This is a genomic window from Corynebacterium sp. UMB9976, assembly GCF_030212265.1.
In the GTDB taxonomy this organism is placed as follows: domain Bacteria; phylum Actinomycetota; class Actinomycetes; order Mycobacteriales; family Mycobacteriaceae; genus Corynebacterium.
In genome coordinates, this window is sequence record NZ_JASODY010000006.1 from 1 (window position 1) to 57,086 (window position 57,086).

At 65.3% G+C, this 57,086-nt stretch carries 51 protein-coding genes and 1 pseudogene (1 of these 52 running past the window's edge); 29 read left to right on the plus strand and 23 right to left on the minus strand.

Annotated elements, in window-relative coordinates; genetic code table 11:
• Window positions 1-167: 167 nt before the first annotated feature.
• The gene (locus tag QP140_RS04425; protein WP_284758418.1) at window positions 168-1,703 is read left to right on the plus strand and encodes an MFS transporter; all 1,536 of its coding nucleotides are present in this window, start codon (window positions 168-170) and stop codon (window positions 1,701-1,703) included.
• 91 nt (window positions 1,704-1,794) lie between these two features.
• On the opposite strand, the gene QP140_RS04430 is transcribed toward QP140_RS04425, so the two are convergent.
• On the minus strand, window positions 1,795-2,916 hold the full coding sequence (locus QP140_RS04430) for a pseudouridine synthase (protein ID WP_284758420.1): 1,122 nt from the start codon (window positions 2,914-2,916) through the stop codon (window positions 1,795-1,797).
• Window positions 2,917-2,937: 21 nt separating this feature from the next.
• Between QP140_RS04430 and QP140_RS04435 the strand changes: the two genes are divergently transcribed.
• The 3 genes from QP140_RS04435 to QP140_RS04445 all read left to right on the plus strand — a co-directional run bounded on the left by QP140_RS04435 (window position 2,938) and on the right by QP140_RS04445 (window position 4,916).
• Complete coding sequence (locus QP140_RS04435) at window positions 2,938-3,096, plus strand: hypothetical protein (protein ID WP_246818008.1); 159 nt, start codon at window positions 2,938-2,940, stop codon at window positions 3,094-3,096.
• 146 nt (window positions 3,097-3,242) lie between these two features.
• Window positions 3,243-4,148 (plus strand): universal stress protein, encoded by a 906-nt coding sequence (locus tag QP140_RS04440; protein ID WP_070758241.1) that lies wholly within the window; start codon window positions 3,243-3,245, stop codon window positions 4,146-4,148.
• 90 nt (window positions 4,149-4,238) lie between these two features.
• On the plus strand, window positions 4,239-4,916 hold the full coding sequence (locus QP140_RS04445; RefSeq protein WP_070758243.1) for a TetR/AcrR family transcriptional regulator: 678 nt from the start codon (window positions 4,239-4,241) through the stop codon (window positions 4,914-4,916).
• A gap of 95 nt (window positions 4,917-5,011) precedes the next feature.
• On the opposite strand, the gene yidC is transcribed toward QP140_RS04445, so the two are convergent.
• Window positions 5,012-5,959 carry a membrane protein insertase YidC gene (gene yidC / locus QP140_RS04450; protein WP_070762030.1) on the minus strand — a complete coding sequence of 316 codons (948 nt, stop codon included), beginning with the start codon at window positions 5,957-5,959 and terminating at the stop codon, window positions 5,012-5,014.
• On the opposite strand from yidC, the gene QP140_RS04455 reads away from it, so the two are divergent.
• A complete protein-coding gene (locus QP140_RS04455) occupies window positions 5,958-6,779 on the plus strand; it encodes a class E sortase (RefSeq protein ID WP_070758247.1) in 822 nt (273 codons plus the stop codon). The genes yidC and QP140_RS04455 overlap by 2 nt on opposite strands.
• A 3-nt stretch (window positions 6,780-6,782) precedes the next feature.
• Complete coding sequence (locus QP140_RS04460) at window positions 6,783-6,938, plus strand: hypothetical protein (protein WP_168167034.1); 156 nt, start codon at window positions 6,783-6,785, stop codon at window positions 6,936-6,938.
• 102 nt (window positions 6,939-7,040) lie between these two features.
• Here the strand turns inward: QP140_RS04460 and QP140_RS04465 are convergent, their stop codons facing one another.
• The 3 genes from QP140_RS04465 to QP140_RS04475 all read right to left on the minus strand — a co-directional run bounded on the left by QP140_RS04465 (window position 7,041) and on the right by QP140_RS04475 (window position 8,812).
• Window positions 7,041-7,673, minus strand: a complete 633-nt coding sequence (locus tag QP140_RS04465; protein WP_284758423.1) for a DUF2020 domain-containing protein — start codon at window positions 7,671-7,673, stop codon at window positions 7,041-7,043.
• Window positions 7,674-7,717: 44 nt separating this feature from the next.
• Window positions 7,718-8,056 carry a histone-like nucleoid-structuring protein Lsr2 gene (locus tag QP140_RS04470; protein WP_284758425.1) on the minus strand — a complete coding sequence of 113 codons (339 nt, stop codon included), beginning with the start codon at window positions 8,054-8,056 and terminating at the stop codon, window positions 7,718-7,720.
• Between the two features lie 132 nt (window positions 8,057-8,188).
• On the minus strand, window positions 8,189-8,812 hold the full coding sequence (locus QP140_RS04475; protein ID WP_070758253.1) for a DUF6474 family protein: 624 nt from the start codon (window positions 8,810-8,812) through the stop codon (window positions 8,189-8,191).
• A 202-nt stretch (window positions 8,813-9,014) separates the two neighbouring features.
• Between QP140_RS04475 and QP140_RS04480 the strand changes: the two genes are divergently transcribed.
• Both QP140_RS04480 and msrA read left to right on the plus strand, forming a co-directional pair.
• The gene (locus QP140_RS04480) at window positions 9,015-10,646 is read left to right on the plus strand and encodes a TM0106 family RecB-like putative nuclease (protein ID WP_284758426.1); all 1,632 of its coding nucleotides are present in this window, start codon (window positions 9,015-9,017) and stop codon (window positions 10,644-10,646) included.
• A gap of 40 nt (window positions 10,647-10,686) precedes the next feature.
• On the plus strand, window positions 10,687-11,382 hold the full coding sequence (gene msrA, locus QP140_RS04485; protein ID WP_070758723.1) for a peptide-methionine (S)-S-oxide reductase MsrA: 696 nt from the start codon (window positions 10,687-10,689) through the stop codon (window positions 11,380-11,382).
• 166 nt (window positions 11,383-11,548) lie between these two features.
• On the opposite strand, the gene QP140_RS04490 is transcribed toward msrA, so the two are convergent.
• Together QP140_RS04490 and QP140_RS04495 are read right to left on the minus strand one after the other, a co-directional pair.
• The gene (locus QP140_RS04490; RefSeq protein WP_284758427.1) at window positions 11,549-12,151 is read right to left on the minus strand and encodes a superoxide dismutase; all 603 of its coding nucleotides are present in this window, start codon (window positions 12,149-12,151) and stop codon (window positions 11,549-11,551) included.
• 176 nt (window positions 12,152-12,327) lie between these two features.
• Window positions 12,328-13,302 carry a patatin-like phospholipase family protein gene (locus tag QP140_RS04495; RefSeq protein ID WP_284758428.1) on the minus strand — a complete coding sequence of 325 codons (975 nt, stop codon included), beginning with the start codon at window positions 13,300-13,302 and terminating at the stop codon, window positions 12,328-12,330.
• An 88-nt stretch (window positions 13,303-13,390) separates the two neighbouring features.
• On the opposite strand from QP140_RS04495, the gene QP140_RS04500 reads away from it, so the two are divergent.
• Both QP140_RS04500 and QP140_RS04505 read left to right on the plus strand, forming a co-directional pair.
• The gene (locus QP140_RS04500) at window positions 13,391-14,164 is read left to right on the plus strand and encodes a glycerophosphodiester phosphodiesterase (protein WP_284758429.1); all 774 of its coding nucleotides are present in this window, start codon (window positions 13,391-13,393) and stop codon (window positions 14,162-14,164) included.
• 50 nt (window positions 14,165-14,214) lie between these two features.
• Window positions 14,215-15,132: a DUF5926 family protein gene (locus tag QP140_RS04505; protein ID WP_284758430.1), complete on the plus strand. Its 918-nt coding sequence runs from the start codon at window positions 14,215-14,217 to the stop codon at window positions 15,130-15,132.
• Between the two features lie 131 nt (window positions 15,133-15,263).
• On the opposite strand, the gene QP140_RS04510 is transcribed toward QP140_RS04505, so the two are convergent.
• From QP140_RS04510 to nrdI, 5 genes and pseudogenes are all read right to left on the minus strand, one after another.
• On the minus strand, window positions 15,264-16,790 hold the full coding sequence (locus tag QP140_RS04510; protein ID WP_284758431.1) for an LCP family protein: 1,527 nt from the start codon (window positions 16,788-16,790) through the stop codon (window positions 15,264-15,266).
• A gap of 60 nt (window positions 16,791-16,850) precedes the next feature.
• A pseudogene (locus QP140_RS10415) lies at window positions 16,851-16,961 on the minus strand (CPBP family intramembrane glutamate endopeptidase); the annotation flags it as partial.
• Between the two features lie 18 nt (window positions 16,962-16,979).
• Window positions 16,980-17,555, minus strand: a complete 576-nt coding sequence (locus QP140_RS04515; RefSeq protein WP_284758432.1) for an NADPH-dependent FMN reductase — start codon at window positions 17,553-17,555, stop codon at window positions 16,980-16,982.
• Window positions 17,556-17,648: 93 nt separating this feature from the next.
• A complete protein-coding gene (gene nrdF / locus QP140_RS04520) occupies window positions 17,649-18,653 on the minus strand; it encodes a class 1b ribonucleoside-diphosphate reductase subunit beta (protein WP_284758433.1) in 1,005 nt (334 codons plus the stop codon).
• A gap of 65 nt (window positions 18,654-18,718) precedes the next feature.
• Complete coding sequence (gene nrdI / locus QP140_RS04525; RefSeq protein WP_317209580.1) at window positions 18,719-19,174, minus strand: class Ib ribonucleoside-diphosphate reductase assembly flavoprotein NrdI; 456 nt, start codon at window positions 19,172-19,174, stop codon at window positions 18,719-18,721.
• 205 nt (window positions 19,175-19,379) lie between these two features.
• On the opposite strand from nrdI, the gene QP140_RS04530 reads away from it, so the two are divergent.
• Entirely contained in the window at window positions 19,380-19,652 is a 273-nt protein-coding gene (locus tag QP140_RS04530; protein ID WP_012359396.1) for a hypothetical protein, read from the plus strand.
• A 16-nt stretch (window positions 19,653-19,668) separates the two neighbouring features.
• Here QP140_RS04530 and QP140_RS04535 read toward each other — a convergent pair whose 3' ends face one another.
• The 3 genes from QP140_RS04535 to QP140_RS04545 are packed head-to-tail and all read right to left on the minus strand — an operon-like array spanning window position 19,669 to window position 22,643.
• Window positions 19,669-20,451 (minus strand): metal-dependent transcriptional regulator, encoded by a 783-nt coding sequence (locus QP140_RS04535; RefSeq protein ID WP_148811502.1) that lies wholly within the window; start codon window positions 20,449-20,451, stop codon window positions 19,669-19,671.
• Between the two features lie 30 nt (window positions 20,452-20,481).
• Window positions 20,482-21,264, minus strand: a complete 783-nt coding sequence (locus tag QP140_RS04540) for a CPBP family intramembrane glutamic endopeptidase (protein WP_284758434.1) — start codon at window positions 21,262-21,264, stop codon at window positions 20,482-20,484.
• The gene (locus QP140_RS04545; RefSeq protein WP_284758435.1) at window positions 21,261-22,643 is read right to left on the minus strand and encodes an amidase family protein; all 1,383 of its coding nucleotides are present in this window, start codon (window positions 22,641-22,643) and stop codon (window positions 21,261-21,263) included. The genes QP140_RS04540 and QP140_RS04545 overlap by 4 nt, the downstream gene beginning before the upstream one ends.
• A 62-nt stretch (window positions 22,644-22,705) precedes the next feature.
• On the opposite strand from QP140_RS04545, the gene pheA reads away from it, so the two are divergent.
• Both pheA and QP140_RS04555 read left to right on the plus strand, forming a co-directional pair.
• Entirely contained in the window at window positions 22,706-23,755 is a 1,050-nt protein-coding gene (gene pheA / locus QP140_RS04550) for a prephenate dehydratase (RefSeq protein WP_284758436.1), read from the plus strand.
• A gap of 17 nt (window positions 23,756-23,772) precedes the next feature.
• Complete coding sequence (locus QP140_RS04555; protein ID WP_284758437.1) at window positions 23,773-24,591, plus strand: histidine phosphatase family protein; 819 nt, start codon at window positions 23,773-23,775, stop codon at window positions 24,589-24,591.
• Between the two features lie 15 nt (window positions 24,592-24,606).
• On the opposite strand, the gene QP140_RS04560 is transcribed toward QP140_RS04555, so the two are convergent.
• Together QP140_RS04560 and QP140_RS04565 are read right to left on the minus strand one after the other, a co-directional pair.
• Window positions 24,607-24,957, minus strand: coding sequence for a metallopeptidase family protein (locus QP140_RS04560; RefSeq protein WP_015381123.1), 351 nt, complete (start codon window positions 24,955-24,957; stop codon window positions 24,607-24,609).
• Between the two features lie 30 nt (window positions 24,958-24,987).
• Window positions 24,988-26,034: a septum formation family protein gene (locus QP140_RS04565; protein ID WP_284758440.1), complete on the minus strand. Its 1,047-nt coding sequence runs from the start codon at window positions 26,032-26,034 to the stop codon at window positions 24,988-24,990.
• 70 nt (window positions 26,035-26,104) lie between these two features.
• Between QP140_RS04565 and serS the strand changes: the two genes are divergently transcribed.
• The 6 genes from serS to glf all read left to right on the plus strand — a co-directional run bounded on the left by serS (window position 26,105) and on the right by glf (window position 33,821).
• On the plus strand, window positions 26,105-27,373 hold the full coding sequence (gene serS / locus QP140_RS04570) for a serine--tRNA ligase (protein ID WP_070758488.1): 1,269 nt from the start codon (window positions 26,105-26,107) through the stop codon (window positions 27,371-27,373).
• 152 nt (window positions 27,374-27,525) lie between these two features.
• On the plus strand, window positions 27,526-28,434 hold the full coding sequence (locus QP140_RS04575) for a lysophospholipid acyltransferase family protein (RefSeq protein ID WP_284758442.1): 909 nt from the start codon (window positions 27,526-27,528) through the stop codon (window positions 28,432-28,434).
• Complete coding sequence (locus QP140_RS04580) at window positions 28,434-29,345, plus strand: HAD family hydrolase (RefSeq protein WP_284758443.1); 912 nt, start codon at window positions 28,434-28,436, stop codon at window positions 29,343-29,345. The genes QP140_RS04575 and QP140_RS04580 overlap by 1 nt, the downstream gene beginning before the upstream one ends.
• Before the next feature lie 86 nt (window positions 29,346-29,431).
• Window positions 29,432-30,970, plus strand: a complete 1,539-nt coding sequence (locus tag QP140_RS04585; protein ID WP_442875000.1) for an FAD-binding protein — start codon at window positions 29,432-29,434, stop codon at window positions 30,968-30,970.
• Window positions 30,971-31,099: 129 nt separating this feature from the next.
• Window positions 31,100-32,434: an SAM-dependent methyltransferase gene (locus tag QP140_RS04590; RefSeq protein WP_284758505.1), complete on the plus strand. Its 1,335-nt coding sequence runs from the start codon at window positions 31,100-31,102 to the stop codon at window positions 32,432-32,434.
• Window positions 32,435-32,615: 181 nt separating this feature from the next.
• Window positions 32,616-33,821, plus strand: coding sequence for a UDP-galactopyranose mutase (gene glf, locus QP140_RS04595; protein WP_284758445.1), 1,206 nt, complete (start codon window positions 32,616-32,618; stop codon window positions 33,819-33,821).
• Between the two features lie 86 nt (window positions 33,822-33,907).
• Here glf and QP140_RS04600 read toward each other — a convergent pair whose 3' ends face one another.
• The 6 genes from QP140_RS04600 to QP140_RS04625 form a co-directional block, all read right to left on the minus strand.
• The gene (locus QP140_RS04600) at window positions 33,908-36,718 is read right to left on the minus strand and encodes a Cna B-type domain-containing protein (RefSeq protein WP_284758446.1); all 2,811 of its coding nucleotides are present in this window, start codon (window positions 36,716-36,718) and stop codon (window positions 33,908-33,910) included.
• Between the two features lie 384 nt (window positions 36,719-37,102).
• On the minus strand, window positions 37,103-38,284 hold the full coding sequence (locus tag QP140_RS04605) for an ATP-binding protein (RefSeq protein ID WP_284758448.1): 1,182 nt from the start codon (window positions 38,282-38,284) through the stop codon (window positions 37,103-37,105).
• Window positions 38,285-38,510: 226 nt separating this feature from the next.
• Window positions 38,511-38,681: a hypothetical protein gene (locus tag QP140_RS04610; RefSeq protein WP_284758450.1), complete on the minus strand. Its 171-nt coding sequence runs from the start codon at window positions 38,679-38,681 to the stop codon at window positions 38,511-38,513.
• A gap of 36 nt (window positions 38,682-38,717) precedes the next feature.
• Window positions 38,718-39,278 (minus strand): TetR/AcrR family transcriptional regulator, encoded by a 561-nt coding sequence (locus tag QP140_RS04615; RefSeq protein WP_284758451.1) that lies wholly within the window; start codon window positions 39,276-39,278, stop codon window positions 38,718-38,720.
• A gap of 21 nt (window positions 39,279-39,299) precedes the next feature.
• Entirely contained in the window at window positions 39,300-39,974 is a 675-nt protein-coding gene (locus QP140_RS04620; RefSeq protein ID WP_284758452.1) for an ABC transporter ATP-binding protein, read from the minus strand.
• Window positions 39,971-41,119: an ABC transporter permease gene (locus QP140_RS04625; protein WP_284758453.1), complete on the minus strand. Its 1,149-nt coding sequence runs from the start codon at window positions 41,117-41,119 to the stop codon at window positions 39,971-39,973. Before QP140_RS04625 ends, QP140_RS04620 begins: the two co-directional genes overlap by 4 nt.
• A 357-nt stretch (window positions 41,120-41,476) precedes the next feature.
• Between QP140_RS04625 and QP140_RS04630 the strand changes: the two genes are divergently transcribed.
• The 10 genes from QP140_RS04630 to pks13 all read left to right on the plus strand — a co-directional run.
• On the plus strand, window positions 41,477-42,340 hold the full coding sequence (locus QP140_RS04630) for a GDSL-type esterase/lipase family protein (RefSeq protein WP_284758455.1): 864 nt from the start codon (window positions 41,477-41,479) through the stop codon (window positions 42,338-42,340).
• Between the two features lie 210 nt (window positions 42,341-42,550).
• On the plus strand, window positions 42,551-44,635 hold the full coding sequence (locus tag QP140_RS04635) for a glycosyltransferase (protein ID WP_284758456.1): 2,085 nt from the start codon (window positions 42,551-42,553) through the stop codon (window positions 44,633-44,635).
• On the plus strand, window positions 44,635-45,228 hold the full coding sequence (locus QP140_RS04640) for a phosphatase PAP2 family protein (RefSeq protein WP_284758457.1): 594 nt from the start codon (window positions 44,635-44,637) through the stop codon (window positions 45,226-45,228). The genes QP140_RS04635 and QP140_RS04640 overlap by 1 nt, the downstream gene beginning before the upstream one ends.
• Window positions 45,229-45,273: 45 nt before the next feature.
• Entirely contained in the window at window positions 45,274-46,326 is a 1,053-nt protein-coding gene (locus QP140_RS04645; protein WP_148811519.1) for a decaprenyl-phosphate phosphoribosyltransferase, read from the plus strand.
• A gap of 129 nt (window positions 46,327-46,455) precedes the next feature.
• Entirely contained in the window at window positions 46,456-47,451 is a 996-nt protein-coding gene (locus tag QP140_RS04650) for an alpha/beta hydrolase (RefSeq protein WP_284758458.1), read from the plus strand.
• Window positions 47,452-47,773: 322 nt separating this feature from the next.
• Complete coding sequence (locus QP140_RS04655) at window positions 47,774-49,711, plus strand: alpha/beta hydrolase-fold protein (protein ID WP_284758460.1); 1,938 nt, start codon at window positions 47,774-47,776, stop codon at window positions 49,709-49,711.
• A gap of 209 nt (window positions 49,712-49,920) precedes the next feature.
• The gene (locus QP140_RS04660) at window positions 49,921-50,496 is read left to right on the plus strand and encodes a hypothetical protein (RefSeq protein ID WP_284758462.1); all 576 of its coding nucleotides are present in this window, start codon (window positions 49,921-49,923) and stop codon (window positions 50,494-50,496) included.
• A 25-nt stretch (window positions 50,497-50,521) separates the two neighbouring features.
• The gene (locus QP140_RS04665; protein ID WP_284758463.1) at window positions 50,522-51,472 is read left to right on the plus strand and encodes a cutinase family protein; all 951 of its coding nucleotides are present in this window, start codon (window positions 50,522-50,524) and stop codon (window positions 51,470-51,472) included.
• Between the two features lie 102 nt (window positions 51,473-51,574).
• On the plus strand, window positions 51,575-53,452 hold the full coding sequence (locus QP140_RS04670) for a FadD32-like long-chain-fatty-acid--AMP ligase (RefSeq protein WP_284758464.1): 1,878 nt from the start codon (window positions 51,575-51,577) through the stop codon (window positions 53,450-53,452).
• A gap of 78 nt (window positions 53,453-53,530) precedes the next feature.
• Window positions 53,531-57,086, plus strand: the 5' portion of a protein-coding gene (gene pks13 / locus QP140_RS04675) for a polyketide synthase Pks13 (protein WP_284758465.1). 1,463 nt of this gene lie beyond the right edge of the window; the window shows 3,556 of its 5,019 coding nt (coding positions 1-3,556); the start codon lies at window positions 53,531-53,533; its stop codon lies off the right edge, out of view.

The following is a 57,086-nucleotide window of genomic DNA, read 5'->3' on the forward strand; positions in this document are numbered from 1 at the left end:
TGCGACGTGTTGTTGGTTGTTCCCGTTTAGTACGGGTGATGATCGACAGCCCGTCGCACCACCACTTTTTTATTGCCCTATAGCCCCCAAACCAACGGGGGCTTTTGGTGTCTCAACCCTAGATACCCGAACCGGAGTGAATTCGAAGAAGCTGGACGGCGCACAAAATGAACGAAATCGCCAAGGACCCACGCCGCTGGTTCCTCCTCGCCACCGTCGGCATGGGAGTGTTCCTCGTCTGCCTGGACAACACAGTCCTCTACACCGCCCTCCCAACCATCGTCGCGGAACTCGATGCCACCGCACCCCAGATGCTGTGGATCATCAACGCCTACCCCATCGTCATCTGTGGGCTTCTCCTGGGCACCGGCACCCTCGGCGACAAAGTCGGCCACCGGCGCCTGTTCATCATCGGCCTCAGCATCTTCGGTCTCGCGTCCGTGCTGGGCGGTTATAGCCCCAATGTCGCCACCCTCATTACCGCCCGGGGCCTGCTGGCCATCGGCGCTGCCACCATGATGCCCGCCACTCTCGCCCTCATCAGGCATACCTTCGAAGAACCAGCCGAGATGAACCTCGCGATCGGCATCTGGTCGGCCCTCGCCACCCTCGCCGCCGCGTTCGGCCCGGTGGTCGGCGGTCTCCTCCTCGAATACTTTCGTTGGGGCTCCGTCTTCCTCATGAACGTCCCCATCGTCCTAGCTGCGCTCATCGCGCTGCCCTTCGTCTCCAAACGCGACGAACCCAATCCGGACCAGGCCTGGGACTTCCGTTCAGTCCTGCAGGCAATGATCCTGCTGGTCTCCTTTGTGCTCTTCATCAAGCAGCTTGCGCACCGACCCGTCGACTGGACGGTCGTCGCCATCGCCATTGCGGTGGCGCTGATCTTCGGCTTTCGGTTCACGAAGCGTCAGGGCAAATTGCAAGAGCCGCTCTTGGACTTCGGCATCTTCCGCTCCCCGCCATTCCTCTCCGGCGTCTTCGGCGCAGGACTGGCGATGTTCGCGGTCGCTGGCTTCGACTTCCTCACCACCCAGCGCCTCCAGCTGATTGACGGCTTCAGCCCACTGCACGCAGGCGTGTACGTCACCATCGTCGCTGTTGGATCCCTGATCAGTTCCCTCACCGCCGGCCGACTGTACACCGTTCATGGCGCGAGGCCGTTCATCGCCGGGGGCATGGCAGTGGGCGCCCTTGGTGCGATCATTGTTGCCGTTGGCTCCAAGGCTAATTCCAACGCAGTGATCCTCACCGGGCTCGGGATTCTTGGGATTGGGCTCGGTGCGTCCATGGCCGTGTCATCGATCGCGATGATTGGAGGGGCACCACCGAACCGTGCAGGTATGGCCTCCTCGATCGAGGAGGTCTCCTACGAGCTCGGTGCGCTGATGTCCGTCGCCATCCTCGGCAGTGCGATTACCCTCGTCTACTCCATTTTTTACGACGTCAACGCGCCCGCCCTCGCAGGCTCCCACGGATCTGCGGGGCACGAGCCGAATGTCAGCCTCCAGGACGCCGTCCAATTCGCCGCCGGTCTTCCCGACGGCTCCGTGAAGGCAACGGTTCTCCAGCATGCGCACGACTCCTACCTCAGCGCATATACCCTGACAGCCCTCATTGTTGTCCTCGTGTTGGCCGCAGGCGCGCTGTACACGAACCGGTTGCTGCGCCGACGCGAGCCCGGCGAATCGGAGATTGTCTAAAGCAGCGTCGCCAAGCTGTCCTGGGGCCGTTAGCCGGCCGCTGGCGGTCCTCTTCCCGAGACGTCCCGGGACGGCCTGAGACAGCGACCGCCTAGATCGTCGAGAACTCGCGTAGCTCACCGGTCAATGGATCCTCGAAACGCAAACGCTGAGCCGTTAGCTCCATTGGGCGGCTGAAATCCTCCTCGCCAGCAAATGGTGGGCTCGGCAGCGGTCCGCTCGGGTCGTGTAGTGCCGCATCCGAAAGCTCCTCGTAGAGAGGGTCATTGAGGATCGGCAGCCCTAGGCTCCGCAGGGCGACGCGAAGCTGGTGGGTCTTGCCCGTCTCCGGCACCAGTTCCCAGACCAGCACCTCCCGCTCCCGAGGGGTGGGGTCCGTGGCGGTTGCGAGCGTGCGGCGCTCAGCTCGCAACCCCACCACCTTGGTCAGCGCATTCGGTGGTGTGGGAAACATATCGTGACCAGGGGAGGCGTCCGCCGAGCCGGACTCTTGAGCGGCGCAAGCCTCGATCGCCGCAGCCTCTGGTTCGACAAGATAAGTGGCCAGCCGGCCCCGTTCCTTCACCATGTGGTGGCGAAGCAGCCACGGCTGTTCCGGCGTCGGCGCGAGCCACTCCCGCCATCCCCGGAATCGTGGGAGAGGAGAGAAGGGCGCCTGATCAGCCGGCAGAGTCACGGCCTCGTAGGTCTTCTCCGGTACCCGTTCATCGAAGAGGCGCTGGTACGGGCCCCGAACCTCGGGCCGCATCGTGAACATCAATACGCCACGGGTCAGCCGGTCCAGCCGGTGGGCCGGGCTCAGCTCGGGGATTCCGAATTGCCGGCGTGCTCGGACCAGGGCGGTCTCCACGATGTGCTGGCCTCGCGGCAAAGTCGCCATGAAAGGCGGCTTATCAACCACCAGCAGGTTGGCGTCCTGAAAAAGGAGGCGCAATTGACCAGGGACCGGGCGCTCGGGGGCGGGTCGGCGGTAGAAGTTGATGTAGCGACCGGGGCGGATGACGTCGCTGGGGGAGAGGGGGCGACCGGCGTCGTCGACGACCTCCCCAGCGGCAAAGCGTTCCAGCAGGGCGGCCTCGTCGTCCTCGGGGTGGCGGTGGCGCTGGGCAGAGATGAGCTCGCGGAGGAAGTCGAGGGCCGTGGTGGGCTCCGCCGTATGCGGCAAGGCCACCCGGGAGGGATTGAGGCCATCCTTAATTGCGAGGGGAACCATTAGGGTGCTAAAACTTTCTTCATGGATCTCAACGTGATTATGAACTCGCTCGCCAGCTTCTTCGCTACCGACTTCGGCCGTGTGGTCAAGGGCTTCCTCCAGGTGCTTTGGGAGCTGATCTCCCCATCCAACGCACCGGGCGCCCACGACGTCCCGCTGCCGGAGCCTAAGAAGCCTTAATTCACCACAAGACCCCTCCAAAAAAGGGGTCTTTTTCGTCTGATTCCTCCGGTTATTGGAAATCAATTCATTGCGGTAGCGAGCGCAATGAAAAGCCAGGATAATGGGGGTAGGACAAAAGTTCTATTGGGAAGGACACAGTCGCGATGAGCGATCAGCCACAGAATACCAACTCCGGACGCGAGATTATCGTCGCAGTGGACGGCTCCGAGGCCAGCAACACCGCTGTTCTCTGGGCAGCTAACGCCGCGCTGAAGCGCAATCAGCCGCTGAAGCTCGTCTCCGCGTACACCATGCCGCAGTTCATGTACGCCGACGGCATGGTTCCGCCGCAGGAGCTTTACGACGACCTCGAGGGTGAGGCTAACGATCGCATCGAGACCGCCCACGAGCTGGTTCGCAACTTCAACGCGGATATTAAGGTCTCCCACGCGGTGAAGGAGGGCTCCCCAGTGGACATCCTCCTGAACTTCTCCCGCGACGCGGAGATGATCGTCATGGGCTCCCGCGGCCTGGGTGGGCTTTCCGGCCTGGTGATGGGCTCCGTCTCCTCCGCGGTCGTCTCCCACGCCGACTGCCCGGTCGTGGTCGTGCGCAAGGATAGCGACGTCAGCGAGGAGTCCAAGTACGGCCCGGTCGTTGTCGGTGTCGACGGCTCCGAGGTGTCCCGCCAGGCGATGGAGCAGGCCTTCCGCGAGGCATCTGCCCGCGGCGCTAGCCTCACCGCCGTGCACGCCTGGAATGACTCCCAGTTCTACGCCTCCTACGCGGGCCTCAACGCCGGCGAGCAGGAGAAGGCCGAGCACATCGCCCTGCTGAAGCAGGAGATCGCGCCGTTCGCTGAGCGTTACCCGGACGTGAAGGTCACCGAGATCATCGCTCGTGATCGTCCGGTCGGCGCCCTGCAGGACGAGGCTGAGGGCGCGCAGCTGCTCGTCCTGGGTTCCCACGGTCGCGGTGGCTTCCGCGGCATGCTGCTGGGCTCCACCTCCCGCGCGCTGCTGCAGTACGCGCCGTGCCCGATGATGGTCGTGCGTCCACGCAACAAGTAGGATGCTTGACTGAGTTCTTTTCCCCTGGCCTGACTACCCATGGCCGGGGGAGAACTTTATTGACTGAAAAGAAGAGGAAGTGACCGAGGGATGGGGCCCGCCAAAAAGGCCACGGCGAAGAAAGCTGCGGTGAAGAAGACCACCGCCAAGAAGGCCACGAAGAAGGCCACCTCCAGGCGGCGTAACCGCCCGGGGCCTCGGCAGCGCCTGCTGGCCAGCGCCACGAACCTCTTCACCACCGAAGGCATCCGCGTGATCGGCATCGACCGCATCCTCCGGGACGCGGACGTCGCCAAGGCCAGCCTCTACTCCCTCTTCGGCTCCAAGGACAACCTCGTGGTCGCCTACCTCGAGGCGCTCGACCAGAAGTGGCGCGAGGACTGGGAGGAGCTCGCCAAGGATCGCGAGAAGCCGGAAGAGCGCATCATCGCCTTCTTCGACCTGTGCATCAAGACCGAGCCGGAGAATAACTACCGCGGCTCTCACTTCCAGAACGCCGCCAGCGAATACCCGCGCCCGGAGGTGGAATCCGAGGTGCGCATCCGCGAGGCCGCGATGGCTCACCGCACCTGGGTTCGCGAGACCATGGCCGAGCTGCTCACCGAACGCTTCGGTTACACCTCCCGCTCGCTGGCTGATCAGCTGATGATCTTTCTCGACGGTGGCCTCGTGGGCTCGAAGATGAACCGCCACGTCGGCCCTCTGGAGACCGCTCGGGACATGGCCAAGCAGCTGCTGCTCACGGTCCCGATGAGCTACTACATCTAGCCAGGGCCAGAGCCTGGGCTCACCCGCGCCGCTGCGTCGGCCGTATTTCGCCGTGGCACAAGCAGTTGGGTGCTAGTTGCGAGTACTAGTTGCGGCTAGCGGCGGTGCCGACCGGTGCGCCGCTTCTGCCGCTTAGCGACCCTCTTCTCCTCTTTCTTCTCCATGCGGCGCTGCAGCTGCAGCTCGTTGTGGGCGTGGAATTCCTCCGTATACGGGTGGGTCTTATCGCTCCACAGGTGGATGCCCTGCGTGATCGTCAGCGTGCACAGGTTATTTGTCAGCCAGTACACGAAGACCATCACCGGCAGTGGGCCCAGCAGCCCAAACAGGATCGGCATGAAGAACACGATCGGCAGCATCACCTTCAGCAGTCCCAGCGCGAAATAACTGAACCCCTGGTTCGGGTCCATCGTCGCCTTCGTCCGCCGGATCGAGAAGATCAGGTTCGTCGCCGTGAACGTACTGGCAAGCAGCACCATCGGCAACGCCACCCGCAACACGCTCGCCTGATCCGTACCCAGGTTCGCCAGGGACTGCTCCGGCATCTGAACGTAGGTGATCAGCGGGACGCCGAAGATGCGGGCATGCATGAAGGTGTAGACGTCCTCGTCGGAAAGAGGCCCGAAACCCTGCAGGTTATTCGGATCCACCACGCCGTTCGGGCGCGCCACCCGCAGCAGCATGCGGTACAGGCCGATGAACACGGGGATCTGGATCAGCGCCGGAAGGCAGCCGTCCCGCATCCGGTAGCCGCCCTCGAGCTGCATCTGCTTGCGCCGCTTGTTGAGCTCCTTGCGGGACTCCGCGTCAGTGCGCCCGGCATACTCCTGGCTCAGCTCGTGCAACTGCGGGCGCAGATTGGCGAGATTACGGGAGGAGCGGATCTGGCGCAGGGTCAACGGCGCGAGCAGGCTACGCACCGTCAGCACCAGGAAAATCACCGCCACGATCCAGGCCACGCTGGGGGCAATGCCGAAGACCTTGGTGAAAAGCACGTGCCAGAGCTTCAGCACCAGCGCAACCGGGTATTCGACGATAATCATGAAAAGAACCTTAGCGTGTAACGTAATGCGCATGAGCGACGGTAAACACCGCCGGAAGCTGGACCCGATCAGCGTCCTTGGCGAAATCTTCGTAACCTTCGGGGTGATCGCCCTGCTCTTCGCATTCTACGAGGTGTACTGGACCGATATCTCCTCGGGACGCGAGCAGGCCCTCGTGGCAGGAGACCTCGATAACCAGTGGGATTCCCGGAACCCGCGGCCGCTCACGGAGATCACCGAAGGCGCGGCCTTCGCACGTCTGCACATCCCCTCCTTCGGCAGCGATTTCAACTTTGCCGTGGTCAAAGGCACCAGCGATGCTGACCTGACGAAGGGGCCGGGCCAATACCTCGAGAGCCAGGACCCCGGCGAGCGGGGCAACTTCGCGATGGCCGGCCACCGCGTCGGACGCGGATCCCCGTTCAACGACCTGGGCCTGCTGAAGACCTGCGACACCGTCGTCGTCGAGACCGCCGGATCGTGGAACATCTACCGGGTGCTTCCCATCGACGTTCCTGCCGATCAGCGCCAGGCCGCGGCGGCGGAGTGCCTGCCCGAGAACCTTGCGGAACAGATGTCCAGCGGGCCGTATGCGGGCATTCAGGGGCGCCACATCACCCTGCCCAGCGACATCAACGTCATCAACCCGATCCCCGGGGCGCCCGGGCTGGAGGTCGGGCCCGAGGACGCGGCCCTGCTGACGATGACCACCTGCCACCCGCAGTTCTCTGATGCGGAGCGCATGATCGTCCACGCTGTTCTCGAGAAGAAGGAACCCAAGTCCCCCGGCTACGTGCCGGCAGAGCTCACGGAGGTCTAGACCATGTACGCCGCACTCTGGAGAATGCTGCCCGGCCCGTGGTGGGTGAAGCTGATCATCACGCTCGTGGTGCTGGTCGCCATCTTCCTCCTGCTGATGGAGGTAGTTTTCCCGTATATCGGCCCGATGATGCCGTGGACGAGCGTGGCCGTGGACTAAGCGGGCCGCTGGCGGGGCCTTAAGTGACCGCCAGCGTCGCAGGCGCGCCGGGGGCAGCTGTGCGGGAGCTGCGGAGGACCAGGGTAGTGGGGGACGCTCGGCTTAGAGCTTGAGGTTCTTGATCGTCTCCGTGGCGATCTGCTCCGCCTTCAGGGACTGCTCCTGGGCGGTGAAGACGACGACGGCGGTCTGGTCCTTCCACACCGCGTAGACGGCACCCTCGCCGTCCTTGCCGCCGCTGCGGCCGCCGCTCCAGCCCTCGGGCTTCAGCGCTTTCAGTGTGGAGTCCACGGGGGCGGCGTGGTCGACGACGGCGACGGCGTCCTTATTGCTGGTCATGTGGCGCACCATGACTTGTGCCTGAGGGACGTCCTCGTAGGACCAGAAGACGCACGCCGGCGGATCGAAGCGTCCGTCGAGGCCCGTGGCGGTCCACCGCTGGCCCGTGGTCGTCTGCAGCCACTCGCCGTCGAGATAAGGGCAGCGGGTTTCGGAGTCGCCCTGCCCCACTGGTGCGGGCAGGGTATCGACGGGCAGCTCGGTGCCCTTCACTCCCGGGACCGGTTCGCCGGGCAGGAGACCGTCCTTCGACTGCAGGGCTTCCGTGTTCTGCTCTGGCTTATCGCCGCCAATCGCAGAACAGCCCGCCATCGCGAGGGAGCCGATGAGCAGAATAGCTGCACTGGCTCGCGCGACGGGGCGGGCTGGAGAAATGCGAAGGGTAGAAAGCGCCATGGTCGAAATACTAGTGCGCGCAGCGCGTTTTCACGAAGTGTGTTTTAGGAGTGTGCTGCGTCGTACTTATCGACAATATCCTGCGGCATGCGGCCGCGGTCGGAAACCTGAAGGCCGTTAGCCTGTGCCCATTCGCGGATAGCTCGGTTGCGCTCTGGGCTATTGGTGCTCTGCGGCGCGCGGCGGGCATTGGTGCGCTGAACGCGGCGGGCGACTGCAATGTAGGGAGCGAGCGCTTCCTCGAACTTCTCCCGGTTCGCGGTCGAGACGTCCATCGAGTAGGTCACGCCATCAACGGCGAACTCTACGACATTAACGTCCTCCGCGGCGAGTGGCGCGTTATCGATATCGTCAAAATACTGGGTGATCTCTTTGCGTGCCATTGTGTGCAGCAACTCCTGAATCGATGATTTAGGGATTTTAAAGAAATGCTACCCAATATTCGATTAGAAAGAAATGGCCATTAAAGAATGGTCGAAGAAAGCGGCTAATAAGTAGCCAAGATCACGTGGTTGCTAACCACGCTTGGTGGCGATCTGCGCCTCGACGAGATCGAGCTCCTTAGATACGGATTCCAGAACTCGCTTGCGCTGGTCTTCGCCCATCGAGCCAGCATTATCAATAGCCTCGATCAGAACATCCATGCGGTCATTGACGTCCTTAGCGAAACCGGAAGGCACGCCCTTGTCCACGGACTTCTGGATCTGCTTAATGCGTGCGCGCTGCGGGGCGCCGTCCGCTGGGAAGGAACGCAGCGCAGACGCAGCAGCGCCGCGAGCCTGCGTGGTGACGGTGCCCTTGCCCTGCAGCTGGGTTAGCGCGCGATACACCAGCGGAACCACCACCGGGGCAGCGACGCGCGAGGCACCAATGAAGCGCAGCACGTTGCGGGAGTTGAAGCGGCCGGCCTTGAGCTGCTCGATGGACGCCTTCGCCATCTGCTCCTCGTGCTTACGGCGGTTCTTCAGCTCCTTAGCGTCGAGCTTGCGCACCTGCTTGGCGGTCTTGCGGAGGTACTTCTCCTTAGCCTTCTCCAGCTTCGCGGCCTCCTTGGCATCCACCTTGGCCCGAGTCTTTGCGGCCTTAAACGCAGCCTTGCGTTCGATACGGCGCTTCCGCAGATTCTTGAATAGACCCATGATTCTCCTCATTAATGCGATTAGTCGCGGTACACACACGCCAAGCCCTCGCCAGGCTTGGGAAAAATGGCTAACTTCCCACCACTTTAGCGAACGCGTGGCGACCCGCGGGGCAATACCGGGGTGGGGCGGATGCAGTCGTAGGCTGGCGGCTTTCCGCGCTTCGGCCGCAGGGGTGCTCCCCGGCTAAGCTAGGGCAGTTGTGAGTTACTTCTTGTCCGAGCAGGCGGGGCTCAGCCCCTCCGACGTGGTTGGGTGCCGCCACCGTGCGCTACTGCGCCGGGCGTTGGGCGGCCAGACCACCCGCCTGTACTTGGACAGCGATTGGGAGCACCTCGCCGAGCGTGTCGCGAGCCGGATCTCAGCGTGGCGCCGGCGCTCCTACGTCTTTGCCCAGTTGCCCACCGCGCCCCGGATCGGCGATAAGCTCCGCCCCACCCTCAGCGAGATCGCCGACGGGGAGAACGCGGTGGAGGAGACCCTGGAGGCGCTGGCGCGCGGGGATCGGCTGATCCTCAACCCGGCCCTCGAGCACGACGGGATCGAAGCTCACGTGGACCTCCTGGTGCGCATGGACCCCGGGGTGGCGCTCGAGACCGCGGCCTACGCGCCAGTCATCATCACCGGGCACAACGCGACCCGCCCTGCGAAGAACCGCCACCGTGCGGATTGCCGCGTCGTCTCCGTCGATGCACTCGGCTTGGGGCGCCCTGCCGCAACGACGCTGCGTCACCGCACCGTGGCCAGCGATGCCCAGCGCCTAGGGATGGCGAATATGATCCTGCTGAGCTGGGGTTTCGCTAGCTCCGACGTGGGCATCATCGGCCGCAGCCCGGGTGCGGAACCCGACGGCTCCCGCTGCTACTTCTTCGACGCCCAGCGCCTGTACCCCGGGTTATTCGCGGCTTTCTCCGAGCCCATCCCAACAGCGCCCTCCCGGGTCAAGGAGTGCCAGACCTGCGAGTTCCATAATCACTGCCGTGCTCAGCTGCTCCAGACGCAGGACATTTCGCTGCTGCTGCCGGGGGACCGCAACCGGCCGTGGCGGGATAAGGGCATTAATACGTTGCCCGCGCTCGCTGCCGCCGGGGCGGGGGAGGCCAGCGCTCTGGCTGCGGCCTGGATGCGCGCCGAGGTGGCCATCCGACGGCCGGTGCAGCAGTGGTACCGCGGGCCGCTGGTTCTCCCACAGGGCCAGGAGCCAGTGGAGATCGACGTGGACATGGAGGCCCACCCGAGCCGTGGAACCTTCCTCTGGGGCACCTTCGACGGCCACCAATACGTGGCCTTCTCTGATTTCAGCCGGACGGGGGATGAGGGCCGCCACGTCGCAGAGATGTGGGACTGGCTGATGTGGCGCCGGGAACGCGCACACGCCGAGGGCCGGGGATTCCTGATGTGGGTCTACGCCAAACAGGGGGAGCTCTACTGGCTACGCCACTACGCCCGGCTCTACGGCGGTCAGGAGTACGGTAGCCCCAGCGCCGACGGCGGGCAGCGCCAGGTACGGATGCCGACCCTGGCAGAGGTCAACGAATTCATCCAGTCCCCGGAGTTCGGCGACGTCTTCGAGTACGTCTCCCGTGGGCTGCTGGGGACCGGTTCGCTGGGGCTGAAGACGATCGCCCCACTGGCGGGTTTCCACTTTAGCCAGGAGGGCGTGGACGGGAAGGCGGCGGTGGACCTCTTCGAGGTGGCCGTCGCTACCGGCGGGCGCACCGCCGACATCTCCCGGCGGACCCTGGAGCGCTATAACGCGGACGACTGCGTGGCCACCCGCACCGTGCGCGGCTGGTTGCGCCGTGGCGCGCCGGGCATCAGCCTGGTGGAATAGGCAGTAGACAAGCCCTAAGAGCGCGAAGGAGCACGCTGAAGTGGATCTTTTCGAAAGAATGAAGGCCCTGAACACGCCGGGTGCGTACCGGGCGCCGCGGGTCACCGCGGAGACGGCGCTGGCAGGCGGAAGGCACCCGGTGCTACCGGATCCGAAGCCACACGTGGTGCTCGGCACGCCGCTCACCGGTCCCTGGCGGGAGAGGCAGGCGGAGCTCGTGGTAGGTATGGGCTGCTACTGGGGAGCCGAGCGTATCTTCTGGGCTACGGAGGGTGTGGAATCCACCGCCGTGGGCTTCGCTGGCGGATATACCCCGAATCCGACCTACCGCGAAACCTGCACCGGGCGTACTGGCCACACCGAGGCCGTGCGCATCGTCTACGACCCGCAGCGGGTGAGTGCCGCCGAGCTGCTGCGGATCATGTTCGAAAACCACGACCCCACCCAGGGCGACCGGCAGGGAAATGACGTGGGCTCGCAGTACCGCAGTGCGGTGTATGCCCTGGATACGGAGCAGCTCGCCCAGGCGGAGCAGGCTATCGAGGCGTGGCAGCCGGCTTTCACTGAGCGCGGTTTTGGCCCCATCACCACGGAGGTCGCGCTGCTGGCGGATACCCCGGCTGGTGAGTTCTACCTCGCGGAGGATGAGCACCAGCAGTACCTGGCGAAGAACCCGGACGGCTACTGCAACCACGGGCCGAACGGCGTGAGCTGCCAGACGGGCGTGCTCGGCTAAGCGTTCCGGCCGCCGGGCCCAGCCCCGGCACGTAGCAAGTCCGTTGGCGAAAGCGCAGCTGGTGGCGGAACCACCAACGCAAAGAAAAACCGGGCGGGCCACGGTCTCCCGTGAACCCACCCGGTCAAAGCCCGCAGGCTTTAAGAGTTAAGCCTGTGAGTCAGACTTAGTTCTTCGCTGCAGCGAAACGCTCGGCGACGTCCTCCCAGTTGAAGACGTTCCAGACTGCCTTCACGTAGTCAGCCTTGACGTTCTTGTACTGCAGGTAGAAGGCGTGCTCCCACATGTCCAGCATCAGCAGCGGGGTCAGGTTGATGGAGGTCTGGCCCTGCTGGTCGGTCAGCTGCTGGATGACCAGCTGCTCGCTGATGTGGTCGTAACCCAGGACAGCCCAGCCGGAGCCCTGCAGGCCCAGCGCTGCGGAGGAGAACTGGTCCTTGAACTTCTCGTAGGAGCCGAAGTCGCGGTTGATAGCCTCAGCCAGCTCGCCGGTCGGCTCGCCGCCACCGTTCGGGGAGAGGTTCTTCCAGAAGATGGAGTGGTTGGTGTGGCCACCAAGGTTGAACGCAAGGTTCTTGGACAGTGCGCGGATCTGATCCGGGTTGGTGCCCTCCTCACGTGCCTTCTCCATAGCCTCGAGAGCGGCGTTAGCACCCTGCACGTAGGTGTTGTGGTGCTTGGAGTGGTGCAGCTCCATGATCTCGGCCGAGATGTGTGGCTCCAGTGCGTCGTATGCGTATGGGAGCTCAGGCAGCGTGTACTTAGCCATTGTTCAATCAGTCCTTCCGAATTCTTTTGAAAAGGTTCTAATTATTACGAACGGCCGAACCAGTACTTTTATTCCCGCCTGGCCGTTAGTAACCAATTGTGGCGAAAAACCCGGGGCCTCGCAAGGGTGAGACGTCATTAAAGAAAGAGGCAAACAGCGGTGCCACGGGAAGGGCTCTAGGAAAGGCCGAGGAATTCCTTGATGGCCGGCATCTCGCGTCGTGCCTGTTCAAGGCCTTCTTGGTAGGCCAGAGAAAGCTTCACCGGATTGCGATCCTGATTGCTGATATTCATGATTTCAGGGATAAAAAGATACGCCTTACCCTGCTTCTCCAGCTCGAAGAGGTAATCCCGAGTCTCGTTATAACGCACGTGACGGTCGGCGATGGAGTCCAGCAGCGCCGGGTACTGCCCGTGCGTACGGCGCAGCAGCCACAGCGCGCGCCCCGCCGCGGACTTCCGGTACATCCGGGTGCGGGTCATGATCACGAGGAAGCGGTCGTAACCGTCCTGCATCGCGGCGTCGACGGGGATGCCACCGGTGGGGCCGAACGCACCGTCGAACCACGGTTGCCCGTCGACCTCGGTGGCCGGCATGAAGACCGGGAGGGAAGAAGACGCGCGGGCTCGGAGCAGGAAGTCCTCCGGGCTGTGAATCGACTCCCGGCCCCAGTGCTTCGTCTCGCCCGTCAGCGCGTTGAAGCCGGAGATGCGGTACTGCACCGGTGAGCTATCGAAAATTTCCCAGTCCATGCCCATCGGCTGGCCCGGCATGCCGGCCTCGCCGTAGATATAGCCCGCGTTGAAGAAGCCATCCCCGCGCAGCCAGGCCCGCCAACCGCCGAAATTCGGGTCGGAGGGGAAGGTGGTGAAGGTCTTGCGCATCCGGTCGGTGGTGCGGGAGACGTAATTAGCCACGTGAGAGGTCGCCGCGGAATTGCCTGTGACGTGGGCGAAGTTCACATTCGATTCCAGCAAGGCCTCCACGAGCGCGGCGGAAAAGACCACGCGCATGGCTCCGCCTTCGAACACCAGCGAGGTGTCCGTGACATTCGGGGTAGGGGCTGCTTCGTGCACGTACCCAAGATTACCCGGCGGCTTCGTGGGGTCGAGAGCGCGGGTGCGGTGCGCGCGGTGGGAGGTCGAGGGCACGACGCGGTTTCAGCGTGGAGCAAGCGTGGAGCAAGCGCGGAACAATCGCGAGACAAAACGCGGCGCACAATCCGGTAGAAAAGGAGGCGTGCAGCACGAGGTGAAAATCATTGCCCACCGTGGTGCGTCCAAGCACCGCCCGGAACACACGATCGGCGCTTACGAGCTCGCGGCCGCCCAGGGCGCGGATGGCTACGAGTGCGATATCCGGCTCACCCGCGACGGCCACGCGGTCTGCATCCACGACCGCACCGTGGACCGCGTCTCTGACGGGACGGGGGCGGTATCCCGCATGACGTTGGCGGAACTCAAGGCCCTTAATTTTGGGACGTCAACCCGGCCGGCTGGTGTGCTGGAGCTGCGAGAGTTGCTGGAATTTCTGCAGGATATGCGGCACAGCGCGGAGGCTGGCAAACCCGAACTATTCATCGAGACCAAGCACCCGCATGTCCGGAGCCTGCAGGTGGAGGCGGAGATGCACCGCCAGTTGGAAGCCGCGGGGCTGGCTGGTGGGGAGGGGATCTACCTGATCAGCTTCGACAGCTGGTCGCTGTGGCGCTCCCGGCAGATCAACCCGCAGGTAGAGCGCATCCAGCTGCGCCGGAAGTACCACCCGCCCGCGCGGCCGCTGCTGCGGGGATCGGGGATCGCGAGGCACGCGGGGTGGTCGATCGAGCAGGCGATGGCGAGCCTTCGGGGCGAGGGGGGTAGTGCTCCGGCGGATTACATCTGGACGGTCGACCAGGCGGAGCAGCTGCGGTGGATCGCCCAGCGAGGGGCCCGATGGGTGGCGACAAACTGCCCCGGGGAGGCTGCGGGCTGGCTGCAAAACTCGGTCGGCGGAGGCGCGGGTCAGGCCTAGTTTTGCGGTGGGGTAGGGGCTTGTCCGCAGGGCAGGTTAGAATCAGCAGCGTGGCTAAGAAAAATAAGAAGAATCAAGACCTGCCCGAGGGCATGAGCCGCCGCCAGGCGAAGCTCGCTGCCCGCGCCGCGGAGCGCGCGAAGCTGCAGCGGGACGCCCGTCCGTACGCGGGCTTCACGATGGAGTCCGACCTCATCGCGCTGCAGGAGTTCGTACCTTCCGCCCGCGTGAAGATCGAGGTCGAGGGGATCGACTTCCCGGTGTCTCTCGTGACCGTCCTGCCGGGCGCGGTGGCGGCGATGCGCCGTGCTGCCGAAGACGGTGGCGAGGGCTTCGTCGCGCTGCAGACGCAGCGCCCGGGCGATAACCCGAACCGTGACCTCGCGTACGCGCTGAACTGGATGAAGACCGCCGAGCCGGGCGCGGCACTCGAGGTCGGCGTGGCCGATGGCAACGAGCCGGAGCTGACCGACCTGCTGGACCCGAAGGCCGACGAGGAGATCGTCGTCGAGCAGGACTTCAACTGGTGGCTGACCGAGGAGCACCAGGACAACCCGCAGGTCGCGGCGACGCTGCGCCGCGCCAACGATTCCGTCCTTCCTTCTGAGAAGGTGCGCGCGGACATCAAGGGCGCTGCCTGGTGGATTGATCCGGGCGAGCGCGCCCACATCCGTTGGGTTCGCCCGGAGGATGAGAACGAGCTGCTCAATGCGCTGGCTCGCGTCCACGCTGCTGGCGAGCTGAACCTCGGCGAGGGCTCCAAGTTCGCGGGCGTGTTCCGCACCCACGGCGTGATGGTTCCGGTGTGGGACCTCGATAACTCCTGGGAGCCGCAGGTCTGGCAGAAGGGCCTGGAGGCGCTCGATAAGAAGATCGCCGAGGCTCTGGCTAATGACTCGGGCCGCTTCACCCCGGAGGAGCAGAAGGCGAAGCAGACGATCGTGTCCCGCGAGGTCACGATTCGCTAAGCCCCTGCTGGGGCTGGGGTCGGGGAGTCCGCTGACGGGGCTCCCCGGCCCCGCTTTTTACCCATGCTGGCCCTCGCGGTGGATGCGCACCGCGGGTGCGGCGCGCTGCGGGCGCGGGGACTTAGCCTGGCTTAGCGCAGGCTGCTGAACAGCTGCTCGGCGGCGGCCTGGTCCCAGAGTAGGACGCTGCCCGCGTAGTTATCCGCGCTGCCCGAGGTCGGAACGACCTCCTGCTTCGCGCCGCGCATCTTCACCCCGAGGCGGGCGAGGTGCCACATGTGATCGCTCTTGTCCACGGTGAGGGATGAGGCGACGCCGCTGACCGTGGGGAAGAGGCGGAAGGGGTTGAAGAGCGTGCCGGGGGAGAGCATCTTCTTGCTCAGCGCGGAGAGCAGCTGACGCTGGCGGCCCGCGCGGTCCAGGTCGCCGCCCGCCGAGGCGTAGCGGGAGCGCACATAGCCCAGGGCATTCGGCCCATCCAGCTCCTGGCAGCCGGCGGGCAGGTTGATGCCCGCCATCGGGTCATCGAGAGGCTCCTCGAGGCACATCTCGACCCCGCCCACGCCGTCCACGGCGTTGGCGAAGCCAGCGAAGCCGACCTCCGCGTAGTGGTCGATCCGCAGCCCCGTGGCCTCCTCGACCGTGCGCTGCAGGAGCGCGGGGCCGCCGAGGGCGAAGGCGGCATTGATCTTATTTTCCCCGTAGCCGGGGATGTTGACGAAGCTATCGCGCGGCAGGCTGATCATCGTGGCCTTCCCCACGAGCGGCAGGTGCACCAGGATGATCGAGTCCGTGCGGCCCTCCGATTCATCGAGCATGCCCGCGGAAAGCCGATCGGCGGTCTCCTGATCCAGTCCGGCGCGGGAGTCCGAGCCGACGAGCAGCCAGTTGGTGCCCGCGGTTCCGCCTACGCGGCCCTCGTAGTTCTGGAGAGCTTCCGTGCGCTGCAGCTGGGAATCCGCCCACAGCAGCGTGCCGCCGCCGATCACCAGGAATAGCGCGAGCAGGAGCATCAGGACCCGGCGGATGCCGAGGCGACGCCGTGGTGCGCGGGTCCGGCCTGTGCGTCGGGGACGGCCACGGCCCGGCTCCATGCGCTGCGGCTGGCGGCCGGGGCCGCCCCAGTCGGCGCCGCGGCCCGCCCCGCCCGCGGGCTGCGGGTATTGCCGGTGCCCCTCCGGCCGGGCGGTGGCTGGGCGCGGGGACTGCTGGTACGCGCCACGTGGCTGGGCCTCCGGGTGTGCCGGGCGGTACGCGCCTTGCTGCGGAGCTGCGGCCGGGTGCGGTGCGTAGCCCCCGCGGCTTTGGCGTGGTCGCTGCGTATCGGCCGGTGGGGCCTGCCGGTAGCGCGGTGGCTCGGGACGCTGGGTTCTCTCTGGACGATGGAGCCCCTCTGCGCGCTCGCTCCTCTCTGGACGCTGGAGCCTTTCGTGGCACCCGCGTTCGGGTCCCGGCGCCGGGGACGGGCGCTGGCCGGCGGCGTCGGGAATATTCGAGCGGACGTAACGCGGCGGCGCGGGCTTTTGACCTGGTCCGGGAGTGCTGGACGTCGCGTTCGACGCGGGACCAGGCGCGGGGCGACGACGCACCGGGCGGCCGAAACGGTCGGTCAGGATCCTGCCATCCCGGTCGCGGGCGTATTCATCGCGTGAGTTCATGGGGACATCTTAGCGGGAGCGTTGCCACGTGGTCACGCGCACCGCCAGCAACACTGGTAACTACAGCCCCAGCCATTCCAAGTTGAGGTGACCGCGGGCGATGGCATTGCCCGCGAAAGCCACCGTGTCGATGAGCCCGTGGGCGACAACCAGCGGCCAGATCCGGCCAGATCCGGGCAGTGCGGCGAGTTACGCCGCAGTCTCCGACACCAGCTGCGCGAAGCGCTGCACGTAGCCTGCCACGAAATCACGGGTGGCTTCGTTATTGAAGGTGCCGTCTTCGGTGAGCAGGGTGGGGGACTGGCCAAGGAAGACTTCCGGTTGCCCCGGGGTCGGCATGTCGAAATAGGAGAGCGCGAGGCGTAGGTTCTTCTGAGAGCTATAGCCACCCATGCGTCCCACGGAGTGGCTGATGATGCCGGCTGGCTTGTTCTTCCATGCGACGTCCCCATTTGGCTTGGAGCCGATGTCTACCGCATTCTTCAGACAGGCGGGGATGGTGCGGTTGTTCTCCGGGGTGACGAAGAGGATGCCGTCGGAGTTTTTGATGATTTCTCGGAACTCGCGGTATGCCTCGGGAACGGGCAGGTCGGTGACGGCGGGGTCGTCGTAGTCGAAGTTATAGAGCGGTAGGTGGCCGATCTCCACGATCTTTACGTCCCAGCTTTTGGGGAAGAAGGTGATGGCTTGCTTCGCGATTTTTCGAGCGAAGGAGCCTGCGCGCAAGCTCCCGACCAGGACACTGACGGTGTGCTGAGAGGACATTCTTGTCTCCCTTTCTGTTCTTGGGGTGTTCTTCTTTTTCTTGGGGGCGTCGGGGGCGGGGCGCGTTCTCCGCTTGGGTGGCGGATGCCGCGCCTAGAACTGCCAGTCGGCATCCTCGGTCTCCTCGGCGATGCCGATGATGTAGGAGGATCCGGAACCGGAGAAGAAATCGTGGTTCTCATCCGCGCCCGGGGTCAGCGCCGAGAGGATTTCTGGGCTGACGCTCGTTTCCGAGCCGGGATAGATTGGGGTGTAGCCCAGGTTCATCAGAGCTTTATTCGCGTTGTATTTCACGAAGCGTTCTACATCCGCCATGAGGCCGAAGGGTTCGTAGAGCTCCGTGGAGTACTCCAACTCCAGCTGGTAGAGCTCCTCAAGGAGCTCGTGCGTGAAATCGGAGAGTTCCGCCGCCCGCTCCGGGTGGCGTTCGATGCCGCGCTGGAATTTATAGCCGGAGTAGTAGCCGTGGACGGCCTTGTCTCGCAGGATGAGGCGGATCATATCCGCGGTATTACTCAGCACCCCGCGGGTGGAGAAGTGCAGCGGCAGGTAAAAGCCGGCGTAGAGCAGCACGGAGGACAGCAGCGTGGCCGAGACTTTCCGCTTCAGCGGATCCTCGCCGAAGTAGTGCACCAGCACCTTGCGGCAGCGGGTCTGCAGAACCTCGTTCTTGACCGCCCAGTCGTAGGCGTCGTTAATTGCGGGCGTGCTGGACAGGGTGGAGAAAACGCTGGAGTAGGAGCGGGCGTGGACTGCCTGCATGAAGGCGATATTGGTGTAGACGGCCTCCTCGTGTTCGGTGAGGGCATCCTGAATCTGGCTGATTTCGCCGACCGTGGCCTGCATGGTGTCCAGTAGGGTCAATCCGGTGAAGACCCGCATAGTGAGGGTTCGTTCCAGGTCAGAGAGTCTGTTCCAATCCGGCAGATCATTGGAGAGGGGTACCTTTTCAGGCAGCCAAAAGTTCGCGGTGAGTCGGAGCCAGACTTCGAGGTCTTTTTCGTCCTGCACTCGGTTCCAGTTGATGGGGCGGATAGGGGTGTGCAGGTCGGTTTTACTCTTGGGCGGGGTGATTGAGCTTTCTAGGGTTTTCTTCATTGAACTCCTTGTAGCTGGTCGGGGTGGGTTTAATCGTTTCTGTCGTTTCTGGGGGGTTGCATGTATTAGGCGTTTTCTTTGCCCTGCTGTGCCCAGAAGGCGTCCAGTCCATTGCGAACCTTCTCGACGTCCTCGTCGGTGCCGAGGAGCTCGAAACGGTAGAGCTCCGGTACTCCGCATTTGCGGGAAATTACAGGACCAGCGATGCAGTAATGCTCCCCAAAGTTGGTATTCCCACTGGTGATTACTCCCCTGATTAGGGCACGGTTTTCTGGGATGTTGAGGAACTGGATCACCTGCTTGGGTACGGCCCCATTGAGCGCTCCGCCGCCATAGGAAGGCAGCAGAAGAACGTAGGGGGCGTTGACTCGGATCATGCCTTCGAGCCTGGGTCTCAAGGGGATGCGCAGTGCGGGGCGTTCCAGGCGTTGAATGAAGCGGTGGGTGTTTTCGGAAGCGCTGGAAAAGTACAGAAGATCTGGGGTTTCTTCTTCTGCTCCAGGTGTGGACGTCGAAGTCATGGCGCCATAATACATGACGACGTAACAAATAGATACCACGCGACCAAGTTGTAACTACGGTGCGTCGAACTTATGCTTGTGGCGTGGAGATACCCCGTCGAAGGGGAGCACTTCGTTCAATCCTAACCCGGGGATTGCGGCACTCTGGAGTGGGGTTTCTACCGCATTTTCAGTGCCAGCACCGCCGAAAAAGAAGGTGAAACTAATGAGAGAACATCCATCTGTACAACGCCACGGTTCCTGGATTGAGAGCATCGCCGTCACAGAACTTCTTCACGACGGCAATCACGCTGAGGCCAAGGAGTTGATTGATAGCTCTGCCTCTCCCGATGAGGTGGTGGGAGATGTTCTGCATTTGTTCTCTCTCTTTTTAAGGCTGCAGAGTGGGGCTCACCCCGAGGAAGTTTCCAGCTTCTTCGAGGCCAGCATGGCTGTTGGTCCGCCACCGATCTTCGGTACCCGCCCCCGCCTGACCTAAGATCCCCGCGCGGTAGTTAGTTCCTGGTTGGGCGCAACACCCAAATTGCCCCCAGAGCGTCTTCGCTGAGGGGAAAGCTTTTTTTACCCGTCACCTGGACCAACACTGAGCCGCTAAAGGGGGCGCCCTGATCCCAGCTGACCTGCATTCCCACCCCCAGGTCCTGGGACTCAAAGAACCGCAGCAGTTCCGAGTTATCGTCGGCAATCCGCACCACCTGGCCCAGCTCGCCCGGAGCTAAGGCGGTCAACGGGGTGGCGTCCGGCATCGCGACCTGACCATCGGCGGAAGGAATCGGATCCCCGTGCGGATCGGTAGCTGGATTGCCCAGCACGTCAGCGAGGCGTTCCACCAGGAAATCGGAGACCGCGTGCTCGAGGTTCTCCGCCTCCGCGTGGACCTGATCCCAGCGGTAACCGAGCGTGTTGAACAGGAAGGTTTCCAGCAGGCGGTGGCGTCGCACCATTGTGAGAGCGACCCGGCGCCCCACGTCGGTGAGGGTAACCTCCCCGTAGGGGGCATGATCCACGAATCCCTGCTCGCGGAGCTTCTTGATCGCATCCGAGGCCGTGGACAGGCGCACCCCGACTTGGGAGGACAGGGCTTTGGCGGTCACGGGGTTCGCACTCCACTCCCGGAGATTCCAAATAGCTTTCAGATAGTCCTGGCTGCTCGTGGAGAGTGAGGCGATGATGGAGGCAAGTGCCTCCGGGTTTAGCGACTGGTTCTGAGTGAAGGGGTCAGCCTGATCAGGAAGGGGATTTTCGGCCTTCTGGCCTGCAGTATTCTCCGGGCGCATGGCCCTTAAGCCTAGCAGCCCGGTTCCCACCTAGCCGACGCCCACGAGGCCACCGCCGCCCAGGGCATAGCCCGCGAAAGCCACCGTGTCGATGAGCCCATGGGCGATGACGAGAGGCCAGACCCGGCCGGTGCGGCGGAAATACTCGATGAAGACCAGCCCCATCACCGCATTACCCAGGCCCGCGGATAGGCCCTGATAGAGGTGGTAGCTGGCCCGCAGCAGGGCCGAGGCCGCGAAGATCGCGGGCCAGCGCACGTTCAGCTGCCGCAGCCGGGTTGCCAGCCAGGCGACGACGATCAGCTCCTCGGCCACCCCATTGGCCCAGGCGTTGAGCAGCAGGGAGGGCAGCGTCCACCAGTGCTCGCCCAACCCGGAGGGCACCACGACCTTTGAGGCGCCCAGGTGCACCGCCAGCGCATAGAACGCCAGGCCCGGCAGTCCGATGAGTGCGGCCAGCCCCGCCCCGTGGGGCCAATCTTTGGCGCGGATCCGCAGGCGCAGGGCAGGTCGGGACGTCAGGTGTTCAGCCGGTTGGGGCGGCAGGTGCCTCAGCAGGAGGAAAGCCGCCAGCCCGCCCCATGCCAGGAGCACACCGGAGGTGATCAGCTGAAAAGCCGGATCCAGCCACGCAAGGTGGGACTGGGACTGGTTGAGCAAAGCCTCCTGCTCATTGAGCGGGGCGGGATCCGTGAGGGCCTCGACCAGCCGTAGCGTCGCGCGCAGACCGGAGGCGCCGAAGGTGACCGCCAGCAGGAGGGCGAGCTCGACGCGCAGGGCTCGCCGGTCGCGGGGGAGGAGCTCGGCACTCATGGCTGCCGTTGCTCGCAGGGCTCGTGGCTGTGCTCCGCTGTGCAGTCGCACCCAGCGCTGTGGTTGCCCGCGCCGGGGCGGGGCTCGTAGTTCAGGGAACCCAGGTCACCGGGCTCGGCCAGTGAAAGGCCCTCCACCGGAAGCACCGCCGCGGCGGCCTGCACCTGCTCGCCCAAAGCCAAAAGGTCTGACGCGCTCACACGGTCGCCCACCGCGCCGAGTTGCAGCGCGATCGGCCACCGGCCCGGCACTCGAGACGGGTCAACCAGCGGTACCGTCACCGAGGCCCAACCGCAGAGATTCCACAGTGTGCCCCACGGCGTCCAGGCCGTCTGCGCCCAGAAGTTCAGTCGCGGGTTCAGCCGCGAGAACGCGCCCGGTGCCGGGGGAGCGCACGCCAGCATCGGGGTGGCGACGACATCCAAGCCCGCTGCCGACCAACGGTGAAGCGCTGTCTGACGCATCCGGTGGATGCTGCGCTCCATCTCCTCGCGGCGCCAGCGTGGCACGCCCGTGCCCTGCCGTTTGAGCCAGGCCGTGAGCTCCGAGAGTGGCTCCGGCAGCTCCGCGCAGCGGGTGGAGAGCACGGTCGCGAAAAGCTCGAAATTCGCCGGGTCATAGGGCTGCGGTGCCTGGCGGACCTCCGCCACCGATTCCCCGTTGGTTAACAGCGCGGTGGCCCCTGCGGTGGCCGCGGCGATCGCGGGATCGACCCGGGAGTGGTGGTGGAAAGGCTGATTCGTATAGCCCACCCGCAGGCCCCACGGCTGGGTGCGGGGCAGCTGATAGGCCTTGCGCGTGTTCGCGAAGGAGTCCGCAAGGTAGCCGTGGGCGGAGGGGTTGAACCCTCCCACCGAGGTATCGTGCGCCGGCTTGAGACCCACCAGCCCGCAGCAGGCCGCTGGCACCCGGATGGAGCCGCCCCCGTCCGTCGCGTGCGCGATCCGCGCCACCCCGTGGCCGACCGCCGCAGCGGCCCCGCCAGAGGAACCACCAGCCATCATCGACGGGCTGATTGGGCTGACCGGGGCCTCCTGCCCGACGGGCTCGGTATAGGCGCTGGTGCCGTACTCCGCGCTCGCGCTCGCTCCCACCAGTCGGGCGCCCGTCGCGAGCAGGTTTTCCACCGCGGTATCGCTGTGCGTGGCGCGGAAGCCCTGACGCGCGTTGCCCATCGTCACCCACTCGCCCGCGACCTGCTGGGTGTCCTTGACCAGCAGCTCCTCTCCGTTGAGGTGGGACGCGCTACTCGCGGAATCGACGTGCGGGCAGTCGTAGACCCGCGCCACCCCCAGCTGCGCGGGCGAAAGTCCGGTCTGCTGGCTCACTGCCGCGAGCCGCTGGGCGAAAGTATCGGGGGTGGGGCTGAGCTGTGTCACACCGGCTAGGTTACCCGCCGGCCCCGCCCACCCTCGTGATGTAGCCCACTAGTATCGGGGCCATGAGCAACACTCCCACCATCGCTTTCCTCGGCCCGCGGGGCACCTTCACCGAGCAGGCCGCGCTCGAGTTCCTGCGCGCAGGCCACGTGCCCGGCGTGCCCGCCAGCTCAGCTGGGTCCGACCCCGAGAACGCCGCCCAGCTGGAGCCCCGCACCAGCCCGGCCGATGCGCTCGGTGAGCTCCGTGAAGGCCGAGCCGACTACGCGGTCATCGCGCTGGAGAGCTCCGTGGACGGCCCCGTCGCCCAGGCCGAGGACGCGCTGGTCACCGGCGACCGAGTGCAGATCCTCGCCGAGCTGCTGGTTCCGATCCGCTTCGCGATCGGAGTGCGCGCCGGGGAGGCTGAGCGCTTCCGCAGTGCCGCCAGCGCCGAGGAGGGCGCGGCGACCCCCGTGTTCAGCACCCACCCCGTCGCCGAGGCGCAGGTACGTGGCTGGGTGGCCGAGAACCTGCCTGAGGTGCAGTTCAGCCCGGCGCCCTCCAACGCGGCCGCGGCCCAGGCCGTCGCCGAGGGGCGTGCCGATATCTGCGCGGCCCCGCTGCGTGCTCTCGAGATCTACGGGCTGGAAGCAATCGCCACGGACGTCGCCGACGTCGCCGAGGCCTTCACCCGCTTCGCCCTGGTCTCCCGCCCCGTCCCGCCCGCACCGCGCACCGGCCACGACCGCACCGGAGTGGCCTTCACCGCCCAACACGACCGCCCCGGCAGCCTGATCTACGCCCTGCAGCAGCTCTCCCTGCGCGGGGTGAACCTCACCCGAATCAGCTCCCGGCCCACCCGCGAGCTGCTGGGCACCTACGTATTCCACATCGAGATGATCGGCCATATCGAGGACTCCGCCGTCGCCGCTGCCCTGCAGGGGCTGCAGCGGGAGAGCTCCTGGATCCGCTACCTCGGCTCCTGGCCACTGGCCACCGCCCCGCGCGGCGTGGACGAGGAACACCTGGTGAAGATCCTCGGCAACGTCGCTGCCGAAACCCCGGATGACGGCCCCTCCGAGCGGTGGCTGGCCGATATGATGAACCCCGCAGAAGACCACCGGGCTTGAGAGAAGGAAGCGAGAACATGACCCGCTTGTTTCTGGTCCGCCACGGCCAGACCACGTCCAACGAAATCCACGCGCTAGATACCGCGCTGCCAGGCGCAAGCCTCACCACACTCGGCCGGGAGCAGGCCGGCGCCGCGGGCCGCTACCTGCGCAACGCCAGCGACCGCGTGCACGTCCTTTCTTCCCAGGCCGCACGTGCTCAGCAGACCGCCGCGGGCCTGGCCACGGCCTTCGCCGCCGAGGGTGGGGCCATCGCCGCGGCCGCGCCGGGCAGCAGCTTCGCCGAGGGCTTCCAGCGTTTCCGGGGCCGCGAACTCGCCGGGCTGGCCGACACCGCCGCCGTCGAGCTGGCGGGCGAGCACGCGGGCTCCCTGGCCTCCGTCTTCGGTGTGGCCGAGATCCCGGCCGGGGACATGGAGATGAAGAACGACGAGGACTCGCACGAGCTCTACCACCGGCTACTGGGGGACTGGCTGCATGGCCAGATCGACAAGGTCGTCCCCGGTGGTTCTTCCGGCGCCCAGGTTCTGAGCAGCTACCTGCCGCAGGCGCTCGCCGTCGTTGCGGCGGCGCAGGCCGAAGACGCGGACGCCGTCCTGGTCAGCCACGGTGCTGTGATTCGCCTCGTCGCCACCTGGCTGGGCGCGGTCGATCCGGAGTTCGCATACCGCGCGTATCTGCCGAATGGGCAGGTGGTCTCCATCGCCCTGCCGGAGGATTTCGGCGAGCTGCTCGACCAGGTCGCGGAGGCTGTGGACGAGCAGTTCCGGGACGGGGTGCGCGGCCGCTTCCGCGTCACTGAGTGGGGCCCGTTCGGCGTCCCGGAGCTGGCCTAAACCCAGCTAAACCAGCTAGCCCCAGCCGAGTTCGTGGAGCCGGTCGTCGTCGATGCCGAAGTGGTGGCCGAGCTCGTGGATGACGGTGATCGCGACCTGCTCGACGAGCTCCTCCCGGGTGTCGACGACATCCTGCAGCGCCAGGCGGTAGATCGTGATTTTGTCCGGCAGTGCGCTGGTGTATTCGCTGGTCCGCTCGGTGAGCGCGACCCCCTCGTAGAGGCCCAGGATGCTGGGGGAGTCGAGGTTATAGTCCTCGGTGACGATCGCGACGTTATCGACGTTGTCCAGTAGTTCCCGTGGGATGCGGCGCAGCCCCTGGTCGACGAGTTCCTCGAACTCCTCTTCGCTGACCTCGATGCTCAATGCTCAATCACCTTCGCTCGTGGTGCCCGCTTAAGGAGTCGGATTGCCCTCAGCATTAGCGTCCTCCGGGGCCGGGGTCGGCGCCTCGCTGCGCTTCGGCAGTCGCTTCGGCGGGGTCTTCGGCGGCTTGCCGTTGACCGTGAACTGCTGCCGGGCATCGCCCTTCAGGGTGGCGAAACCGTCGCCCTCCGTCGCGATCAGCGCGCAGTTCGCCTGGCGGGAGCCGGTGACCCAGGACTCCTCCGGCTGGGTGGTCCAGAACGGGGTCAGCGTGGATTGGTAGAGGTTCTCCTCGCCGCCCATGTAGTTCTCCGCCTGCTCGGTGCAGATCTTGTTCAGGGCGTCGTTTTGGCGCTTGATGTCGGGCCACTCGTCGCCGTTGAAGATCTTGCCCAGGTCCACCTGGTGGGTGACCTGCCAGGTGTGGTCCTCGCTGCACGGCACCACGCGGGTGGAGCGGCCCTGCACCTGCACGCAGGTATCCGGCTCGTAGACGCGCGACTGGTCCTGCTCGGCGGCCAGGCCGGTGGTTTCGACGGACTTACCCTCGGCGTCCTGCACCATCACGCCGCACAGCATGGTGCGGTCGCCCTCCGCCCAGGAGGACTCCGGCGGCAGGATCGGGGAGATGGTGTAGCGCCCGTTCGGGTCCAGCTTGCCCTCCAGGTAGCGCATGGTGGGGCCGACGCAGAGCTCCTGGCTGAGCTCGGCCTGGCGCTTCACATCAGGCAGCGCGCCCTTCGCGCCGAATTCGCTGGAGGGGTAGGTGCGCAGGTCCTCGCGGGCGGAGACCTCGAAGCGGTGCGGCTTCTTGCAGTCAACGGTGAGGAAGTCGGTGTTCTGTCCGCTCGGGGTGCGGGTCCAGTTGACGCACTGGCCGGTGTCCGCGTTGGTAAACGCGGCGGCGCGAACCTCGGGGGCCTCGGCCTCGTTGGCTGGTGGCGCGATGGTCGGTCCGGCGTTGCTGTCGGCGGCGTAAGTGTAGGCGCCGGCGGCGACGCCACCGCACAGTGCTGCCAGGGTCATGACTGTCACGCTGCGCATCCGGCGAGTCCAGGTGGCGTGACTAATACTCATGTTTCACTTTCTTCGGCGACGGCGGTGCGGGAGGAAACTTTATCCCACCACTATAGCTAAGCTAGGAGCCATGATTGATCTCAAGCTCCTGCGAGAAAATCCAGACCTCGTTCGTGAATCTCAGCGTACCCGTGGGGAGGACCCAGCACTGGTTGACCAGCTGCTGGAGGCCGACCGCCAGCGCCGCGAGGCGATTTCCGCGGCCGATCAGGCCCGCGCGGAGCAGAAGGCGTTCTCCAAGGCGATGGGCCAGAAGATGGCCGCCGCCTCCGATGAGGAGAAGGCCCAGCTGCGCGAGGAAGGCAAGCAGAAGGCCCAGGCTGTCAAGGACCTGGAGGCCACCCAGGGCGACGCGGAGCAGGCACTGCACGATCTGCAGATGCAGATTTCCAACGTCGTCGAGGGCGCGCCCGCCGGTGGCGAGGAGGACTTCGTGGTCCTCGAGCACGTCGGCGAGCCCACCACCTTCGACTTCGAGCCGAAGGATCACCTGGAGCTCGGCGAGTCCCTCGGCTTGATCGACATGAAGCGCGGCACGAAGGTCTCCGGTTCCCGTTTCTACTTCCTCACCGGCGACGGTGCGCTGCTGCAGCTCGGCATGATGCAGCTGGCCGCCCGCAAGGCCACCGAGAAGGGATTCCAGCTGATGATCCCGCCGGTGCTTGTGCGCCCCGAGGTCATGGGCGGCACCGGTTTCCTGGGCGCCCACGCGGATGAGGTCTACCGCCTGGAGGAGGACGACCTGTACCTCGTCGGCACCTCCGAGGTCGCCCTGGCCGGTTACCACTCCGATGAGATCATCGACCTGGACGAACCGAAGCGCTACGCCGGCTGGTCCTCCTGCTTCCGCCGCGAGGCCGGTTCCTATGGCAAGGACACCCGCGGCATCATCCGCGTGCACCAGTTCGACAAGCTCGAGATGTTCGTTTACTGCCGCCCGGAGCAGGCCACCGAGATCCACCAGGAACTGCTGCAGCTGGAGAAGGATATGCTCGCGGCGATCGACGTCCCGTACCGCGTGATCGACACCGCCGGCGGCGACCTGGGCTCCTCGGCTGCCCGCAAGTTCGACACCGAGGCCTGGGTCCCGACGCAGAACACCTACCGCGAGCTGACTTCCACCTCGAACTGCACGACCTTCCAGGCCCGCCGCCTGCAGACCCGCTACCGGGACGCCGACGGCAAGACGCAGGTCGCCGCAACCCTGAACGGCACCCTGGCGACCACCCGCTGGCTCGTCGCCATCCTGGAGAACCACCAGCAGGCCGACGGCTCCGTCGTCGTCCCGGAGGCGCTGCGTCCGTTCGTGGGCAAGGATGTCCTGACCCCGAAGAACTAGGCCGCCAGGCCCTGGCCCTGTCACCCAAGGGTTGTGTCGTTCAAGGGCCCGGAACCACGGCGCCCCGCACGACTGACTCGCACCACTTGAACCCCACCACTACAGCCCCGTCCTCCTGCGGCGGGGCTCCCACATAGCAGAGGATCACGACCATGGCTAAGCTCCCGGCACTCCTATCCCGCGTGGGATCCATCTTCTCCATTGATCGGTGGACCGACTCGGCCTTCACCCTGACCAGCAAGGGGGTGGAGACCCCGAAGCACCCGGAATCCCAGGAGCTCGTGTACGGCCGGATCATCATTCGGGCGGCGAAGCTGCTGATGCGCTACATCCAGCGCCTCGAGGTGGTGGTGATGCACCATGAGCGGATCCCCGCTGAGGGCGGGGCGCTGCTCGCGGTGAACCACACCGGCTACTGGGACTTCGTCTACGGTGGCATCCCCGCCCACTTCCGCGGCGAGCGCCTGGTGCGCTTCATGGCGAAGAAGGAGATCTGGGATAACAAGTTCGCTAAGCCGCCGATGGAGGCGTGCCGCCACATTCCGGTGGATCGTGCAGACGGCCAGGCTTCCGTCAACGAGGCCATCGAGCGGCTGAAGGTCGGCGAGCTGGTGGGGATCTTCCCAGAGGCGACGATCTCCCGCTCCTTCGAGGTCAAGGAGCTGCGCCAGGGGGCGGCAATCATCTCCCGCGACTCCGGTGCCCCGCTGATCCCCATGGCCATCTGGGGCTCCCAGCGGATCTGGACCAAGGGCGGCAAGAATAACCTCCGACCCAAGAACGCCAAGCTGGTCATCAGCGTCGGCGAGCCGGTGGAGGTTACCGAGGACTCCATCGAGACCACCGAGCGGCTCCACGAGGCCATGAAGGCTCAGCTGGACGAGGCCCAGCAGGAGTACGTGCGCCGCTACGGCCCCATGCCGAAGGGCGAGGCCTGGGTCCCGGCCCGCTTTGGCGGCACCGCCCCCACCCTGGAGGAGGCCACCGCCCAGGACCGTGCCGACCAGGCGGAACGCAAGCGCAAGCGCGAGCAGCAGGCTCAGCAGGGCCGGAAGAACTAATGAGCCAGCCGCGGCTGATCGTCAGCGACATCGACGGCACCCTGCTCAACAGCAAGGAACGCGTCTCCCCGCGGCTGCGGGACGCCGTCCGCCGGCTCACCGCCAGCGGGACGATCTTCACCCTGGCCTCCGGCCGGCCCGCCCGCTGGATGCTGCCGGTGCTGGAACAGCTCCCGATCCGCCCGCTGTGCATCTGCGCCAATGGTGCAGTGACCTATGATTCCGCCCGCGACGAGATCATCCGCGCGAAAACCCTCTCGCCCGAGGACATGCGCAGCATCGTCGAGACCTCCCTGGAGCACACCCGACACCTGCCGACCCACCTGCCGGAGTACCTCTTCGGCCGTCAGTCTGCCCCGCAGACCCCCACTGGCCCCGGCGTGGGCTTCGGGGTGGAGCGCGCCGGTGCCAGCGCCTTTGACCGCGCCGAGGAGCTCTACGTGGTGGAGCCGGACTTCACCCACGCCTGGGAGTCCGACGAACACCTCATCTGCCCCGTGGACGAGGTCATCTCCCAGCCAGCCGTGAAGTTGTTGGGCCGCAACCCGAATGTCACCTCCCGCCAGATCTACGACGCCCTTGCCGACCACATCGACCCCGAGCTGACCCACATGTCCTACAGCTGGGGCGGTGGGCTGGTGGAGTTCTCCGCGCCGGGCGTGACCAAGCGCAGCGCCATCGAGGAGCTGATAGCGCACCTCAACGAACAGGCGGCACCTGGGACGGAACCGATCCGCCGGGAGGACGTCGTTGTCTTCGGGGACATGCCCAATGACCTGGAGATGATCGAGTGGGCGGGGCTCGGGGTCGCGATGGGCAACGCGGAGGACCAGGTCAAGGCGGCTGCGGACGTGGTCACCACCAGCAATGACGACGACGGGGTCGCCGAGGTCCTGCAGCGCTGGCTCTAGGCTTCGGGCGTCCTTTTCTCGCCGCTACTGCCGTGTCCCACCCGCCGCCACGGCGTGAAAAGACGCGCGTGGTTATGGTGGGAGATATGACTGTCTTGGGTGCGCTGAAGAATATTGCCGTGGAGACCGTCGGAAAAACCACCGATGCGTTACGTATCGGCAACGGCCTCGATGCGCGCGAACTGCAACCGGTTGGTTGGTTCGCGCACGAGCAAGCGGTGGAGACACTGCGGGCCAGCTACGCGGCCATTCCGCCAGGGGAGAACGTCCGCCTGGCGAAGAAAACCTCCAACCTCTTCCGCGGCCGTAACCAGTCGACCACACCGGGCCTGGACGTCTCCGGCCTGAGTGGTGTGATCGCCGTCGACCCGGTGGCGGGAACCGCGGACGTGCAGGGGATGTGCACCTACGAGGACCTGGTGGATACCGTCCTGCCCTACGGTTACAGCCCGACCGTCGTCCCGCAGCTGAAAACGATCACCCTGGGCGGGGCAGTCACCGGGCTGGGCGTGGAGTCCGCGTGCTTCCGCAACGGGCTGCCACACGAGGCTCTGATCGAGATGGACGTCCTTACCGGCACCGGTGAGGTGGTGACCTGCTCGCCGACGCAGAACGTCGACCTCTTCCGGGGTTTCCCGAACTCCTACGGCTCCCTGGGCTACGCGGTGCGGCTGAAGATCGAACTGGAGAAGGTCAAGGATTTCGTGGAGCTGCGACACGTCCGTTTCCACGACGTCCACGCGCTCACCGAGACGATGGAGCAGATCGTCGAGACGGGGGAGTACGAGGGCGAGGCGGTGGACTACCTCGACGGTGCCGTGTTCAGCCTGGAGGAGTGCTACCTCATGCTCGGCCGCCAGACCGACGAACCCGGGCCGACCAGCGATTACACCCGCGACCGGATCTACTACCGCTCGATCCAGCACCCCACAGGCGTGCTGCGCGACCGGCTGAGCATCCGCAACTACCTGTGGCGCTGGGACGTGGACTGGTTCTGGGCCAGCCGCGCCTTCGGCACCCAGAACCCGACGATCCGCCGCATGTGGCCCCGCGACCTGCTGCGCTCCAGCTTCTACTGGAAGATCATCGGCTGGGACCGCAAATACGACCTCGCCGACCGCATCGAGGCCGCCAACAATCGGCCTGCCCGCGAGCGCGTGGTCCAGGACATCGAGGTCACCCCGGAGCACCTGCCAGAGTTTCTCGAGTGGTTCTTCCATTCCTGCGAGATCGAGCCCGTGTGGCTCTGCCCGATCCGCATTCGGGGCACCGGCGCGGACGGCACCGAGCTGGTCGGTGAGGGCGAGACCCTGGGCGCGGACAAGGAACACCCGTGGCCGCTCTACCCGCTGACGGTGGGGCAGACCTGGGTTAACGTCGGCTTCTGGTCCTCCGTCCCCGTCGACTTGCTGGGCAAGGACGCCCCCGCCGGCGCGTTCAACAAGCTCGTCGAGGAGAAGGTCAGCGACCTGGGCGGGCACAAGTCCCTCTACTCCGAAGCTTTCTACGACCGGGAGACCTTCGAGCAGCTCTACGGCGGCAGCTTCCCGGCCCAGCTCAAGGAAGTCTACGACCCGCAGGGGCGCTTCCCCGGGCTGTACGAAAAGACCGTGGACTGGGCCTAGCAGGGCGCCTGACATAGCGCCCAGCCAGGGCAGGCTCGGGCGCGTTGACGTCAAAAAATTAAAAAGGACAACAGAAAAACAGCGAAGAAGGAAAGGCAAGTAGAGAACATGAATTCGGGTTTCACTCCAATGACGGTGGCGGAGATCGTGGAGGCAATCACCGAACCACCGCTGCCTTTCCACGTCACCGGCTTCGACGGCTCCGAGACCGGGCCGGCGGATGCGCGGCTCCGGCTGGAGATCACCAGCTCCGATGCGCTGGCATATATCGTCACCGCGCCCGGCGATCTGGGGCTCGCGCGGGCCTATATCACCGGCGCACTGCAGGTCAGCGGTGAAAATCCCGGCCACCCTTATGGCATGTTCGACGCCCTGCAGACCTTCTACTACGAGTCCTTCCGCAAGCCATCGGCTGCCACCGGGGCGCGCATCGCCCGGTCCCTGAAGCGCCTGGATGCGATCCGGCCAATGCCGATCCCGCCACAGGAGGACCAGCCGGGCTGGAAGAAGGCCCTGTTCGAGGGGCTCTCCCGGCACTCCCGGGAGCGGGATAAGGAGGTCGTGCAGCGGCACTACGACGTGGGCAATGACCTCTACGAGCTCTTCCTCGGCGACTCCATGACCTATACCTGCGCCTACTACCCGGCCGACGAGTCCGATACCCCGGAGGGCTGGGATAAGAGCCTGTGGCCGACGGGCACGGCCGCGAAGGCACCACTCGACCGGGCGCAGGAGAATAAGTACCGCCTGGTCTTCGACAAGCTGCGGCTTGCCGAGGGCGACCGCCTGCTGGACGTCGGCTGCGGTTGGGGCGGGATGGTGCGCTACGCCGCCGCCCGTGGAGTGAAGGCCATCGGCGTGACGCTGTCCGAAGAGCAGGTCGCGTGGGGCAATGAGAAGATCCGCGAGCAAGGCCTGGAGGAGTTCGCGGAGATCCGGCTGATGGACTACCGCGACGTCCCCGAGACCGGCTTCGACGCCATCTCCGCGATCGGCGTGCTCGAGCACGTGGGGCGCCGCCAGTACGAGGAGTTCTTCCAGCTGATGTACGGCCGGCTGCGGGAGGGTGGTCGGATGCTGAACCACTGCATCACCCGCCCCACCAACGAGCGCATCAACGCCGGGAAGTTCATCGGCCGCTATATCTTCCCCGACGGCGAGCTCACCGGTTCCGGCACGATCGTGACCCGCATGCAGGACGTGGGCTTCGACGTGCACCACGAGGAGAACCTGCGCTTCCACTACCAGCGCACCCTGCACGATTGGTGCGAGCTGCTTGCGGAGAACTGGGAGGAGGCGGTGGCCGTCGTGGGTGAGGCCACCGCCCGGCTGTTCGGCCTGTACATGGCCGGTTCCGAGTGGGGTTTCGAGCACAATATCGTGCAGCTGCACCAGGTGCTGGCCGTGAAGCCCTACGCGGATGGTTCCACCGGCATGCCAGTTCGCCAGTGGTGGGAAAGCTAACGCGTTTTGCTCGGCTATGCGCCGTCGACCGCCAGCACGTACTCGGCGAATCCGGGCGCGGTGAACTCGAGGCTGGGTTGATACCTCTTGATACATTGCCGATGTATCAAGAGGTATCAAATGGCGCTGCTACGGGTTTTGCTCAACTAGTTTTCCCGGCCCACCCAGTACCCTGGGGCACATGAGCACAAACGGGATATATGACCTCATTGTTGTTGGCTCCGGCTTCTTCGGCCTGACCGTTGCCGAGCGCGCTGCCTCGCAGAATGACGCGCGCGTTCTGATCGTCGAACGCCGCGACCACCTGGGTGGCAACGCCTACTCGGAGGCCGAGCCCACCACGGGCATCGAAGTTCACAAGTACGGCGCCCACCTCTTCCACACCTCCAACAAGCGGGTGTGGGACTACGTCAACCAGTTCACGGACTTCACCGACTACCAGCACCGCGTCTTCGCGATGCACAAGGGCACCGCCTACCAGTTCCCGATGGGCCTGGGCCTGATCAACCAGTTCTTCGGCAGGTACTACAGCCCGGACGAGGCCCGCCAGCTGATCAAGGACCAGACCGACGGCCTGGACCCACGGGATGCCAAGAACCTCGAGGAGAAGGGCATCGCGCTGATCGGGCGCCCGCTCTACGAGGCCTTCGTCCGCGACTACACTGCCAAGCAGTGGCAGACCGACCCGAAGGAGCTGCCGGCGTCCAACATTTCCCGCCTGCCGGTGCGCTACACCTTCAACAACCGCTACTTCAACGACACCTACGAGGGCCTGCCGGTCGAGGGCTACGCCAAGTGGCTGGAGAACATGGCGGACCACGAGAACATCGAGGTGCGCCTGAACACCGACTGGTTCGATGTCCGTGACGAGCTGCGCGCCGAGTCCCCGGACGCGCCTGTGGTCTACACCGGCCCGCTGGACCGCTACTTTGACTACGCGGAAGGCCACCTGGGCTGGCGCACCCTCGACTTCGAGCAGGAGGTGCTGGACACCGGCGACTTCCAGGGCACCCCGGTGATGAACTACAACGATGCGGACGTCCCGTACACCCGCATCCACGAGTTCCGTCACTTCCACCCCGAGCGCGAGGACAAGTACCCGAAGGACAAGACGGTCATCGTCAAGGAGTACTCCCGCTTCGCGGAGGACAACGACGAGCCGTACTACCCGATCAACACCCCGGAGGACCGCGAGAAGTTGGAGGCTTACCGCAAGCTCGCGGCCGCGGAGTCTGAGGAGAACAAGGTGCTCTTCGGTGGCCGCCTGGGCACCTACCAGTACCTGGACATGCACATGGCGATCGGTTCTGCGCTGTCCATGTACGACAACCAGCTGCAGCCCTTCTTCGAGTCGGGCAAGTCGCTGAGCCAGCCGCGCGGGCACTAAGAAGCCTTGGATATGCGAGTGGCCCTGGAACTTTGGTTAAGTTCCAGGGCCACTGCCCGTTCAGGAGGCGATGAGCCTACCTGCTGTTAGCGCTTCTTGCGGCTGACCAGGAGAGCACCGATTCCGATCAGTACCAGGGCCAGGGCGAGCGTCCCGCCGATTTGAACACCGGTACGAGCCAGCGGCGGCTGCTGCTTTTCAGGCGTCGGTGTTGGTTCCGGCGTCGGCTCCGGGGTGGATTCCGGAGTTGTCGGCGGTGTCGTTGGCGGGGTGCTTGGTGGCGTCGTCGGCGGTGTCGTCGGTGGGGTGCTTGGTGGCGTCGTCGGTGGAGTCGTTGGCGGGGTCGTCGGTGGCGTCGTTGGTGGGGTGCTTGGAGGGGTCGTCGGCGGTGTGCTTGGCGGGGTCGTCGGTGGGGTGCTTGGAGGCGTCGTGGGCGGAGTCGTTGGCGGGATCTCCGTGTTGGTGATGGTGAAGCCATCCTTCGCATTGCCGGTGACCTTGCTGGTGAAGCCTTCAACGGCCAGCTCTTCGACCGTGTACTGGATGTCGAGCTTCTTGCCGTCGATCTTCTCGGTCAGCGGTAGGTTGGTGAAGGTGTGCTTCCAGCCGTTGTCGGCGTTCAGCTCAACCGGGTCACCTACCGGGGTGGACTTACCGTCGACGGTTTTGACCAGTTGGGCCTTCACCGGCGTGGTCGACTCAGCATCGAGATCGGCACCGTCGGCGTCCTTCCAGACCTTTTCAACCGGCACTTCAGTCGTGGCTGGCGGGTTCTCAGTGTTCGTGATGGTGAAGCCATCCTTCGCGTTGCCGGTGACCTTGCTGGTGAAGCCTTCAACGGCCAGCTCTTCGACCGTGTACTGGACTTCAACCTGTTCACCGTTGATGGTCTTCGTCTTCGGCAGGTCAGCGAAGGTGTGCGTCCACCCGTTGTCGGCATTCAGCTCTACCGGCTGGCCAACGTTGAACTGCTCGCCGCCGACTGTTCCCACGAGCTGAACCTTGACCGGAACAGTCGCGTCAGCATCAAGGTCCTTACCTTCAGCGTCCTTCCATGCCTTGGCGACTTTCACCTCGGTGCTTTCAGGGGTGCCGAAAGTGAGCCCACCATTCGAGCCGACACCAGCACCGCGTGGCGCCGTGTTCTTCTGGATCGTGAGCTTTGCCCAGGACTTCGCCGTTTCCTTCGCCGCGTCATCGACGACGGCCTTCAGACCCTCGTTCTGAATCGCGGTGCGGTAGTCAGCGTTCTCGTCAGAGTCACGCGCTTCACCGTCGAAGATCTGCTTCTTCCCTGGGTTTGCAGGATCGAAGCGGGTGCCCTCCGAAGCCACTGAGCCATCCTTGTAGAAGGCGGGTTCACCGCCACCGAGCATGCGTGGATCGATGCGCAGACCGGCCGGGTGCGCCGATCCGTAATTGTCATGCGCGATGTCGTCGCCCCAGTGCCAAGGCGAAGAACTCTTGGTGGCTTCATTCTCAAAGACGGCCACACCGTTCGTAACGTGCATGATCAGGCTGCCGGTAGGGCACAGCCAGATGCCGCCACCAAGAGCGGCAGCCTGGTTATCGGTGATGAGGGTGTCCATGAAATGGGCGTTGTAGGACTTCGTCGCAACGTAGACGCCGCCACCCTGATCATGGGCGCTGTTTCCTTCGATCATGCCGGCGTTGAGTTGTACGGCGTTGGAGATCACGTTGACACCACCACCAGTGCGGGTGGCGCTGTTGTTCGTGATGCTCCCGCCGTTCATGGTGAACCTGGCAGGGGAGATTTCGGTCCACTTTTCGGGCTTGGGTTCGCCGAAGTGCTGCTTGGCCCAGCGAGAGCCGTCGGAATCGATCTCTTGGTAGGTGCGAGGATCACCGTTGATGTACATGTCCATCGCGTTGACGCCACCACCGTTCGGCGCAGCGTTGCTGTCGATGATCCCACCGTTCATCGTGACATCTGCGTTGCCGAAGATGTTGATGCCGCCGCCAGCGAAGGCGGCCTTGCCCTTCGTAATTTCACCGTCGTTGAACACCACAGTGGATCGTGTATCCGACGTATCGTCGCCGGGCTTCACATTGCTTTCGTTCAGCCAGTGGATGACATTGATATTTCCCGACCAGCCCGTATTTTCCGTGATTTTGCCACCGTTGATGGTCAGGTGGGCGCCGTCAAAAACGCCGATGCCGCCGACCTCGCCATAAGCGTAGGGGCTGTGTTCGGATATACCCTTGGAGATTTCACCACCGTTCATCACCATGGTCGCCCCCTTGGTCAGTGCGACGTTCGCGGCACCGAACTGGCTACCCGTCTTGCGCTGGTTGTCGGTGATCTTGCCGTCGTTGAGGGTGAACTTCGCGTCCTTGCCCTTAACGGTGACTGCGCCTTCGCCACCGCTGCTCATCTTGCGGGCGCCGGTGATGGTGCCGGCGTTCATCACTAGCTCGCCTTCGACCATGATGGTGGGGGAGAACGAGCTGCCCGTCACCACGTTCTCGTATTGCGCGCGGGAGTCGATGATGATGCCTTCGCCGTTCCCGGTGCCGTCGGAAAGCGTGAGCTTGCCACCCTTCTCAACCCGGATGAGGCTGCCGGTGAAATCGCCGTCTTCGCGAATAATCTTGGTGCTGGAATTCCAGCCGACAATGTTCGTATCCACGAGCTCGATGTCTGCGCCTGCCGGAATAACCAAGGTCTTCGTCACGAGAGTTTCGGTACCGTTGCCGATCTCAATCCGTGTCGGTGTTGTTCCCGCCTGGTTGATGAGTTCTTGCAGGTACTCCGGTTCGCAGTAGAGGATGCGCTGCTCGTCGTAGCACTTGAGAACCTGCCGGTCGGGTGTTGCTTCGGGCTCGGCCTTAGCGATCGAGGGAAGGCCAGGCCCTCCCGCTACTGTCAGCAGCACGGTGAGTAATGCTGCCCAAATGGCCGAGAGAAACCTAGTGTGTTGTCGGTTTTTCACTTTGCTGCCTTCGCTGGAGGACGCAGTCGTCTCGAGTAACGGCTGGCACAATTACAGGGATAATTTAATCCTATCCTCAGGTAGGGCGGGTGGTTCTATGCGCTGCCTCAGGCACCCCCAGACGCGGTCTTTGCACTCGATGTGCCCGCGCTGGCGCCGTCATCACGGCGCACAACATATGGGCGGTAGCTCAGCTAGTCGCTAGACCAGCGCCGCAGCCATCGCGTATAGCGTCTGACGTCACGTGAATGAAGGTGTGGCGTTTTGTCGGTGGTGGGAGCGTTGGCCGAACGTGAGGGCGCTAGCGCTCTAGCGAAGCGGCACCCCTCATTCGGGCCAGATGGAGAACTGTTCCATGGCGTCGGCTGCGTGGTGAGAGCGCAGGTAGTCACGCATGTAGGGCAGTTCGTAGTCGACATAACCGTGGGATGTGGGGCGGATCATTTCGGCATCGATCAGGCGCTTGCGGTAATTGCCCGCATACTGCGCGTCAACTCCCATGCGTGCCGCGATGTCCGACATGCGTGAGGGGCCGTCGTCGGAGGACATGGCAGTGAGAAATGTTCGGTCGACTTCAGAAAGGTCCGCAATTGACGGCTCATGTACAAGTTGCCCAAGCTTTCTCCGGGCTGCGCGGATGCCGCGAGAGACGGCTTCGTTGTTGATCTCGGTGCCGGTGCAGTTACGGAAAGCATGTTGCCCGACAAGCTGAATCATGAAGGGATAGCCGCCGGTCGCCCTGGATGCGTTGTCGAGAGCCTCCGGCGTCCACGAGACGCCGACCTGTTCTGTCGTCTTATCCATGGCGGTGCGAACTTCCGTAATTGGTACCATCCCGGTTTCGATTCGGTTTGCGCGCCGTAGAAAAGTCACGGGATTGCGGCCTTCATCCGCGGCGAGAAGTGGCTTTACCGCGCCTGGAATGCCTGCCATTGCAACCGCTATTTCGCGGTCCTCCCGCACGAGGTGTTGAATCGTTGTTCCAAATTCAATGATCTCGTCCATGTGCGCGTAGTGCAGCTCGTCCAGGGTGATCAATAGGCCGACTGGCTCCTGTTCGAACCGGGCATTGATCTCTGCTTGGCAATCAAAGAGCTCGTCAAGAACTGACCTGAGCGTTGGGGTGGGGGAAAAAGAAGGAACTGCTTCGGTGTCGAAACCAAGATAGGGGAGTTTTAGGCCGGAGAGGCGACGCTTGGGCTCGTCAGAAAGGTCTTCTAAGAGGCGAAAGGCGCGGTCCCGAATGCGGTCGTTGAAGCCGCGTGTTGTGGTTTCGGAAATGACGTGCCAGGAGTGGGACTTCGCGACTGTTTCGAATTCGTTCAGTAGAACGGTCTTGCCCACGCCTCTGGGGCCAGTGATGATGGAGATGCGTTCATGGCTACCTGGGCCGTCCTGGATTGCGGCGTCGAAGTCGTCGAGGTATTCATCGCGTCCCGCGAGTACCAGCGGTGTTTTCCCGACGGTTGCGGTGAACGGGTTTCGGGGTCGTGCGGGGGTCGGGGGCATGCTCTCTCCTTACAACCTCTTACTATCTTTACTATTTTTACTATCTTTACTATTCACCCGCTAGAGGGTCGAGCCATTTAGCGTGCATGGCTACTTGTGAAGCTAATGGCGGGAGCTTGAGCCAGTCACGCGGGCAGTAGTACTGCCTGGGTGCCGAGCGAACAAGCACGGCGAGCCTGGGCGGCTTGCTAAGGAACGGGCCACCAGCGGGGAGCGAGGAAATTCCTCACCCTGCCGGAGGCCCGTCTTTGTTTGCCGTCACCATCTGGCGCAGCGTCCAGAAATTGTGCGCCAGCAGCGCGTAAGGGGTCGTGAAGGCGGGAACCGAGTCGCCGATGACGTCGAGGACGCCGCCGTCGGAGACGAAGCCAGCGAGCTTACGCTCACCGTCGAGCACCGTGATCCAGCCCGCGCCAGGTGGCTCAGCCCGGTGTTAGACCAGCGCCTCGGCCATCGCGTACAGCGTCTGCCGTGCATGGTCGAAGGCCTCCGGGCTGTCGACCATCTCGGCCGCCCGCCCGATCGCCGCATTCAGCAGAGCAATGTCCACCGGGGCCACGCCCGGGCAGAAGTCCGCGACGATGGTCTGGAAACCGGCGTGCGAGCGCTGCACCTCTTCATCGGCGAAGGCCGCCGGGAAGCTCTGCGCCGCGGCCACCAGCGGGCCGTGGGCGCCGTGGGCGAAGAGATCCAGTGTGGCGTCCACATAAGCGCGAATCCGCTGGTGAGCCTCTGGGGGAGCGTCCGCGATCTTGGCCTCCAGCTCCGCGTTCCACTCCTGGGTGGACTGGATCAGCAGCTGGACCAGAAGATCGTGCTGGGAGGAGACGTAGCGGTACACGCTAGGGCGAGCTAGCCCGACCTCCGCGGCGACCTCCGCGAGCGTGGGGACTTTGCCCCGCTGCTCCACGATCAGCCGCTCGGCGGCTTCGAGCACCGCGCGGTGCTGGACCGCGCGGTGCTCGGCGACCGTCTCCTCCGTAATCTTGGGCATACTCCCGAGTCTACGTCGGACCTAGTCGGACACAGTCAGGCGACCGTCCACCATCTCGTAGACCTTGTCGCAGTGGCCAAGGACCTCGTAGTCGTGGGTGACCATCACGCCGGCCACGTTGAACTCGTGGCACTCGCGGGCGAGCAGCTCCACGATCTCCTGGGAGCGGCTGCGATCCAGGGCAGCGGTCGGCTCGTCGACCAGCAGCACCTGCGGGTTTCCGACCAGCGCCCGGGCGATGCCCACGCGCTGGCGCTCACCACCGGAAAGACTGCCCGGGAGATGCTGGGCGCGCCGGGTCATGCCGACCTTCCCCAGCAGTTCGGCATTGGAGTAGCGCCCCCGCTTGCCGATCACGCGCGCGGCCAGCTCTAGCTGCTCCTCCGCGGTCAGGGCAGAAGGCAAGCTGCCGGAGGACTGGAAGACGAAACCGATATTTTCGCGGCGAACCTTCGCCAGGCCCGCATCGTCGAGGCCGGTGATGTCCTGGCCCGCGACCTCCACGCGGCCAGAATCCGGGCTGGTCAGCGCGCCTGCCACGGCGAGCAGCGTGGACTTACCGGACCCCGAAGGCCCGACGATGGCCACGAACTCGCCCGGTGACACGGCAAGGTTCACGTGGTCGAGCGCGGTGACCTGGGAATCACCGTCGCTGTACTGGATGGTGACATCGCTGAGGTTCAGTGCGTGGCTCATCGGTTCTCTCCTAGGGCTGCGAGCGGATTGGTGCGGGTGACGCGGTAGACGGCGACGACCGCGCCGATCAGGCCCGCGAAAAACAGGATCAGGCTGCCGCCGATGACGGAGCCGAACTCGGTGGCATAAGGCATGGCGGTGCGCTCCAGCAGGCTGCCCAGCCCGACGGCGATCAGCGCGCCGGCAATGATGGACAGCGCGAGGATGCTCACGGCCTGGCCCAGGCTGTCGCGCAGCAGGAAGCCCTTGGTCGCACCCATGGCGCGCAGCGTGGCGATATTGCCCGCCCGCTGGATCGTCCAGACCAGGAAGAACGCGCCGGTGACCAGTGCCGCGATGACGAAGAGGAACCACTTGATCATCGTCAACGTCATCATCTCCGCCGTGTAGCCGGGGGAGGAGTCGAAGCTCTCCTTGAGGGTGTGGACGTCCAGTCCGGCGGCCTGCGACAGCGCTGCGGTGTCTGCCTTGTCCGCGGTCTTCGCGACGACGACGGAGGCCTCCTCGTAGGCTTCCGGTTTCACTGTCTCGCCGTGCCGAGCGCCCGCGTGGATTTCCTGCCACACGTCCAGCGGCAGGTAGGCGACGTCGACGTGGCCGAAGGTGCGCTGCCCGTCGGCGAAGCCGGTGACCTTGAGCGGGGTCTCCAGCCGGTCGACGGTGATCGTGTCCCCGACCTCGATGCCTTCATCCGCCAAGGTGGCGGAAAGAATGACCTCGTGCGGGGTGCTGGTCTGCTCGCCGCGGTCGGCGGCCGGGCTCATGGCTGGCAGGCCAGGCGGGGCGATGAAGGAGTCGGGACGTACGCCGAGCAGGGTCAGGTCCACGGCGGTGCCGTCCTGGTTGTGGGCGTTGGCGATGGTCAGCCCGAGTGGGGCGGTGTCGGTGATCCCGTCGAGCTCGGCCATCTTCCCGGCTTCGTCGACGTCGACGATGGAGCGGGTGAACGCGGAGTCCGTTTGGGTGCCGCGTTCGAAGGCGATGACGTCCGCGTCCAGAGCCTTCAGGCCAGAGACGCCGTCGTTGACAAGCCCGGCGGTGAGGCCGGAGATGATGACGACGAGCAGGGACATCAGCCCGAGGACGACGCCCATCAGGAGGAATCGGGTCCGCGCGAACAGCATTTCGCGCCAGGCTAGGAACATGGGAAAACTTTCTGCGTATGTGGAAACTAGTGCGCGGCGGGGAACCGCGAAGAAATTAAGCGGAAATCCGCTGGAAGCAAATTTAGCAACACTGTGTTGCCAACATGAAAACAAGCCGTCGCCAAGATGAGGAAGAGGGCAGGTCAGTGGCGTTTTCGAAGGGGGCGGGGAAGTCGGCGAGGATGGTGTCACAGTGACGGCAGTGACCTGCCGTGCCGTCGCTGTGCGCCAGCTAGCAGTTGGCTGGCAATTGGATCTGCGCGCCAGATGTATGACAATGAAAAACCGCGAAGCGGCACGAAGCTGCGCGAAGTGCAGAACAATAGAGTTTCCAACGCAAAACCAAGGGATGGGTAGATGCTGAAGAAGAAGATGTCGAAAATGCTCGCCGGGCTCGCCGCGGTCGTGATGGCTGGCAGCGCAGTCACCGCAACAGCTCCAGTAGCCGACGCCGCGCCGCGCAACGTCGTCCTCTTTGGTGACTCCATGTGGTCCAACGGAACCGGCACCTTCCCATCCCAGATGGCGGAGTTCTGGCAGGGGCCGGGCAAGGTCACCGGCAACGCCCCGGCGGAGGGACGCTGCAAGCGCGGGCAGGTCCGCGTCGCCGCGAGCCTGCAGCGCCAGACCGGCGTGAAGGTTGAGGACTACGCCTGCAACGGTGCGGTCGCCTACGCCCCGTCCAACGGGTCTAACAACCTCAAGCGTCAGGTCGACCAGGCCATCGCCCACGGCAATCTCAACCGCTCCACCCGCGCGGTGTTCATGAACATCGGCATCCTGGACAACATCAAGGCCCCGGGCCACATCAACGTCCAGACCCGCAACTTCGTCGCTGGCGTGCGGCCGCAGGTCGAGCGCATCAAGCGCGCCGCCCCGAACGCCAAGGTCGCCTTCGTGGGCTACCCGCACATCGTTGATAAGTACGGCACCGGCTGCTGGATCCAGACCCACGCCCTGCAGCGCGTCGCGCTGACCATCCCGCCGGTGCGCATGGCCCAGGACGCCGCCCAGCACTGGCAGCGCGAAGCCGCGAAGGCTACCGGCGTGGGCTGGATCGACATGGAGGGCCCGACCCGCGCCAACGGCACCTGCGCGCCAGCGAACCAGCGCTACGTGTCCGGCTTGGTCGACAACACCTCCACGCCCTACAACATGACAACCCACCTCACCCAGGTCGGTAACGAGGGCGTGGCGCGCATCCTTTCCCGCCACATCTAAGGCGCCGCGGATAGCCCACCGGCGCTCGCTCACAAGGGAGCGCCCCGAAGCAGCTCACCCACCGCGCACATACGCCACGGCCCGCACCGGAACTCCACAGCGAGAAAGCCGGTGCGGGCCGTGGCGTACTGCCATCAGGGGCGGGTCGTGGGGGATAATAGGGTCGATTACCTATCACTATTGTCTGATCTGAAGGTTTGACCTGCTCATATGACTGGACACTCCAGCAAAAATTTTGACGATACTCGCCTCGCCCGCATCATCCTGCCGAAGCGGGGCGAGCCGCGCGACGTCCGCAGCCTCTACATCGTGGAAAACGAGTCCACGACCACCGGCCGCGTCACCGCGCTCTCCCGCACCGAGTGCCGCATCCCGGCCGGTGCGGAGATCTCCTTCGAGACATACTTCAACGCCTTCCCCGCTTCCTACTGGCGCCGCTGGTCCCAGCTGGACGAGGTTCAGCTGCGCATCGAGCTGACCGGCGAGGCCCGCGTGGACATCTACCGCTCCAAGATCGACGGTTCCCGCATCGCCGTGACCGGCGCGGACGTCGACGTCGACGAGAAGGGGCGCGGCACCGCGGAGTTCACCGTCTCCCTGGCCCCCTTCGAGGACGGTGGCTGGATCTGGTTCGACCTGACCTGCGAGTCCGAAACTACCGTCCACTCCGCCGGCTGGTACGCCACCAAGCCCGCCGAGGGGCAGGTCCTGCAGTCTCCGGCCGTCGTGCGCGACGCCGACACCGCAGCCGAAACCCACCTGAACCCGGGTGACAAGCTGCCCGCCGCCGAGCCACGCGTCACCATCGGCATCCCGACGTTCAACCGCCCGGCCGATGCGGTCGCCGCCCTCGAGGCGTTGGCCTCCGACCCGGAGGTCGGCAAGGTCATCGACGCGGTCATCATGCCCGACCAGGGTGATAAGCACCCGGCCGACGAGCCCGGTTTCCAGGCCGTCAGCGAGCACTTCGGTGACAAGCTGCGCATCGTGCAGCAGGGCAACCTCGGCGGATCCGGCGGCTACTCCCGCATCATGTACGAGGCGCGTCACGCCGAGCGCGGCACCACCAGCCCGTTCATCCTCTACATGGACGACGACATCCAGATCGAGCCGGACTCCGTCCTGCGCTCCCTGGCGGCTGCCCGCTACGCGCGTTCCCCGATGCTGATCGGCGGCCAGATGCTGAACCTGCAGGAGCGCAGCCACCTGCACACCATGGGTGAGGTCATCGACCGCGGCTCCTTCATGTGGACCGCCGCACCCCACACCCACTACGACCACGACTTCTACAAGCACCCGCTGCGCGACCGCGGCTCCTACGGCAAGAACGCCTCCGGCGAGGAGATCGACTCCCGGGACCTGCACCGCCGCATCGACGTCGACTACAACGGCTGGTGGATGTGCATGATCCCGCGCGTCGTCGCGGACACGATCGGCCAGCCGCTCCCACTGTTCATCAAGTGGGACGACGGCGAGTTCGGCCTGCGTGCCAAGGACGCCGGCTTCCCGACCGCCTCCTGGCCAGGCATCGCGATCTGGCACATGGCCTGGTCCGATAAGGACGACGCCATCGACTGGCAGGCCTACTTCCACCTGCGCAACCGCCTCATCGTCGCCGCCATCCAGCACGAGGGCAGCCCGCGCGGCATCATTACCTCGATGGCGAAAGCGACCGCCAAGCACCTGCTGTGCCTGGAGTACTCCACCGTCGCCATCCAGAATGAAGCGATGAAGGACTTCCTGGCAGGCCCGGAGCAGCTGTTCAGCATCCTGGACACCTCCCTGCCACGCATCAACGCGCTGCGCAAGAGCTACCCGGATGCCGTGGTGATCCCGTCGGCCTCCGAGCTGCCTCACCCATCCGGCGGGCCGCGCAACCTCACCCGCATCCCGCTGAGCATCCCGGCGAAGGTCAAGACGCTGACTCAGGCTGTGATCAACAACGCTAAGCCGGCGGACGAGCGCCACCACGAGGTGCCGCAGGTCAGCCTGCCGCCGATCGAGGCCCGGTGGTTCAGCCTCTCCCGCGTGGACGGGGCGACCGTGACCACCGCCGATGGTCGGGGAGTGGTCTACCGCAAGCGCGACCGCGCCAAGATGCTGGAGCTGGCACGCGAGTCCATGCGCCTGCAGAAGCAGGTCGCGGAGCGCTTCGATGAGCTGCGCACCCGCTACCGCGAGGCCCACCCGTACCTGACGAGCCTCGAGGGTTGGGCGCAGATCTTCGAACCGGAATCCGAGCTGGCTAAGTCCGGGCGGGATTCCGACCTGGCGCCGAAGAAGGAGCGTGCCTAATGGTCGCGCAGGACTCTCAGGCCGCGGACCGCGTCGCGGGCGATCCGTTCGGCGAGACCCGCGCGCTGGTCGCGATCCAGAACGCGATTGGCGAGCCGGGGAGCGGCTCCAGCCTGGCCTCGGTGCAGCGCATCTCGCGCGGTATGAGCCACTTTGGGGAGCACGCTCTCGGCTGGTTCGCGGTCTCCGCCACGGGGGCTGTGGTGGATAAGCCGCGCCGGGCTGAGTGGCTGGGCGTGGGTGTCTCTGCCTTCATTGCGCACGCCGCGAGCGTGATCATCAAGCGCATCGTGCGCCGACCCCGCCCGCACGACCCTGCGATCCGCATCGGCGTGGGCACCCCGTCCAAGCTGAGCTTCCCCTCTTCGCACGCCACCAGCTCCACCGCAGCACTGGTGAGCATGGCGGACCTTAGCGGAAAGAAGGCGCCTTTGGCGGGCGTTCCCGCCATGGGCTTTTCCCGCCTAGTCTTGGGCGTGCACTACCCGAGCGACGTGATCGTCGGTACGCTTATCGGGTTGACGAGCAGCAAGGCGGTTCAGAAGACGATCGTCCCCCGCTTGAAGCGGCGGCTAAGCGGCCGCGATGCCTAGCGGGTTGAAAAGACACTTGTTTTCCACAGGGAGTGACGCGTAACAGTGAGCAATCGGGATCCAGAATCCTTCTTCGGCGGCGAGCCCCACACCTCCGGCATTGAGTCGGCAGATGCGATGGCGCGCCGCTACGAGGGCACGGAATATGACGCGTCGAAGACGAGCACCTCGGTGGAGGCGGAGAAGCTGCAGCCACCGAAGAACCTGCTCGACGGGATGATCAAGGCACTGCGTCCGAAGCAGTGGGTGAAGAACGTCCTGGTCGTCGCCGCGCCCGTCGCGGCCGGTGGGGACGTCATCTTTCAGGGGCGCGTGCTGCTGGACATCCTCATCGCCTTCGTGGCCTTCTGCCTCGCCGCGTCCTCCATCTACCTCATCAACGACGCCCGCGACGTCGACGCCGACCGGCAGCACCCGACGAAGCGCTTCCGGCCGATCGCTGCTGGTGTGCTGCCGGTCTCGCTGGCCTACATCATGTCGGTGGTGCTCATCGCCCTGGCGGTGGGCGGGTCCTTCCTGGCCAGCTCCGGGCCTGGGTTGGCCATCGTTGTGGCCGTGTACATCGCCCTGCAGTTGGGCTATTGCTTCGGCTGGAAGCACCAGCCGGTGATCGATATCGCGCTGGTCAGCTCCGGCTTCATGCTGCGCGCGATGGCCGGTGGCGTGGCGGCTGGAGTGATCCTGTCCCAGTGGTTCCTGCTGGTCGCGGCCTTCGGTTCCCTGTTCATGGCGGCCGGTAAGCGCTACGCGGAGCTGAAACTCTCCCTGCGTTCAGGCGCGAAGATCCGCAAGTCCCTGGAAAGCTACACCCCGACCTACCTGCGCTTCGTATGGACGCTGGCCGCAACGGCCGTGGTGCTGAGCTACGCGCTCTGGGGCTTCGATCTCTCCCAGCAGGTCAGCGGTGCAGCCGCGGTGTGGTACCAGATCTCGATGGTTCCATTCACGGTGGCGATCCTGCGCTACGCTGCCGATGTGGACCGTGGCGACGGCGGAGCGCCGGATGAAATCGCGCTCAACGACCGCGCCCTGCAGGTGCTTGCGCTGGCCTGGCTGGTGACGATCGGCATCGCGGTCTACGTGGTCCCGGCCCTCTAATACCCAAGAGAGTTTTCAAAACAAAAGTTTTCATGCGAACGGCATGGCGTGTCAGATAAAGATTTGATAACGTCATGCCGTTAACTATTCGTCGTTGAGGGATTTTTCATGAACCTTAAAATGAGCTCCATGGTTATGGGTAAGCGCCTCACAGCGGTGCTGGTGGCCATTGCTACTGCGCTCGGCATGGCAACCGTTGCTGCTCCGCAGGCGTCGGCCGATACCCGTGGCGTGCTGCGCCCGGGCTGCACCTGGTCCCCGTACAAGTACTACGTCCAGGACTGCTGGGTCAGTTCGCCGTCGATGGGCCAGAAGATCAAGGTCCAGATCCAGGCTGCCTCCCGTGGCGGCAGCGCCGGCGTCTACTTCCTGGACGGTCTGCGCGCTCCAGAGCACTACAGCGACTGGGTGGAGCTGGGACACGCTCCGCGCAAGTTCGTCAACGATAATGTCACCCTGGCTATGCCGGTCGGCGGCAAGGGTCAGTTCTACACCGACTGGCAGGGTCACTGGGGCGGCACTAATGGTCCGCGTACGCCGCGCTGGGAAACCTTCCTGACCCGCGAGCTGCCGAACTATCTGGCCCGCGAGTTCGGCGTCTCTCGCACCAATAACTCCGTGGTCGGCCTGTCCATGGGTGCGATGGCCGCGATGAACCTCGCCGCGTGGCACCGCAACCAGTTCAAGCAGGTGACCTCCATGTCCGGTTACCTGAACCCGACCTTCCCGGGCATGTACTTCGCGATGAACTACTCGATGCAGGATTCTTCCGGCCCGGGTGCTCGCGTTGAGAACATGTGGGGCCCGCCGGCCAGCCCGGCTCGCTTCCGTAACGACCCAACCCTGAATGTCGGCCGTCTGCAGGGGATGCCGATGTACCTCTCGGCTTCCCTTGGTGGCCCGACGCCGGATATCGACTTCGTGAACAACCCCGTTGTCGGAGCTAGCGCGGTCATGCTGGAGTTCTTCTCCCGCACCTCGACCCGCAAGTTCGAGATCGCTGCGCGCGGCGCTGGCATCAACCCGGTCGTCAGCTACAGCCCCGTTGGCGTTCACAACTGGAATAACTGGGGTGCTGAGCTGCACAAGGCTCGCCCGCACATCCTGAGCGCACTGGGCGCTTAGTCCGGTGTGAGCCTGATGGGATTGTGTCGGCCCGCGGGTGGCTGACCGCCCAGGCTCTGTAAAAGAGGGGCGCTTCCTCGATAGTGAGGAGGCGCCCCTTTCTTTGTGTCTCGGAAACTTTTCTGCGAGTTGCCGTCGAGTGTGCTTTACAAGCCCTAACGAAACAGTAAGCTTAAGCCTTAAGTGAAGCTTGAGGCTTTGTGGCTACTGAGGCTGGCGAGAAACCCAGGCCGAAGCGGGAGGGGAACCCGCTTCGACCGGGAGCTACCAGTCCGGATCTCGGCCTTTTTGACGTTGACAAGGACACAAGGAAGAAAAACACATGCGCATTGCTGCGAAACTCCCCCGCCCGTCCCGTATGGGGAAGGCGACGCTTGCCCTGCCGCTGGCCGCGGCCCTCGCTCTGCCGCTGATGCCAGCTGCCAACGCGCAGGATGCCGGCAGCCTGGCCGGCTCCAGTGGCCCTGGCTCCGGCACTGGCTACCTTGAGCCCCACAACGTCCCGGACCGCAAGCCGGTGCGCGTGACGGAGCAGAACCTCCCCGGCCTGCCGGCGGGCGTCTCCGTCGACAAGGTCGAGTGGATTACCGACCGCTGGGCGAACGTCTACATCAACTCCGCCGCCATGCCGGACAAGCCGGTCAAGGTCCAGATCCTGCTGGCCCGCGACTGGTACTCCAAGCCGGACCAGAAGTTCCCGACCGTCTGGGCGCTCGACGGTCTACGCGCCCGCGAGGACGAGTCCGGTTGGACCCTGTCCACGAATATCGCGAACTTCTATGCGGATAAGAACGTCAACGTCGTCCTTCCGGTCGGCGGCGAGTCCTCTTTCTACACCGACTGGCAGCAGCCGGATAAGGGCAAGCACTACAAGTGGGAGAGCTTCCTCGTCAACGAGCTCCCGGCTGTCCTGCGCGAGGGCTGGCGCAGCACCGAGGACCGCGCGATCGTCGGCCTGTCCATGGGTGGCACCGCGGCGATGAACCTCGCGCAGCGCTTCCCGAAGATGTGGAAGTTCGTCGGCTCCTTCTCCGGCTACCTGGACACCACCTCCCCGGGCATGCCGCAGGGCATCGCCTACGCCGCGCAGGACGGCGGCGGCTACGACGCGCAGAAGATGTGGGGCCCCTTCGGCTCCAAGGACTGGTACGAGCACGACCCGAAGCTGGGCGTTGGCCTGCTGAAGGACATGTCCGTGTACGTCTCCGCCGGTAACGGCACCCCGGGCAACCCGGAGGAGAACAGCCCGGCCGGCATCGGCCTGGAGGTCATGTCCCGCCTGACCACCCAGACCTTCCTCAAGGAAGCCAAGAAGAAGGGCGTGAATGTCACCGCCCACTTCCGCAACTCCGGCATTCACAACTGGCCGTACTGGCAGTTCGAGATGACCCAGGCATGGCCACAGATCGCCGACGCGCTCTCCCTCTCCAAGGATGACCGTGGCGCGCAGTGTGCTGCCGGCGGTGCGATCGGCGATGCGCTGAAGGCTGCCCCGCAGATCGGCGCCCAGGTCGGCGCCTGCGTCTCCGGTGAGTACGACGCCGCCCGCGGCGGGAAGGTCCAGGACTACCGCTCCGGTCGTGCCTACTGGCACCCGGACACCGGCGCCCACTTCCTGTGGGGCCGCATCGGTGCACGCTACGTGGAGATGGGCGCAACCCACTCCTGGCTCGGCTACCCGAAGAGCGAGGAGATCACGATCTCCAACGGCCGCGGCCGCTTCGTCCAGTTCGAGCACGGCAACATCTACTGGACCCACGAGACCGGTGCCTACGCGGTGAAGAAGGACATCATGCGCACTTGGGGCGAGAAGGGCTACGAGAACGGCCCACTCGGCTACCCAGTGGCGAACGCCGAGACGGTCGGCGACGGCTGGGTGCAGCGCTTCCAGAACGGTGTCATCACCCGCGACAAGGACGGCAAGACCCAGTACGTCCAGGGCGAGATCGCCAAGAAGTACATGGCTGCCAAGGGGCCGGAGTCCAAGTTGGGCTTCCCGGTCACCGGAGAGATGGACCTGCCGAACGGCAAGGGTAAGTTCTCCGAGTTCACCGGCGGCTTCATCTACTGGTCCCCGAAGACTGGCGCTCACATCATCTACAAGGGCGCGATCTTCGACGCCTGGGGTAAGGAGGGGTACGAGCAGGGCAAGTACGGCCTGCCGGTCTCTGATCAGGTCGCGATCCCCGCGGGCGGCGAGGTTGTGAAGTTCCAGGGTGGCGAGATCCAGCAGGTCAACGGCAAGATCGTCAAGAAGTAACACTCGCCCATAGGGCGGGGCCGGGAAGGCAAAAACCCGGCAGACCGGGCACCGGGAGGGGCGGCGCGTACGCCAGTACTCTCCCCGGTGCCCGGTATCGTTTTAACTAGCAATCCGTTCACCGCGCCTGGCTGCTAGCCCCAGCCCCCGGCGGGGTCGTAATATGGCTGACCCGCCGAATTCCGGCGCCAATGGAAAGGAAGCGCACTGTGCGAAAGACCAGCCTCCCAACGATGCGGCGGCCGCTGGCCATCCTGGCGAGCCTGACCCTCCTCGGCGCGGCCAGCGCATGCGGCACGGGCAGCACCGTCGATAACTCGGAGCAGGCCGATAACACCGCCGTGCCGAGCGTCTCCGCATCCGCGAAGCCGGATAAGGGTGATGATAAGGGCAAGGACGACTCCAAGGACGAGGGCGCGTCCTCCGGCGACCACGGTGCGACCGGCAAGGGCGCGCAGGACGGCGCCGTTGAGGAAGTCGAGGACGTCCCCGAGGGAGACGACCGCAGCGAGGAGGAGGAGCACTTCCTGGCGGCCCTGGAGAAGTCCGGCGTGCACTTCGACAAGGTGGACGATGCGGACCGCAACGCCGTCGAGTCGCAGATCATCGCCGCCGGCTACCACCACTGCCGTGAATCGGATACCCCGCTGATCGGGGTCGCGGCCGGCCAGATGCTCGCCCAGGGGCTCGTCGACCCACCAAAGGGGGACGACGCCCTCACCCAGAAGTTCGAATCCATGATGAAGGATCTGCGCACCGCCGCGGATGAAAACCTCTGCCGCTAAGTGCGGCCGGGAGGAAAGAAGAATAATGCGCAAGCCAATCGGCAAAACCGTGACGATCATCGGCCTGGTGGTGCTCCTGGTGCTCATCATCGCCGGCATCGGCTCCTGGCTGGGCACCGATGGGAAGGGTGGCTTCGGCGGACCCGGCTCCCACGAGGGCTCCGGGAAGCCGGGCCGTGAGGCGAGCCCGAACCCGCCGGGGTGCATTGACTACGAGGTCATCGCCCTGCCCGGTACCTGGGAGTCCAAGGCGGACGACGACCCGGTGAACCCGACGGCCAACCCCCGCTCCCTGCTGCTGCACGTCACCCAACCGCTGCAGGAGCAGACCGACCCGGAGCGCGTGAAGATCCACACGGTGCCCTATACCGCGCAGTTCAGGAACTTCAACGCGCAGCACGAGATGAGCTACGACGACTCCCGCAAGCAGGGCCTGGGGCGTGCTGTCGGGGAGATTCAGGCGACGCACGAGAAGTGCCCGGCCACGAAATTCATCCTCGTCGGGTTCAGCCAGGGTGCGGTCATTGCCGGCGACCTGGCGTCGAATATCGGCAACCACCGCGGGCCGGTGGATCCCTCCCTGATCGCCGGTGTCGCGCTGATCGCGGACGGCCGTCAGGAGCCACAGCACGGCGAACTGGTGGGTAATAAGGAGAACACCGGTATCGGCGCGGAGGTGGCGCTCCACGCTGTCAACGCCCTCGTGCAGCCAATCGTGCCGGGGGCGACGATGCGCGGCGGGCGTCCGGATGGCTTCGGCGAGCTCAACGACCGCGTGAAGAACTTCTGTGCTGCAGGGGATACTGTCTGCGACGCGCCGGCGTCGATCGGGAACGCGGTGTCCCGGGCGAAGGAGCTGGTGGGATCCAACGGCATCCATGCGCACTACGACACCAACCGCGACGTCGTCGACGGAATGACCGCGCCGGAGTGGATCACCAACTGGGTGCGCGACCTCGTTCAGCAGCCCATCTAAAACGTCAGACACGAGCCCTGAAGTGGTGCATTCGCTACCTAAATAGTTTAGGGTACAAAACAGCAATTTCTGAGCTTTAGGAAGGGACTAGGTGGTCCACTGATGGATATCAATGCAGCCATGGGGCAGTTCTTTGACGAGAACGGCAATATCGCCGTGCCCGATGCACTGACTCTCTCCGGGATGAACGAGATGCTCTTCGGCGCCGCTAAGGCGCAGGGAGAGGCCGACAAGGTCCTGTACCGCTACTGGGACTACAACGACTCAGCAGAAGGCGTGCTCCGCGAGTACACCCGCGAGGAGATCAACACCCGCATCAAGGCCGTGTGCGTGCGACTGCAGCAGGTCACCAAGCGTGGCGACCGGGTGGCCATCCTCGCCAATAACTCGCCCGAGTACGTCTACAGCTTCCTCGGCATCATGTACGCCGGCCTGGTGCCGGTGCCGCTCTACGACCCGACCGAGCCGGGCCACGCTGACCACCTCACCGCCGTGCTGGACTCCTCCACCCCAGTGGCCATCATGACCAACAAGCGCTCCGCCGCTGCCGTCCGCGAGTTTTTCTCCGACCGCCCGGCCCCGGAGCGCCCACGCGTGCTGGTTGCCGACGCCCTGCCGGACAGCCTCGCTGAGCAGTGGCAGAACCCGGCCGAGCTGCTGGCCAAGCACCCGGAGCTGGCGCCGAAGAGCTCCGACGAGGCGTTCCTGCAGTACACCTCCGGCTCCACCCGCACCCCGGCGGGCGTGGTCCTGACGCACAAGTCCATCGTCACCAACGTCCTGCAGATCTTCATCGCGGTGAAGCTACAGCCGCCGGTTCGCATCGTTAGCTGGCTGCCGCTGCACCACGACATGGGCCTGATCCTCGCGGCCTTCGCCTCCATTCTGGGCCTTCCCTTCGACCTCATGAGCCCGCGGGACTTCCTGCAGAACCCAGCCCGCTGGATCAAGCAGCTGCACAAGCGCGACGACGAGGAGAACATCTACACCGTCGTCCCGAACTTCGCCCTGGAACTGGCGACCCGCTACGCCAACCCCGCCGACGAGGCGAACGCTGAGCTGCTTGCGGACCTGGACCTCTCCCGCGTCGATGGCCTGGTCAACGGCTCCGAGCCGGTCACCCACGCCTCCGTGGAGCGCTTCCTCGACCTCTTCGCCAACTACCAGCTGCGCCGCGACACGATGCGCCCGTCCTACGGACTCGCCGAGGCCTCCCTGCTGGTCACCACCCCACAGACCGACAAGCGGCCGTGGACCCAGTGGTTCGACCGCGAGCAGCTCGCGGGCGGCACCGCCGTGGCGCTGCCGGAGGGCGACGAGGCTGCCATGCCGCTGACCTCCGTCGGTCAGGTCTGCCCCTGGCAGAGCCTCTGCATCGTCGACCCGGAGACCGGCAAGGAGCTCGCCGACGGCCAGGTCGGTGAGCTGTGGACCAACGGCGAGAACACCGCTGCCGGCTACCTCAACCGCGAGGAAGAGACCACCTTCACCTTCCGCAACCACCTACCCGCCGACCACCGCCTGCCGGAGAACTCCCGGGCGGGTAACGCACCGGAGGATAACTGGATGCGCACCGGCGACCTCGGCGTCATCGTCGACGATCAGGTCTTCATCACCGGCCGTCTGAAGGACCTCGTCATCGTCGCGGGCCGCAACCACTACCCGCAGGACATCGAGGAAACAGCCGCCGCGGCGACGTCCCACGTCAGTCACGGCGCAATCGCAGCCTTCGCAGTACCGGGCGCCGAGCTGGGCCAGGACGTCGAGGGCCTGGTCATCCTCGCGGAGCGCACCCCGGAGGCCTCCCCAGTGGAGGACGGGCTTGCAGCCAACGACATCCGCGCGGCAGTGTCCAAGATCCACGGCCTGAAGCCGGCGGATATCCGCATCGTGGATGCCGGAAACATCCCGCGCTCCAGCGCCAACAAGATCGCCCGCCGTGTCGCGGCGAAGGCCTACACGCAGGGCCAGTTCAACTAGAGTTAGGCGGCCCGTCCATTAGGATGAAAGATTCACTAGGACGCGCCGCACCGCAACGAGAGGAATCACCCGGTCACCATGGCAGAAGATAACGTGGGTCGCGCTCAGCAGGACCACCCCCGGAGCGAATCCGAGCTCCGGCAGTGGCTGCGTAACTGGGTTTCGGAGACCACCGACACCCCGGAGGCGGAGATCCGCGACGATCAGCCACTGGAGGAATTCGGGCTCTCATCCCGCGACGTGGTGATCCTCTCCGGGGAGTTGCAGCGCATCACGGGCCAGTCGGTGGACGCCACCGTGGCCTATGAACACAACTCCATCGGGGCGCTCGTCGACTACCTGGGGTCCCTGGGCCAGGCGAGCGTCCCGGCGGCAGCGTCCGCGAAGAAGCGGGCCGTGGGTGGCGAGCAGGCACCGGGGGAGCGGGACATCGCCGTCGTCGGCATGGCAGGCAGCTACCCGGGAGCCCCGACCACCGGCGAGATGTGGGATCTGCTGATCGGCTACCAGGACGGCATCGGCGAGCCTCCCGAGGGCCGCTGGTCCGAGTGGGCAGATAACCCGGAGATGGTTCGCCGCATGGCGGACGCGCAGCTCACGGGCGGTTACCTGCCGGACCTGGCGTCCTTCGACGCGGAGTTCTTCGGGCTCTCCCCGCTGGAGGCCGCGAACATGGACCCGCAGCAGCGCATCCTGCTGAAGCTGACCTGGGAGGCCCTCGAGGACGCGCTGATCCCGGCGAACACGCTGCGCGGGGACAACGTGGGCGTGTTCATGGGGACCACGAACAACGATTACGCGAACCTCATCATCGCCGACCCGAAGGTCGCGCACCCCTATGCGCTGACCGGCAACTCCAGCTCCATCGTGGCCAACCGCATTTCTTATGCTTTTGACTTCCGGGGGCCGTCGGTGGCGATGGACACCGCCTGCTCCTCCTCCCTGGTGGCGATCCACCAGGCGGTCGGCTCCCTGCGCGACGGCAGCTCCGAGGTGGCAATCGCGGGCGGCGTGAATCTGCTGGCCAACCCCTTCGCCACCATTGCCTTCTCCGAAACCGGGGTGCTGTCCCCGACCGGCAAGATCCACGCCTTCTCCGAGGATGCCGACGGCATCGTGCGCTCCGACGGCGCCGGCGTGATCGTGCTCAAGCGCCTCTCCGATGCGGTGGCGGCCGGGGATAACATCCTCGGCGTCATCAAGGGCTCGGCGGTGAACTCGGACGGCCGCTCCAACGGCATCACCGCGCCGAACCCGGAGGCGCAGTCCGCCGTGCTGCGCGCCGCCTACGAGGACGCGGGGATCGACCCGACGACGGTGGACTATGTGGAAGCGCACGGCACCGGCACGATCCTCGGCGACCCGATCGAGGCTCGCGCGCTCGGCGAGGTGCTGGGCGCGGGGCGCGATGCGGATCATCCGACCCTGCTGGGGTCGGCCAAGACGAACTTCGGCCACACCGAGGCCGCGGCGGGCGTGGCCGGCGTGATGAAGGTTCTGATGGCGATGCGCGAGGGCGTGCTGCCACCGAGCCTGAATTACGTGGGCCCGAACCCGCACATCGACTTCGACGCCCAGCGCCTCGAGGTGGTCGAGGATCCGCGCGAGTGGCCGGAGTATTCCGGCCGCCCGGTCGCCGGTGTGTCCGGCTTCGGCTTCGGCGGCACGAATGCGCACGTGGTGATCGCCGCACCGACCGAGGAAGAGCTGCGCGACGCTGCCGCGCTGAACGAGGAGCGGGCCGCTGGCAATGCTGGTGCTGGCTCTGTTGTTTCCGGTTCCGGCGCCGCAGCGAACGCTGACCTGGCCCGTCCGCTGGTCGACTGGGAGTCCTGCGAGACTCCGGCCGCTTTGCTGCCGGTCTCCGGCTTCCTGCCCTCCCGCCGCCGCCTGGCGGCCGGTGACCTGCACGACTGGCTTGCTGAGCACGAGTCCGCTGACCTGCTGGATGTCGCCGGAGCACTCGCCGGCCGCAACCACGGCCGCTCCCGCGGCATCGTCCGCGCCACCACCACCGCCGAAGCCGTCGACGGGCTGGAGCGCCTCGCCGAGGGCAAGAAGGGCGCTTCCGTCTTCACCGCGGACTCCCCGGCTGCCACCGGCCCGGTGTGGGTCTACTCCGGCTTCGGCTCCCAGCACCGGAAGATGGGCAAGGAACTCGCCGGCATCTCTAGCTTCTTCGCCGAGCGCCTCGCCACGATCGACGAGATCGTGCAGCGCGAATCCGGCTGGTCGCTGGTGGAGAAGATCAACGACGACGAGCAGAACTTCGACCTGGAATCCGCCCAGGTCGCCATCACCGCCGTCCAGATCGCGCTGACCGACCTGCTGCGGGAGTTCGGGCTGCGCCCGGCCGCGATCGTCGGCCAGTCCCTGGGAGAGATCGGTGCCGCCTACGGCTCCGGCGGGCTGTCCCTGGAGGACGCCATGACCGTGGCCTGCCACCGCTCCCGCCTCATGGGCGAGGGCGAGGGCCAGCTCACCGGCGACCAGGCCGGAGCGATGGCCGTCATCGAGCTGGGCCCGGACGCGCTGGAGACCTTCCGCACCGAGCACCCGGAGTTCGCCAAGGTGGAGCCCGCGGTCTACGCCGCGCCGGGCATGACCACCGTCGGCGGCCCGCAAGCGGCCGTCGCCGCGCTCGTCGAGTACCTGGACGGTGAGGGCAAGTTCGCCCGCATGCTGGACGTCAAGGGCGCGGGGCACACCTCGATGCTCGACCCGATCCTCTCCGAGCTGCTCTATGAGATCGGCGGCATCACCGCCCGCCCGATCCACACCCCGCTGTACTCCACCGTCCACCGCGGTGAGGTCTACCAGCCGGGCGAGGCCGTGCACGACGCGGATTACTTCGTCCATTGCACCCGCCACCCGGTCTGGTTCTCGGACGCTACCGGCCAGCAGTTCAAGGACGGCTACCGCACCTTCGTGGAGCTTTCCGCCCACCCGGTCGCGCTCATGCCGATCATGAACAACGCCTTCGCCCACGACGCGGGCGACGCCAAGACCCTCTACGCGCTCAAGCGCAAGGAACCGGCCACGGAGACGCTGCTGAACCTCCTGGCGGAGCTCTACGCCGAGGGCGCCGAGCTGGACTTTGGCCGCCTGTACCCGCGCAATTTCGCACTTCAGCTGCCGGGCCAGCACTGGGTGGAACAGCCGCACTGGACCGACGCGCACCCATCCGGTGGTGGCGCGCAGGGCCTGCCGGGCAGCCGCGTGGACCTGCCGGACGGCCGGGTGGCCTTCGCGACCCAGGCGGATCGCGTTGCCTCCCTGGAGGTGCTGGCTGAGGCGCTGGCCGACGAGCTCGCGCCAGGGCACGCCGTCAGCGCAGCACAGTCCCACGGGGTGCTGCCCGCAGCCGGTGAGATCACGACCATCGCCACCCGCACCCTGGGCGGCTGGTCCCTCCAGGTTTTCGACGTCGCCGGCACCGGCCAGGTCCTCGGCGAGGCCTTCGTCAGCATGCTGGATGGGGCCGCAGGCGCTGGCGCGACAGCTGCTGCACCAGCCGCTGCGGCTGCGAACGCCACCGAGGATGCGGGGCAGAAGCTGGGCGCGGTGACACAGTCCGCGCACGCCCTGCCGGAAGTCCAGGAGGGCGAGGCCCGCTGGACCCCGGACAGTGGGG

Excerpts from the sequence above, each read along its gene's own strand:
- QP140_RS04425 (WP_284758418.1), top strand. The coding sequence starts at position 168 with ATGAACGAAATCGCCAAGGACCCACGCCGCTGGTTCCTCCTCGCCACC.
- QP140_RS04430 (WP_284758420.1), bottom strand. The coding sequence starts at position 2,916 with ATGGTTCCCCTCGCAATTAAGGATGGCCTCAATCCCTCCCGGGTGGCC.
- QP140_RS04435 (WP_246818008.1), top strand. The coding sequence starts at position 2,938 with ATGGATCTCAACGTGATTATGAACTCGCTCGCCAGCTTCTTCGCTACC.
- QP140_RS04440 (WP_070758241.1), top strand. The coding sequence starts at position 3,243 with ATGAGCGATCAGCCACAGAATACCAACTCCGGACGCGAGATTATCGTC.
- QP140_RS04445 (WP_070758243.1), top strand. The coding sequence starts at position 4,239 with ATGGGGCCCGCCAAAAAGGCCACGGCGAAGAAAGCTGCGGTGAAGAAG.
- QP140_RS04455 (WP_070758247.1), top strand. The coding sequence starts at position 5,958 with ATGAAAAGAACCTTAGCGTGTAACGTAATGCGCATGAGCGACGGTAAA.
- yidC (WP_070762030.1), bottom strand. The coding sequence starts at position 5,959 with ATGATTATCGTCGAATACCCGGTTGCGCTGGTGCTGAAGCTCTGGCAC.
- QP140_RS04460 (WP_168167034.1), top strand. The coding sequence starts at position 6,783 with ATGTACGCCGCACTCTGGAGAATGCTGCCCGGCCCGTGGTGGGTGAAG.
- QP140_RS04465 (WP_284758423.1), bottom strand. The coding sequence starts at position 7,673 with ATGGCGCTTTCTACCCTTCGCATTTCTCCAGCCCGCCCCGTCGCGCGA.
- QP140_RS04470 (WP_284758425.1), bottom strand. The coding sequence starts at position 8,056 with ATGGCACGCAAAGAGATCACCCAGTATTTTGACGATATCGATAACGCG.
- QP140_RS04475 (WP_070758253.1), bottom strand. The coding sequence starts at position 8,812 with ATGGGTCTATTCAAGAATCTGCGGAAGCGCCGTATCGAACGCAAGGCT.
- QP140_RS04490 (WP_284758427.1), bottom strand. The coding sequence starts at position 12,151 with ATGGCTAAGTACACGCTGCCTGAGCTCCCATACGCATACGACGCACTG.
- QP140_RS04510 (WP_284758431.1), bottom strand. The coding sequence starts at position 16,790 with ATGAACTCACGCGATGAATACGCCCGCGACCGGGATGGCAGGATCCTG.
- QP140_RS04515 (WP_284758432.1), bottom strand. The coding sequence starts at position 17,555 with ATGTCCTCTCAGCACACCGTCAGTGTCCTGGTCGGGAGCTTGCGCGCA.
- nrdF (WP_284758433.1), bottom strand. The coding sequence starts at position 18,653 with ATGAAGAAAACCCTAGAAAGCTCAATCACCCCGCCCAAGAGTAAAACC.
- nrdI (WP_317209580.1), bottom strand. The coding sequence starts at position 19,174 with ATGACTTCGACGTCCACACCTGGAGCAGAAGAAGAAACCCCAGATCTT.
- QP140_RS04530 (WP_012359396.1), top strand. The coding sequence starts at position 19,380 with ATGAGAGAACATCCATCTGTACAACGCCACGGTTCCTGGATTGAGAGC.
- QP140_RS04535 (WP_148811502.1), bottom strand. The coding sequence starts at position 20,451 with ATGCGCCCGGAGAATACTGCAGGCCAGAAGGCCGAAAATCCCCTTCCT.
- QP140_RS04540 (WP_284758434.1), bottom strand. The coding sequence starts at position 21,264 with ATGAGTGCCGAGCTCCTCCCCCGCGACCGGCGAGCCCTGCGCGTCGAG.
- pheA (WP_284758436.1), top strand. The coding sequence starts at position 22,706 with ATGAGCAACACTCCCACCATCGCTTTCCTCGGCCCGCGGGGCACCTTC.
- QP140_RS04555 (WP_284758437.1), top strand. The coding sequence starts at position 23,773 with ATGACCCGCTTGTTTCTGGTCCGCCACGGCCAGACCACGTCCAACGAA.
- QP140_RS04565 (WP_284758440.1), bottom strand. The coding sequence starts at position 26,034 with ATGAGTATTAGTCACGCCACCTGGACTCGCCGGATGCGCAGCGTGACA.
- serS (WP_070758488.1), top strand. The coding sequence starts at position 26,105 with ATGATTGATCTCAAGCTCCTGCGAGAAAATCCAGACCTCGTTCGTGAA.
- QP140_RS04575 (WP_284758442.1), top strand. The coding sequence starts at position 27,526 with ATGGCTAAGCTCCCGGCACTCCTATCCCGCGTGGGATCCATCTTCTCC.
- QP140_RS04580 (WP_284758443.1), top strand. The coding sequence starts at position 28,434 with ATGAGCCAGCCGCGGCTGATCGTCAGCGACATCGACGGCACCCTGCTC.
- QP140_RS04585 (WP_442875000.1), top strand. The coding sequence starts at position 29,432 with ATGACTGTCTTGGGTGCGCTGAAGAATATTGCCGTGGAGACCGTCGGA.
- QP140_RS04590 (WP_284758505.1), top strand. The coding sequence starts at position 31,100 with ATGACGGTGGCGGAGATCGTGGAGGCAATCACCGAACCACCGCTGCCT.
- glf (WP_284758445.1), top strand. The coding sequence starts at position 32,616 with ATGAGCACAAACGGGATATATGACCTCATTGTTGTTGGCTCCGGCTTC.
- QP140_RS04605 (WP_284758448.1), bottom strand. The coding sequence starts at position 38,284 with ATGCCCCCGACCCCCGCACGACCCCGAAACCCGTTCACCGCAACCGTC.
- QP140_RS04615 (WP_284758451.1), bottom strand. The coding sequence starts at position 39,278 with ATGCCCAAGATTACGGAGGAGACGGTCGCCGAGCACCGCGCGGTCCAG.
- QP140_RS04620 (WP_284758452.1), bottom strand. The coding sequence starts at position 39,974 with ATGAGCCACGCACTGAACCTCAGCGATGTCACCATCCAGTACAGCGAC.
- QP140_RS04625 (WP_284758453.1), bottom strand. The coding sequence starts at position 41,119 with ATGTTCCTAGCCTGGCGCGAAATGCTGTTCGCGCGGACCCGATTCCTC.
- QP140_RS04630 (WP_284758455.1), top strand. The coding sequence starts at position 41,477 with ATGCTGAAGAAGAAGATGTCGAAAATGCTCGCCGGGCTCGCCGCGGTC.
- QP140_RS04635 (WP_284758456.1), top strand. The coding sequence starts at position 42,551 with ATGACTGGACACTCCAGCAAAAATTTTGACGATACTCGCCTCGCCCGC.
- QP140_RS04640 (WP_284758457.1), top strand. The coding sequence starts at position 44,635 with ATGGTCGCGCAGGACTCTCAGGCCGCGGACCGCGTCGCGGGCGATCCG.
- QP140_RS04650 (WP_284758458.1), top strand. The coding sequence starts at position 46,456 with ATGGTTATGGGTAAGCGCCTCACAGCGGTGCTGGTGGCCATTGCTACT.
- QP140_RS04655 (WP_284758460.1), top strand. The coding sequence starts at position 47,774 with ATGCGCATTGCTGCGAAACTCCCCCGCCCGTCCCGTATGGGGAAGGCG.
- QP140_RS04665 (WP_284758463.1), top strand. The coding sequence starts at position 50,522 with ATGCGCAAGCCAATCGGCAAAACCGTGACGATCATCGGCCTGGTGGTG.
- QP140_RS04670 (WP_284758464.1), top strand. The coding sequence starts at position 51,575 with ATGGATATCAATGCAGCCATGGGGCAGTTCTTTGACGAGAACGGCAAT.